The organism is Polaromonas sp. P4_F9, from assembly GCF_056401235.1.
Window position 1 is genome coordinate 1 of record NZ_JBFUJT010000002.1, and the last position, 55,764, is coordinate 55,764.

At 62.1% G+C, this 55,764-nt stretch carries 57 protein-coding genes, 1 tRNA gene and 2 pseudogenes (1 of these 60 only partly in view); 33 read left to right on the top strand and 27 right to left on the bottom strand.

Translation table 11 applies throughout. From position 1 onward, the window contains the following. Positions 1-392 precede the first annotated feature (392 nt). From urtD to urtA, 4 genes are all read right to left on the bottom strand, one after another. On the bottom strand, positions 393-1,274 hold the full coding sequence (urtD, locus tag AC1DUB_RS02020; protein ID WP_477728092.1) for an urea ABC transporter ATP-binding protein UrtD: 882 nt from the start codon (positions 1,272-1,274) through the stop codon (positions 393-395). Then, on the bottom strand, positions 1,271-2,392 hold the full coding sequence (gene urtC, locus AC1DUB_RS02025) for an urea ABC transporter permease subunit UrtC (protein WP_477728354.1): 1,122 nt from the start codon (positions 2,390-2,392) through the stop codon (positions 1,271-1,273). The genes urtD and urtC overlap by 4 nt, the downstream gene beginning before the upstream one ends. 8 nt (positions 2,393-2,400) lie before the next feature. Next, positions 2,401-3,921: an urea ABC transporter permease subunit UrtB gene (urtB, locus tag AC1DUB_RS02030; protein WP_477728355.1), complete on the bottom strand. Its 1,521-nt coding sequence runs from the start codon at positions 3,919-3,921 to the stop codon at positions 2,401-2,403. A 316-nt stretch (positions 3,922-4,237) separates the two neighbouring features. Beyond that, positions 4,238-5,515, bottom strand: coding sequence for an urea ABC transporter substrate-binding protein (urtA, locus tag AC1DUB_RS02035; RefSeq protein ID WP_477720667.1), 1,278 nt, complete (start codon positions 5,513-5,515; stop codon positions 4,238-4,240). Between the two features lie 518 nt (positions 5,516-6,033). Between urtA and AC1DUB_RS02040 the strand changes: the two genes are divergently transcribed. From AC1DUB_RS02040 to AC1DUB_RS02060, 5 genes are all read left to right on the top strand, one after another. Further along, complete coding sequence (locus AC1DUB_RS02040) at positions 6,034-6,468, top strand: hypothetical protein (protein ID WP_477728093.1); 435 nt, start codon at positions 6,034-6,036, stop codon at positions 6,466-6,468. A 95-nt stretch (positions 6,469-6,563) separates the two neighbouring features. Beyond that, positions 6,564-7,013, top strand: a complete 450-nt coding sequence (locus AC1DUB_RS02045; RefSeq protein ID WP_477728094.1) for a hypothetical protein — start codon at positions 6,564-6,566, stop codon at positions 7,011-7,013. Positions 7,014-7,113: 100 nt separating this feature from the next. Next, the gene (locus AC1DUB_RS02050) at positions 7,114-7,977 is read left to right on the top strand and encodes an alpha/beta fold hydrolase (RefSeq protein WP_477728095.1); all 864 of its coding nucleotides are present in this window, start codon (positions 7,114-7,116) and stop codon (positions 7,975-7,977) included. Between the two features lie 104 nt (positions 7,978-8,081). Then, complete coding sequence (locus AC1DUB_RS02055) at positions 8,082-8,501, top strand: DUF1801 domain-containing protein (RefSeq protein ID WP_477728096.1); 420 nt, start codon at positions 8,082-8,084, stop codon at positions 8,499-8,501. Between the two features lie 13 nt (positions 8,502-8,514). Then, the gene (locus tag AC1DUB_RS02060) at positions 8,515-9,225 is read left to right on the top strand and encodes a hypothetical protein (protein ID WP_477728097.1); all 711 of its coding nucleotides are present in this window, start codon (positions 8,515-8,517) and stop codon (positions 9,223-9,225) included. 144 nt (positions 9,226-9,369) lie between these two features. On the opposite strand, the gene AC1DUB_RS02065 is transcribed toward AC1DUB_RS02060, so the two are convergent. Beyond that, positions 9,370-9,726 (bottom strand): hypothetical protein, encoded by a 357-nt coding sequence (locus tag AC1DUB_RS02065; protein ID WP_477720672.1) that lies wholly within the window; start codon positions 9,724-9,726, stop codon positions 9,370-9,372. A 311-nt stretch (positions 9,727-10,037) separates the two neighbouring features. On the opposite strand from AC1DUB_RS02065, the gene AC1DUB_RS02070 reads away from it, so the two are divergent. Beyond that, entirely contained in the window at positions 10,038-10,955 is a 918-nt protein-coding gene (locus AC1DUB_RS02070) for a sulfurtransferase (protein WP_477728098.1), read from the top strand. A gap of 44 nt (positions 10,956-10,999) precedes the next feature. On the opposite strand, the gene AC1DUB_RS02075 is transcribed toward AC1DUB_RS02070, so the two are convergent. Next, positions 11,000-11,704, bottom strand: coding sequence for a glutathione binding-like protein (locus AC1DUB_RS02075; RefSeq protein ID WP_477728099.1), 705 nt, complete (start codon positions 11,702-11,704; stop codon positions 11,000-11,002). 115 nt (positions 11,705-11,819) lie between these two features. Between AC1DUB_RS02075 and AC1DUB_RS02080 the strand changes: the two genes are divergently transcribed. The 3 genes from AC1DUB_RS02080 (at position 11,820) to AC1DUB_RS02090 (ending at position 14,116) form a co-directional block, all read left to right on the top strand. After that, complete coding sequence (locus AC1DUB_RS02080) at positions 11,820-12,053, top strand: SlyX family protein (RefSeq protein ID WP_477728356.1); 234 nt, start codon at positions 11,820-11,822, stop codon at positions 12,051-12,053. Positions 12,054-12,129: 76 nt separating this feature from the next. Continuing rightward, entirely contained in the window at positions 12,130-12,858 is a 729-nt protein-coding gene (locus AC1DUB_RS02085) for an aldolase (protein WP_477728100.1), read from the top strand. Positions 12,859-13,129: 271 nt separating this feature from the next. Continuing rightward, positions 13,130-14,116: a response regulator gene (locus tag AC1DUB_RS02090; protein ID WP_477728101.1), complete on the top strand. Its 987-nt coding sequence runs from the start codon at positions 13,130-13,132 to the stop codon at positions 14,114-14,116. A gap of 39 nt (positions 14,117-14,155) precedes the next feature. Here the strand turns inward: AC1DUB_RS02090 and AC1DUB_RS02095 are convergent, their stop codons facing one another. From AC1DUB_RS02095 to AC1DUB_RS02110, 4 genes and pseudogenes are all read right to left on the bottom strand, one after another. Beyond that, the gene (locus tag AC1DUB_RS02095; protein ID WP_477728102.1) at positions 14,156-14,941 is read right to left on the bottom strand and encodes a DUF899 domain-containing protein; all 786 of its coding nucleotides are present in this window, start codon (positions 14,939-14,941) and stop codon (positions 14,156-14,158) included. A 46-nt stretch (positions 14,942-14,987) separates the two neighbouring features. Beyond that, positions 14,988-15,365, bottom strand: coding sequence for a VOC family protein (locus AC1DUB_RS02100; protein WP_477728103.1), 378 nt, complete (start codon positions 15,363-15,365; stop codon positions 14,988-14,990). Between the two features lie 24 nt (positions 15,366-15,389). Then, a pseudogene (locus AC1DUB_RS02105) lies at positions 15,390-15,722 on the bottom strand (SRPBCC family protein); the annotation flags it as partial. Positions 15,723-15,730: 8 nt separating this feature from the next. Continuing rightward, complete coding sequence (locus AC1DUB_RS02110) at positions 15,731-16,240, bottom strand: ArsR/SmtB family transcription factor (RefSeq protein WP_477728104.1); 510 nt, start codon at positions 16,238-16,240, stop codon at positions 15,731-15,733. A 188-nt stretch (positions 16,241-16,428) separates the two neighbouring features. On the opposite strand from AC1DUB_RS02110, the gene AC1DUB_RS02115 reads away from it, so the two are divergent. Further along, a complete protein-coding gene (locus tag AC1DUB_RS02115) occupies positions 16,429-17,466 on the top strand; it encodes an endonuclease/exonuclease/phosphatase family protein (protein WP_477728105.1) in 1,038 nt (345 codons plus the stop codon). 344 nt (positions 17,467-17,810) lie between these two features. Continuing rightward, a complete protein-coding gene (locus AC1DUB_RS02120) occupies positions 17,811-18,236 on the top strand; it encodes an EF-hand domain-containing protein (RefSeq protein ID WP_477720683.1) in 426 nt (141 codons plus the stop codon). Positions 18,237-18,292: 56 nt separating this feature from the next. Here the strand turns inward: AC1DUB_RS02120 and AC1DUB_RS02125 are convergent, their stop codons facing one another. Then, on the bottom strand, positions 18,293-19,255 hold the full coding sequence (locus tag AC1DUB_RS02125; RefSeq protein WP_477728106.1) for a rhodanese-like domain-containing protein: 963 nt from the start codon (positions 19,253-19,255) through the stop codon (positions 18,293-18,295). Positions 19,256-19,486: 231 nt separating this feature from the next. Between AC1DUB_RS02125 and AC1DUB_RS02130 the strand changes: the two genes are divergently transcribed. The 9 genes from AC1DUB_RS02130 to AC1DUB_RS02170 all read left to right on the top strand — a co-directional run bounded on the left by AC1DUB_RS02130 (position 19,487) and on the right by AC1DUB_RS02170 (position 29,712). Further along, positions 19,487-21,886: an ATP-dependent DNA helicase gene (locus tag AC1DUB_RS02130; RefSeq protein WP_477728107.1), complete on the top strand. Its 2,400-nt coding sequence runs from the start codon at positions 19,487-19,489 to the stop codon at positions 21,884-21,886. Between the two features lie 291 nt (positions 21,887-22,177). Continuing rightward, positions 22,178-23,005, top strand: coding sequence for a VOC family protein (locus tag AC1DUB_RS02135; protein ID WP_477728108.1), 828 nt, complete (start codon positions 22,178-22,180; stop codon positions 23,003-23,005). Between the two features lie 45 nt (positions 23,006-23,050). Further along, positions 23,051-23,854 (top strand): IclR family transcriptional regulator, encoded by an 804-nt coding sequence (locus AC1DUB_RS02140; RefSeq protein WP_477728109.1) that lies wholly within the window; start codon positions 23,051-23,053, stop codon positions 23,852-23,854. Further along, on the top strand, positions 23,851-25,554 hold the full coding sequence (locus AC1DUB_RS02145) for a bifunctional 3-(3-hydroxy-phenyl)propionate/3-hydroxycinnamic acid hydroxylase (RefSeq protein WP_477728110.1): 1,704 nt from the start codon (positions 23,851-23,853) through the stop codon (positions 25,552-25,554). Before AC1DUB_RS02140 ends, AC1DUB_RS02145 begins: the two co-directional genes overlap by 4 nt. 33 nt (positions 25,555-25,587) lie before the next feature. Beyond that, on the top strand, positions 25,588-26,607 hold the full coding sequence (locus tag AC1DUB_RS02150; RefSeq protein ID WP_477728111.1) for a Bug family tripartite tricarboxylate transporter substrate binding protein: 1,020 nt from the start codon (positions 25,588-25,590) through the stop codon (positions 26,605-26,607). 43 nt (positions 26,608-26,650) lie between these two features. Continuing rightward, on the top strand, positions 26,651-27,499 hold the full coding sequence (locus tag AC1DUB_RS02155) for a fumarylacetoacetate hydrolase family protein (protein WP_477728112.1): 849 nt from the start codon (positions 26,651-26,653) through the stop codon (positions 27,497-27,499). Positions 27,500-27,503: 4 nt separating this feature from the next. Continuing rightward, entirely contained in the window at positions 27,504-27,902 is a 399-nt protein-coding gene (locus AC1DUB_RS02160) for a nuclear transport factor 2 family protein (protein ID WP_477728113.1), read from the top strand. Continuing rightward, the gene (locus tag AC1DUB_RS02165; RefSeq protein WP_477728114.1) at positions 27,899-28,630 is read left to right on the top strand and encodes a class II aldolase/adducin family protein; all 732 of its coding nucleotides are present in this window, start codon (positions 27,899-27,901) and stop codon (positions 28,628-28,630) included. Before AC1DUB_RS02160 ends, AC1DUB_RS02165 begins: the two co-directional genes overlap by 4 nt. A 92-nt stretch (positions 28,631-28,722) precedes the next feature. Further along, positions 28,723-29,712 (top strand): Bug family tripartite tricarboxylate transporter substrate binding protein, encoded by a 990-nt coding sequence (locus AC1DUB_RS02170; protein ID WP_477728115.1) that lies wholly within the window; start codon positions 28,723-28,725, stop codon positions 29,710-29,712. Between the two features lie 426 nt (positions 29,713-30,138). On the opposite strand, the gene AC1DUB_RS02175 is transcribed toward AC1DUB_RS02170, so the two are convergent. From AC1DUB_RS02175 to AC1DUB_RS02205, 7 genes and pseudogenes are all read right to left on the bottom strand, one after another. Next, positions 30,139-31,596 (bottom strand): aldehyde dehydrogenase family protein, encoded by a 1,458-nt coding sequence (locus AC1DUB_RS02175; RefSeq protein WP_477728116.1) that lies wholly within the window; start codon positions 31,594-31,596, stop codon positions 30,139-30,141. Positions 31,597-31,694: 98 nt separating this feature from the next. Next, positions 31,695-32,668, bottom strand: a pseudogene (locus AC1DUB_RS02180) (Bug family tripartite tricarboxylate transporter substrate binding protein). Between the two features lie 331 nt (positions 32,669-32,999). Next, entirely contained in the window at positions 33,000-33,692 is a 693-nt protein-coding gene (locus tag AC1DUB_RS02185) for a hypothetical protein (RefSeq protein ID WP_477728117.1), read from the bottom strand. 552 nt (positions 33,693-34,244) lie between these two features. Then, on the bottom strand, positions 34,245-35,066 hold the full coding sequence (locus tag AC1DUB_RS02190; RefSeq protein ID WP_477728118.1) for a hypothetical protein: 822 nt from the start codon (positions 35,064-35,066) through the stop codon (positions 34,245-34,247). 134 nt (positions 35,067-35,200) lie between these two features. Beyond that, complete coding sequence (locus tag AC1DUB_RS02195; RefSeq protein ID WP_477728119.1) at positions 35,201-35,431, bottom strand: hypothetical protein; 231 nt, start codon at positions 35,429-35,431, stop codon at positions 35,201-35,203. Positions 35,432-35,645: 214 nt separating this feature from the next. Continuing rightward, on the bottom strand, positions 35,646-35,819 hold the full coding sequence (locus AC1DUB_RS02200) for a hypothetical protein (RefSeq protein ID WP_477728120.1): 174 nt from the start codon (positions 35,817-35,819) through the stop codon (positions 35,646-35,648). Beyond that, positions 35,816-36,196, bottom strand: a complete 381-nt coding sequence (locus AC1DUB_RS02205) for a hypothetical protein (RefSeq protein ID WP_477728121.1) — start codon at positions 36,194-36,196, stop codon at positions 35,816-35,818. The genes AC1DUB_RS02200 and AC1DUB_RS02205 overlap by 4 nt, the downstream gene beginning before the upstream one ends. A gap of 359 nt (positions 36,197-36,555) precedes the next feature. On the opposite strand from AC1DUB_RS02205, the gene AC1DUB_RS02210 reads away from it, so the two are divergent. Together AC1DUB_RS02210 and AC1DUB_RS02215 are read left to right on the top strand one after the other, a co-directional pair. Further along, a complete protein-coding gene (locus AC1DUB_RS02210) occupies positions 36,556-37,176 on the top strand; it encodes a DUF502 domain-containing protein (RefSeq protein WP_477720702.1) in 621 nt (206 codons plus the stop codon). Positions 37,177-37,360: 184 nt separating this feature from the next. Further along, complete coding sequence (locus AC1DUB_RS02215; protein ID WP_477728122.1) at positions 37,361-38,722, top strand: dicarboxylate/amino acid:cation symporter; 1,362 nt, start codon at positions 37,361-37,363, stop codon at positions 38,720-38,722. Positions 38,723-38,811: 89 nt separating this feature from the next. Here the strand turns inward: AC1DUB_RS02215 and infA are convergent, their stop codons facing one another. The 4 genes from infA to AC1DUB_RS02235 all read right to left on the bottom strand — a co-directional run bounded on the left by infA (position 38,812) and on the right by AC1DUB_RS02235 (position 44,372). Beyond that, positions 38,812-39,069, bottom strand: coding sequence for a translation initiation factor IF-1 (gene infA, locus AC1DUB_RS02220; protein WP_477720704.1), 258 nt, complete (start codon positions 39,067-39,069; stop codon positions 38,812-38,814). 116 nt (positions 39,070-39,185) lie between these two features. Next, positions 39,186-39,425 carry a hypothetical protein gene (locus AC1DUB_RS02225; protein ID WP_477728123.1) on the bottom strand — a complete coding sequence of 80 codons (240 nt, stop codon included), beginning with the start codon at positions 39,423-39,425 and terminating at the stop codon, positions 39,186-39,188. 383 nt (positions 39,426-39,808) lie between these two features. Beyond that, a complete protein-coding gene (locus AC1DUB_RS02230) occupies positions 39,809-40,864 on the bottom strand; it encodes a response regulator (RefSeq protein WP_477728124.1) in 1,056 nt (351 codons plus the stop codon). Then, positions 40,848-44,372 (bottom strand): hybrid sensor histidine kinase/response regulator, encoded by a 3,525-nt coding sequence (locus AC1DUB_RS02235; RefSeq protein ID WP_477728125.1) that lies wholly within the window; start codon positions 44,370-44,372, stop codon positions 40,848-40,850. Before AC1DUB_RS02235 ends, AC1DUB_RS02230 begins: the two co-directional genes overlap by 17 nt. Positions 44,373-44,561: 189 nt before the next feature. Between AC1DUB_RS02235 and AC1DUB_RS02240 the strand changes: the two genes are divergently transcribed. The 11 genes from AC1DUB_RS02240 (at position 44,562) to AC1DUB_RS02290 (ending at position 51,943) form a co-directional block, all read left to right on the top strand. Beyond that, the gene (locus AC1DUB_RS02240; RefSeq protein ID WP_477720708.1) at positions 44,562-44,864 is read left to right on the top strand and encodes an urease subunit gamma; all 303 of its coding nucleotides are present in this window, start codon (positions 44,562-44,564) and stop codon (positions 44,862-44,864) included. 60 nt (positions 44,865-44,924) lie between these two features. Further along, positions 44,925-45,122: a hypothetical protein gene (locus AC1DUB_RS02245; protein WP_477728126.1), complete on the top strand. Its 198-nt coding sequence runs from the start codon at positions 44,925-44,927 to the stop codon at positions 45,120-45,122. 23 nt (positions 45,123-45,145) lie between these two features. Next, positions 45,146-45,484 (top strand): urease subunit beta, encoded by a 339-nt coding sequence (locus AC1DUB_RS02250; protein ID WP_477728127.1) that lies wholly within the window; start codon positions 45,146-45,148, stop codon positions 45,482-45,484. Then, positions 45,484-47,205 carry an urease subunit alpha gene (gene ureC, locus AC1DUB_RS02255; protein ID WP_477728128.1) on the top strand — a complete coding sequence of 574 codons (1,722 nt, stop codon included), beginning with the start codon at positions 45,484-45,486 and terminating at the stop codon, positions 47,203-47,205. The genes AC1DUB_RS02250 and ureC overlap by 1 nt, the downstream gene beginning before the upstream one ends. A gap of 118 nt (positions 47,206-47,323) precedes the next feature. After that, positions 47,324-48,016: an urease accessory protein UreE gene (gene ureE / locus AC1DUB_RS02260; RefSeq protein ID WP_477728129.1), complete on the top strand. Its 693-nt coding sequence runs from the start codon at positions 47,324-47,326 to the stop codon at positions 48,014-48,016. Positions 48,017-48,054: 38 nt separating this feature from the next. Next, a complete protein-coding gene (locus tag AC1DUB_RS02265) occupies positions 48,055-48,756 on the top strand; it encodes an urease accessory protein UreF (RefSeq protein ID WP_477728130.1) in 702 nt (233 codons plus the stop codon). A gap of 62 nt (positions 48,757-48,818) precedes the next feature. Next, positions 48,819-49,475: an urease accessory protein UreG gene (ureG, locus tag AC1DUB_RS02270; protein WP_011482295.1), complete on the top strand. Its 657-nt coding sequence runs from the start codon at positions 48,819-48,821 to the stop codon at positions 49,473-49,475. Positions 49,476-49,547: 72 nt separating this feature from the next. After that, positions 49,548-49,637: transfer RNA gene (locus tag AC1DUB_RS02275), tRNA-Ser, on the top strand. A 518-nt stretch (positions 49,638-50,155) separates the two neighbouring features. Beyond that, positions 50,156-50,641: a gas vesicle accessory protein GvpU gene (gene gvpU, locus AC1DUB_RS02280; RefSeq protein ID WP_477728131.1), complete on the top strand. Its 486-nt coding sequence runs from the start codon at positions 50,156-50,158 to the stop codon at positions 50,639-50,641. A 512-nt stretch (positions 50,642-51,153) separates the two neighbouring features. Next, positions 51,154-51,630 (top strand): hypothetical protein, encoded by a 477-nt coding sequence (locus tag AC1DUB_RS02285; RefSeq protein ID WP_477728132.1) that lies wholly within the window; start codon positions 51,154-51,156, stop codon positions 51,628-51,630. Beyond that, positions 51,620-51,943, top strand: a complete 324-nt coding sequence (locus AC1DUB_RS02290) for an I78 family peptidase inhibitor (protein ID WP_477728133.1) — start codon at positions 51,620-51,622, stop codon at positions 51,941-51,943. Before AC1DUB_RS02285 ends, AC1DUB_RS02290 begins: the two co-directional genes overlap by 11 nt. A gap of 81 nt (positions 51,944-52,024) precedes the next feature. Here AC1DUB_RS02290 and AC1DUB_RS02295 read toward each other — a convergent pair whose 3' ends face one another. The 5 genes from AC1DUB_RS02295 to AC1DUB_RS02315 form a co-directional block, all read right to left on the bottom strand. Next, entirely contained in the window at positions 52,025-52,243 is a 219-nt protein-coding gene (locus AC1DUB_RS02295) for a hypothetical protein (protein ID WP_477728134.1), read from the bottom strand. Positions 52,244-52,267: 24 nt separating this feature from the next. Further along, positions 52,268-53,431, bottom strand: coding sequence for a radical SAM family heme chaperone HemW (hemW, locus tag AC1DUB_RS02300; RefSeq protein WP_477728357.1), 1,164 nt, complete (start codon positions 53,429-53,431; stop codon positions 52,268-52,270). A 186-nt stretch (positions 53,432-53,617) separates the two neighbouring features. Further along, positions 53,618-54,220 carry an RdgB/HAM1 family non-canonical purine NTP pyrophosphatase gene (gene rdgB / locus AC1DUB_RS02305; protein WP_477728358.1) on the bottom strand — a complete coding sequence of 201 codons (603 nt, stop codon included), beginning with the start codon at positions 54,218-54,220 and terminating at the stop codon, positions 53,618-53,620. Between the two features lie 45 nt (positions 54,221-54,265). Then, positions 54,266-54,994 (bottom strand): ribonuclease PH, encoded by a 729-nt coding sequence (rph, locus tag AC1DUB_RS02310; protein ID WP_477719538.1) that lies wholly within the window; start codon positions 54,992-54,994, stop codon positions 54,266-54,268. Positions 54,995-55,112: 118 nt separating this feature from the next. Beyond that, on the bottom strand, positions 55,113-55,764 hold the 3' portion of the coding sequence (locus AC1DUB_RS02315; RefSeq protein ID WP_477728135.1) for a PP2C family protein-serine/threonine phosphatase. It continues 251 nt past the right edge of the window; only the last 652 of its 903 coding nucleotides appear in the window; its start codon lies beyond the right edge, outside the window — the gene reads right to left on this strand; it ends in the stop codon at positions 55,113-55,115.

Below are 55,764 nucleotides of genomic sequence, written 5' to 3' on the forward strand. Positions count from 1 at the left end.
AGCCAGGACGGGGTTGACAAAAATTCAAAAACCACCGAACACACCGATGCCTCACTCCCTCCCCCGCTGGGGGAGGGTTGGGGAGGGGGCTGACCCCGAACCCACCCCCTTCTGTCTGCGCCGAGGAGCACAGGGCCAGGCGGATCAGGGATCGCGATTGTCTGAGCGCAGCGAGTTGAGCGAGACCCCGCCTGGACCGAGCACCGCAGGCTGCCCGCAGCGCAGCGGAGGGACGCAGACAGCAGGGTCGCCTTTTCTTTGGTGACTTTCTTTTGGCGAAGCAAAAGAAAGTTACTAGCCGCCGGGCTACCCCCGGCCTCGTCGTGAAAGCACACGGCGACAGCATCATCAGGGCTTCAACAAACTCACCCCGAACGGATGAGAAGAACGCCTCACCGCCCAAGATACACCTCAATCACCCGCTCATCCGCCTGCACCTGATCCAGCGTCCCCTGCGCCAGCACCGCCCCATCACACAGCACCGTCACAATTTCCGAAATGGTCTTGATGAAACTCATGTCATGCTCCACCACCATCAGCGAATGCTTGCCCTTGAGCGACAGAAACAGCTCGGCCGTGCGCGCGGTTTCCTCGTCGGTCATGCCTGCCACCGGCTCGTCCAGCAGCAACAGCTTGGGGTCCTGCGTCAGCAGCATGCCGATTTCCAGCCACTGTTTTTGTCCGTGGCTCAGATTGCCCGCCATGCGGTTCACGCTGTCGGCCAGATGAATCGTCACCAGTGTTTCGGCCAACTGGTCGCTTTGCGCCGAGTCGAGCCTGAAGAACATGGAGGACTTCACGCCCTTGTTGGTCTTCAGGGCCAGCTCCAGGTTTTCAAACACGGTGAGCTGTTCAAACACGGTGGGCTTCTGGAACTTTCGGCCAATGCCCATCTGGGCAATTTCGGCTTCCTTGTGGCGCAGCAAATCAATCGTGCTGCCAAAGAAAACCGTGCCTTCATCGGGCCTGGTCTTGCCGGTGATGATGTCCATCATGGTCGTCTTGCCGGCGCCGTTGGGGCCGATGATGCAGCGCAGCTCGCCCGGGGCAATGTCCAGCGACAGCTTGTTGATGGCCTTGAAGCCGTCGAAGCTCACGCTCACATCTTCCAGGTAGAGGATGCGGCCGTGGGTGGTGTCAACTTCGCCGGACTCAACGATGCGGCCCGTGCTGGCGTTGCACCCTCCCGATTCCGTGTTGTTTTTTCCGGCCGCCAGCTGCGCCAGGTGCTCTTCAACGCGGCGTGCGCCTTGCTCAAGCAGGTCGGGGGTCATTTCTCACCTCCTTTGCGGAGTTTCTTCACCAGCCCCACCACGCCCTGGGGCAGGAATAGCGTCACGCCAATAAACAAGGCGCCCAGAAAGTACAGCCAGAACTCCGGATACGCCACGGTGAGCCAGCTCTTGGCGCCGTTGACGATAAAGGCGCCCACAATCGGCCCGATCAGGCTGGCGCGCCCGCCCACCGCCGCCCAGATGGCAATTTCAATCGAGTTGGCCGGGCTCATTTCGCCGGGGTTGATGATGCCTACCTGCGGCACATACAGCGCCCCCGCCACGCCGCACATGATGGCCGAAATCACCCAGATAGTGAGCTTGTAGCCCAGCGGGTTGTAGCCGGAGAACATGACGCGCGTTTCGGCATCGCGTATGGCCTGCAGCACGCGGCCAAACTTGCTACCCACCAGCCATTTGGAAAACAGGAAGAAGCCCAGCAAGGTCAGGCCCGTCAGCACGAACAGCACCATGCGCATGGAGGGCGTGGCGAGCGGGATGTTCAGAATCCGCTTGAAATCGGTGAAACCGTTGTTGCCGCCAAAGCCGGTTTCATTGCGAAAGAACAGCAGCATGGCCGCAAAAGTCATGGCCTGCGTGATGATGGAAAAGTAAACACCCTTGATGCGCGAGCGGAAGGCAAAGTAGCCAAACACAAAGGCCACCAGGCCCGGCACCGCCACAATCAAAATCAGTGTGGCAACAAAGCTGTCGCTGAAGGTCCAGTGCCAGGGCAGCACCTTCCAGTCGAGAAAGACCATGAAGTCGGGCAAGTCGCTTTTGTAATTGCCGTCGCGGCCAATCTGGCGCATGAGGTACATGCCCATGGCGTAGCCGCCCAGCGCAAAGAACACACCGTGGCCCAGCGACAAAATGCCGGTGTAGCCCCAGATCAGGTCCATGGCCAGCGCGCAGATGGCGTAACACATGATCTTGCCCAGCAGAGCCACGGCATAGGTGCTCATGTGGAACATGCTGCCCTGCGGCACCCACAGGTTCAGCACCGGCGCCACCGCGCAGACGGCAATGAGCGCCATCATGAAAGCGCTCCAGCCGGCGCGGGTGAGCAAGGGGCCTTTGGCCGGAAGGTGCACGATGGTGGGCATGGGGATGGGCATTTTCACGTTCACGCCTCCGCCGAGCGGCCCTTCATCGCAAAGATGCCCTGCGGCCGCTTCTGGATGAAGATGATGATGAACACCAGCACGGCAATCTTGGCCAGCACCGCGCCCGTCCAGCCTTCGAGGAATTTGTTCAGGATGCCCAGGCCCATTGCGGCATACACCGTGCCGGCCAGCTGGCCCACGCCACCCAGCACCACCACCATGAACGAGTCCACGATGTAGCCCTGCCCCAGGTCCGGCCCCACATTGCCGACCTGGCTCAGCGCGCAGCCCGCCAGCCCGGCAATGCCCGAGCCCAGCGCAAACGCGTAGGTGTCCACGCGTGCCGTGTTCACGCCCATGCACGAGGCAATGGGCCGGTTTTGCGTGACGCCGCGCACAAACAGGCCCAGCCGCGTCCTGCTGATCAGCCAGGCCATGCCCAGCAGCACGGCAATGGCAAAGCCGATGATGACCAGCCGGTTGTAGGGCAGCGAGAGATTGCCCAGCACCTGCACGCCGCCGCTCATCCACACCGGGTTTTCCACGCCGACGTTTTGCGCGCCAAAGATGGAGCGCACCAGCTGCTGCAGCATCAGGCTGATACCCCAGGTGGCCAGCAGTGTCTCGAGCGGACGACCATACAGGAAGCGGATCACGCTGCGCTCCAGCGCCGCGCCCATCAGCGCCGACGCCAGGAAGGCCACCGGCACGGCGGCCAGCAGGTACCAGTCAAATGCGCCGGGCAAATACTTCTGGAACAGGCCCTGCACCACGTAGGTGGCATAGGCGCCGATCATCATCAACTCGCCGTGCGCCATGTTGATGACGCCCATCAGGCCATAGGTGATGGCCAGGCCCAGCGCCACCAGCAGCAAGATGCTGCCCAGGCTGATGCCGCTGAAGATGGCGCCCAGCTTGTCGCCCCAGGCCAGCGAAGCCTCCACCTTGGCCAGAGCGGCCCGCAGCGCCACCTTGACGTCGGCATCTTCTTCGCTGCCCAGGCGTTCGATCAACACGGTCTTGGTGTTGGGGTTGTTGCTGGTGGCGAGTTGCGCCGCGGCTTCCAGGCGTTTGGCCCTGTCAGTGCTGCCCAGCAGGATGGCAGCGCGCACCAGCTCCAGCTGGCTTTTCAGCGCCGGCACGGTTTCGGCCGCATAGGCTTTTTCAATCAGCGGAAGGCGGGCTTCGTCGCTGCCACCCGAGAGGGTCTTGATGGCATCGCGCCGCACGTTCTCTTCCTTGGAGAACAGCTTCAGCGCGGCCAGTGCCGTGTCCAGCTCGCCGCGCATCATGTTGTTGTTGATGACGTCTTCAGCGTCGGCCGGCAGGGCCAGCTCGGCGCCCGTCACCGGGTCGGAAGCCTTGTCGTCCTTGACCACAAACACCTTGTCGCCCGCGGTTTTGACGGCATCGTCGGCCATGGCCTGGATGAAGGCGGCAGTTTTCGCATCCGCGTTGGCTGCGGCCTTGTTCAAGGCCTCGACCCGCGCCTCGGTTTCACCCAGCGCCATGGCCTTGGCCTCCTCGGCTGTCAGCGCCATGGCCTGGCCGGCGAATGAAACAAGCGCGACCAGCAGAAGCTGCGGGAGGCGTCGGCAAAAGAAAAGTCGTCTGTAGATGTGCATGAAAGAACCTGTAGGCTGGGCTCGGCAAGGACCCAGGCTGCAACTCCCTTGGGTGATGAAAAACGATTGGCATCCACTAGAACACCTGACACCCCTGGTATCACTACAGTGCAAAAAGCGGGCCAAAAAACACATGCCCTTCGCCAGCGCGGGTCTGCAGCTGAAAAGCCGCACCTATTTCTTGCGAACCAGGTGCGGCTTGCGTGACAGGCCCGCGTGGGCTGCGGTGCGCTTACTTCGAAGCGACCTTGGCCGGCTCGTCTGGCTTCTTGTCGTTGCCTTCGATGTACGGGCTCCATGGCTTGGCCTTCACCGGGCCAGGCGTCTTCCACACCACATTGAACTGGCCATCGGCCTTGATCTCACCGATGAAGACCGACTTGTGCAGGTGATGGTTTTTCTCATCCATCTTCGACACGATGCCCGACGGTGCCTTGAAGGTCTGACCCGCCATGGCGGCGATGACCTTGTCGGTGTCGGTGGACTTGGCCTTTTCAACAGCCTGCTTCCACATGTTGATGCCGATATAGGTGGCTTCCATCGGGTCGTTGGTCAAAGGCTTGTCCTTGTGGCCGGCAATGCCTTTGGCCTTGGCGTAGTCAGACCACTTCTTGATGAACTCGGTGTTGGCCGGGCTCTTGATCGACTGGAAGTAGTTCCAGGCAGCCAGGTGGCCGACCAGCGGCTTCGTGTCCACGCCGCGCAGTTCTTCTTCACCCACCGAGAAGGCGACCACAGGCACGTCCTTGGCCTTCAGGCCGGCATTGCCCAGTTCCTTGTAGAAAGGCACGTTGGAGTCGCCGTTGATGGTGGACACCACGGCCGTCTTGCCGCCGGCAGAAAATTTCTTCACGTCAGCCACGATGGTCTGGTAGTCCGAATGGCCAAACGGGGTGTACTTCTCGTCGATGTCGGTGTCTTTCACGCCCTTGCTCTTCAGGTAAGCGCGCAAAATCTTGTTGGTGGTGCGTGGGTACACATAGTCGGTGCCCAGCAGCACCCAGCGCTTGGCGCCGCCACCGGCCTTGCTCATCAGGTAGTCCACTGCAGGAATAGCCTGCTGGTTAGGTGCAGCGCCCGTGTAGAACACGTTCTTGGAGAGCTCTTCACCCTCGTACTGCACGGGGTAGAACAGCAGGCCGTTCATTTCCTCAACGACTGGCAGCACCGACTTGCGGGACACCGACGTCCAGCAGCCGAAAATCACCGAAACCTTGTCCTGGCCCAGCAGCTGCTTGGTTTTTTCAGCAAACAGCGGCCAGTTGGAGGCCGGGTCCACAATCACGGGCTCAAGCTTCTTGCCCATCACGCCGCCCTTGGCATTGATCTCGTCAATCGCCATCAGCACGGTGTCTTTCAACACGGTCTCGGAAATGGCCATGGTGCCCGACAGGCTGTGCAGAATGCCAACCTTGATCGTGCCCGTGGTCTGGGCATGGGCTGACAGGGCAGAAAGGCCCGTCAGCGCGACGGCAGCGGTAAGCGCCTTGAGGGTAAAACGACGTTGCATGAGTGCTTCTCCGGTAAGGTGGTAAATCGCGTTTCGCTGCGCGAGAGCCCGAAAGTCAGGCTTTTACGCAGCGATGAATGGATTCTGGGGACCGGAGGGGGATTGGGATATACGCCGGGTGGCGTATGTTGCAGGCAGGTGAAGGAGCGGTTTGAGGCTGGTTGAACGCCACCTGGGCCAGTCCGCTAACCTGGAGATAAAGATATTGCTGGAGGCGGGCAATGACCACCTTGGACCGAGGCAAGCCGTCCAAACACTTTGGCCGATGACAAGCACTCATCCTCAATTCCAAGGATAGCCAGACTGTCACGGTTAATTGAGAATGGCTACTTTGGCGCAGTAATTAGCGACGGCGATTTTCTCAAATCCAATATATCTGTACAAATACGCAGTTGATCGAGTTAACTACATGATGCAAAACAAGATTTTCTGTTTCCCAGAGCAATGTTATTCGGCAGGGTGCCGTGTTATCCCGCAGTTCTGCGGGACCTATCAAAGTTAGATTTTCGGACTCACCAATGAAGTCAGGCATTTCTTTCACCAAAATTTGGTTCGACGATGACATGGTCGAACTAAGAGTTCGAGTGTCAAACGAGCAGTCAGTTTTCGTCAATGAGGTTTATGTCGGACATCAACAGCTCACGGATTTGGTGGCAGATCTGAACCGCTTCAAGACTCACGTTCACGGAGGAATCTACGATATTTCCTTCGGATCGTTTGGCCCTGAATATGCCCACGGCTCATTTCACGCTCGTCTGCATTTTCAGGAGCGCGGGATTCTTTTTGTGACCGTCAAAAGTCAGTCCGATTTTCAAGATTTCGGAAAGAAGAACGTGGCATGCGAGGCGACGCTCTATTTGAGAACCGAACCCGCGTTGCTCGACAATTTCATTGGGGAGATGAAGGAAATGAGCGATGGGAAACGAGACGATGTTGCGCTTGAAACCATCTAACCAATTGCTCGGCACGGACACGCAACAGCAGCAAGCCGCTGTGCGACTGGTGTTGCGTGCCGGGCAGCGCCAACGTTAGACCGCACGCAAACGCAATGACGTACTACTGCACTTTGTTTCTGCGCTCGGACGAAAGAGACGCACTCTCGGAAATCTTGCTTCCCGCTCTCACCGAGGCGCTTGACCCGGACGACAACCAATCACCTGCAAACTTAGCGCGCACGCAGCGAATGCGTACTGCAGGCTTCGTCACGAGAAGCGACCTGCCCCGGTACGCGTGGTGCCTGGATTCGCGGGAAAGGGTGGGGTCCGATGAGAGCGATCCGTTCGCTCATGTGTCCTGGCTGCTTTCACAGCTCAAACCTGGCGTTCTGCTAGGCGACGCGAGGAAGCAAGGCCTTGAAGCTTCACTGGGTTTCTTCTGGGGAGGCCAAGGGACCGGCGGCGGACCTTTCATTTCTGCCCAATTCGCGGACCTTCTCGTGCGCCATCAGATCGGCCTTGATGTGGGGTTCTACTATGAGGACCCGTCAGGTGCGGTCTAACATGTCGTGTATGGACTCCCCCACAACGGCAGCAGGCCGCTTCGCGGCATATGTTGCGGTCCGGTTATCTCCAACGTTGAGCCGCAAGAGAAGGAGACCTATGAAGATTGTCGGCGTGGCAATCCTGCTACTTGGTGTCGCTGTGTTATCTGGCTGCGGCAGTCGTAGTCTCGCCAGTGGCGTCGTCAAGCAGCCTGTTCAGACCGGCTATGCTCCCGTCAACGGCCTGCGAATTTACTTTGAGATCCACGGCACTGCCAACCCGGCGCGACCGCCGCTCGTGCTGCTGCATGGCGGCGGCGACACAATCAAGACCTCTTTCGGCCACATCCTGCCGGAGCTTGCGCGTGACCGACAGATCATCGCGTTCGAGCAGCAGGGCTACGGGCACACGGCAGACATTGCCGACAGGCCGTTCAGCTTCGAGCAGTCGGCGGACGACACTGCCGCATTGTTGGACTACCTGCACATCGAAAAAGCCGATCTCTTCGGTTTCAGCAATGGCGGCACGATCGCGTTGCAGGTGGCGATCCGGCATCCGAAAGTCGTGCACAAGCTCGTATTGGCATCGGCCTTATCCAGGCGCGAGGGCGCCTATCCCTGGCTTTGGGAGGCGATGGCCAAGGCCAAGCTGGAGAACATGCCGAAGGAATTGCAGGAGGAGTATCTCAAGGTCGCGCCGCACCCCGAGAACCTGCGAATGTTTCACGACAAGGCCGCCCAGCGCGTGCGCGACTTCAAGGACATCCCGGCTGACGCCATCCGCGGCATCACCGCGCCGGCGCTCGTTATCGTCGGCGACGCCGACGTCATACGCCCTGAACACGCCGTGGAGATGTTCCGGGCCCTCCCACACGCGCAGCTTGCCGTGCTCCCCGGCACCGATCACATGAAGGTAACGGCGCGCACCGAGTGGCTGGTGCCGACGATCAGCGCGTTTCTGGACGCACCGGCAGCGAAGTAACAGTAGCCCAGCCTTGCCTCATTGCTTTCCAATTTGCGGCCCAACCATGCGCTCCAGCCGACGGTTTGCAAATGAAATCTATCCGGAACTACCAGGATGAGAACATGAAACCGTCGGACGCGAGCCAAGGCCAGTCGGCATCGGAGCTCATCTCGAAAAGAATCGCCGAACTCGGGGACTGGCGCGGGGAAACCCTCGGCAGAATGCGCAAGCTCATCCAGGAAGCAGACCCGGACGTCCTCGAGGAGTGGAGGTGGATGGGCACTCCGGTTTGGTCGCACGACGGCATCATCTGCACTGGCGAATCCTACAAGGACAAAGTGAAGCTTACCCTTGCCAAGGGCGCGTCTCTGAAGGATCCGGCCCGTCTCTTCAACTCGAGTCTCGACGGAAACGTACGCCGCGCAATCGACATCCACGAAGGAGAGGAAGTTGACGAGTCCGCCTTCAAGGCGCTCGTTCGCCAAGCGATCGCCCTCAACAGTTCTGGCGAGTCGAAACCTTCGAAGAAAGCGAAGTCCTAAGGGATTGGCATCGATGAATGCACCTGACCCGGCCAGTGGAGTGAGCCTCAACGCTCAGATCAAGGTGGGCGTAAAGGTTCAAGCCACCGGTCGCGTCATCGCAAACTTTGCCTGGCAACACCTGAAGGCCGCCACTACCTTTCGAGACCAGGTCATGGCAATCGAATCTCAGAACACCACGCAACCCTTCGGCGCATTCTTTGAAGACATCCGTTCCTACGGTAGCGCCTGCATCATGTCGGCGGCGGCCTCACTTGAAGCACTCATAAACGAGTTCTTCATCACGCCAGAAGGACCGCTCCGCAAACAACTTGTCGATTTCGAGGCGGCGTTCTGGGGTAGAGGTGGAATTGAGTGGAAACCACCACTTGAGAAATATCAACTCGCCCTTGAGATGCTTGGCCAGAAGCGAATGGATGAGCAGGCACAAATATTCAAGGATGCTTGGGCGCTGATCGAACTACGAAACGCGCTGGTTCACTACAAGCCAACCTGGGATCCAGACAGGCAGCGCAAAGTCGAACTCGTCGACCTACTCAAGAACAGGTACGAAGTAAGCCCATTCCCAGATGCCGGTTCAGACTTCGTCACCATGCGCAGCATGAGTTCCGGTGGCATGCGCTGGGTCATCGCTACGACCGTGAACTTCATGAAGGAGTTTCATGCTGGGGCCAAGCTTGACGAACAGAAGATGTCGGCCTTCTTTCGGCTCGGCGACGCCTAACTTTTTTTACAAGGACTTCCCATGAAGTCAAGTAACAGTACGCAACTATTTTTCCTTGATCACGGCATTCCTCGCGCGGGCATGAACTGAAGCGGCATTGAAACGAGGATATGGGTCGGCCTCAAGTGAGCGTTTCAATCAGCCCTAGCCGTCCTTGTCCTCGTCTTCCTCATCATCCGACTCATCCACCGCCAGGTCATGCACGTCGGCCACGGCGGCGTCAAAGTCGGAGTCGACATCGGACGAGGACTCGTCGTCGTCTTCTTCCCCTTCAATATGGTCGGGCAGAATGTCGGCGTCCGACGGGTCCATGCCTGCGCCCGCCGATGCGCGCTCGCCAGTGCCCACGGCGTCGCTGTCGCTGGACATTTCGTCGTCGCCGTAGGCGCCCTGGGCATCGCTGCCGCTGTCGGAGTTGTCGCTGGGGCCAAGTGCGTTGGTGTCTTTTCCCCGGACATGTTCGGGAGCGTGCAGGCCGCCGAAAATACTGCTGGTTGCCATGTTGGTCCTTCGTAAGAGAAATCACTCTATGCCTTCTTGGGATTCAAGGCAAATCAGGGCAATGAAATTACTCTGCAAATGGCCTTGGCAGCGCCGCTTGATTTAATCGGAGATTCCCGCTAGTCACTCTCAAAACGATAGCTTCTCTCGCAGATATTCACTGGGTCCATAGCCCACACCATCAACAGTCTGGGGTCTTGCCGCACGGGCGCGGGTTCGCCCGGCCGTGACGTGAGAAAATCTATCCCTTCATTGCAATCCACTGGCTTGGGCATCGCCTGAATCCTGGCCTCCAAAAACACGCACGCGCTTTGCCCTTCTTTCACGTCGCCTCGCCACGCTGGCAACAGCTCATCACGCCAGCCTGGCTTGCCAGGCTGATGGCGGGCGCCAGCGTGAGTGCCGCACCAGCGAACAACTGGCGTTTGTTGGAAGTCGATTGCGGGGCGCCCACCGTATTCTTAAAAAGCCACATACCCGGCGCCGCCTACCTGGACACCCTCTGCCTGGAAGAAGGGCCGTTCTGGAACAAAGTGCCCGACTCGGCCTTGCTGCAATTGTTGTTGGGCCTGGGCATTCGTCATGACACGACGGTGATTCTGTACGGCCGAAACACAACGGCCGCGGCGCGTGCCGCTCACCTGATGCTCTATGCGGGCGTCAGGGACGTGCGCTTGCTGGACGGCGGTTTTGACGCCTGGTTGCGCGCTGCGCTGCCCTGTGCAGACGGCGCGCCACAGCGCCACCCACCGGCGGCCAGCTTTGGCGCGGCCTTCCCGGGGTGTCCGCAGTACCTGATCAACACGCACCAGGCGAAGTCGCTTTTATCGCAGCCTGATGGTGCGCTGGCCAGCATCCGTACGTGGGATGAGTTCACTGGCAAGACCTCTGGCTACAGCTACATCAAAGCCAAGGGCGACATTGCAGGGGCACGCTGGGGCCGGGCTGGCAATGGCGCTGATGTGAACAACATGAGCGCCTTTCAATGGCCGGACGGCACCATGCGGCCTGCCAGCGATATCTGCCAGTTCTGGGCGAAAGAAGGCATACACCCCGGCCTGCAAACAGCGTTTTACTGCGGCACGGGCTGGCGCGCATCAGTGGCGTTTTACTACGCATGGCTGATGGGCTGGGAGCGAATCAGCGTGTACGACGGTGGCTGGTTCGAGTGGAGTCATGGACTGGGCCACGAAGCTGTGACCCAACCAGGTCTTTGTGCGCAAGCCTGACGAACGACATCCGTTCGCCAGCTATCGACCAACCCGCACAGCCGTCAACCCCGTTTCGGTATCCCCAGGCCCTTGACAACCGCCGGCCGCGCCACAAACGCCGCGAGCACCCGCTTCACATTCGGGAAGCTGTCAAACCCCACCAGCTCTCCCGCCTCGTAAAACCCGACGAGGTTGCGCACCCAGGGGAAGGTGGCGATGTCGGCGATGGTGTAGGCGTCGCCCATGATCCAGGTGCGGCCTTCCAGCCGCCGCTCCAGTACGCCGAGCAGGCGTTTAGACTCGGCGACGTAGCGGTCGCGCGGACGTTTGTCTTCGTAGTCTTTGCCGGCGAACTTGTGAAAGAAACCGATTTGCCCAAACATGGGGCCGATGCCGCCCATCTGGAACATCAGCCACTGTATCGTCTCGTAGCGGGCAGCGGCATCCTGCGGCATGAATTGGCCGGACTTGTCGGCCAGGTACAGCAAGATGGCACCGGATTCAAACAACGCCAGCGGCTTGCCGCCGGGGCCGTTCGGGTCGAGGATGGCCGGGATCTTGTTGTTGGGACTCAATGATAGAAATTCCGGCGACATCTGGTCATGGGTTTCAAAGCTGACCAGATGGGGCTCATACGGCAGGCCGGTTTCCTCCAGCATGATCGATGCCTTGACGCCATTGGGCGTGGGCAAGGAGTAGAGCTGGATCCGGTCAGGATGTTGGGCGGGCCATTTCTGGGTGATGGGGAAGGCAGAGAGTTGGGTCATGATGGAGCAGCATTGTCTTGCCAGAAACACGAGCGCGGGTTTGGCACACCCTGTAGCCCGAGCAACCGGAATGGGTATTCAAATGTCATCTCCCCAGTTCATGTCCAATAAGCCCATGGAACAACCGAACACCACCGCGAACACCACCGACCAGCGCCTGACCGATCTGGAGATCAAGGCATCGTTTACCGAAGACCTGATGGATCAGCTCGACAAGGTCATCGTGCGCCAGCAGCAGCAAATTGATGCCCTGATACACGAGATTGCCGAACTCAAGCAGCAGCCCGTGCGCGACGGCGATGTTGTGGTGGGCCGCAGCCTGCGCGACGAGCTGCCGCCGCATTTCTGACGCCCTGCCCCGATGCGCCGGCCACCGTCGCGCTATAAAGACGGGGCATTCGTTTGAATTACAGAAAGACCCGTTCATGCCCCACGCCGATTCACACCAGAAAGATTTTGAGGCGGCGTACCAGCTGCGCAGCGACCTCGCCCTGGCCTTGCGCGCCGCCGCACGGCACGGGCTGGCCGAAGGTGTCTGCAACCACTTCAGCGTGGAGTTGCCGGACGGCTCGGATCGCTTTTTGCTGAACCCGCGCGGCTTGCTCTGGAGCGAGATCGGCGCGGACGACATCGTGATGATTGATGTGCAAGGCAACAAGCTGGCGGGCCGGCACGAGGTGGAGCCCACAGCCATGTTCATCCACGGTGCGATTCACGGCCATGCCCGCAAGGCCTGCGTGCTGCACACCCATATGCCTTACGCCACGGCCCTGACGCTGACGGCTGACCGTGGCCTGGACACCACGCTGTCGCAAAACGCGATGCGCTTTCACGGCCGGGTGGCCATTGATGCAGATTACAACGGCCTGGCGCTGGACGCTACCGAGGGCCTGCGCATTGCCCGGGCGATGCAGGGGGCGGACGTGGTGTTTCTGGGCAACCATGGCGTGGTCGTTTGCGGCGCGCGCATGGACCACGCATATGACGACCTGTATTACCTGGAGCGGGCCTGCATGGTGCAGGTGCTGGCACAGTCCACCGGCAGGCCCCTTGTGCCGGTCGATGCGGCGATTGTCGAGCGCGTGGCCGGGGAAACCATGGGCGAGCGTTTGCAGTCCGAGCTTTTCTTTGAAGCGCTTCGCCGCACGCTTTGATTGAGGCCGGGGCGTTTTCCGTTTTTGTTTGTTTTTGTTTGTATTGGGTTTTGGCGTTTGTTGTGTTTTTTGTTTTTTGTTTTTTTGTTTGTTGTACTGGCGTGCGCTTAAAGTGAGTGGACAGGCAAGCGGGTAGGCGATCATTGACGCCTTTAGCCAAAAGTTCTACGCTGTCACCCTGGCGCGCGAGGGATCGAGGCGAAATAAGCTGCCAGCACTTGCGGTCGCCGCAGAAAGACACCACCTAGCATGGTCACTGGGAAAGGCTTCCGTGCATCCTGACCTTCCGCAATCCGCAGGGCCGGTCAATCAAGGGCTTGAGCCCATCGTGACGCATGCCCTGCAGCGCTTTCGCGCCCTGCTGCCGGGCGAGGTCGAGCTCGCGGTTGAAATGGCTCATGAACATCCCCAGGTGCGCGCGCATGCAGACCGGCTGGAGCAGGCGCTGGTGAGTGTGTTCATCGTGGCATGGCACTCCATGGTCGGCCTGGCAACACAAATCGTGGTGGAGTTGAGCGAGGTGCTGCTGGACGACGTTGTGCTGGACCCCGATGCGGGAAAATTGCAGGGCGGGCTACCGCCCAGGCGTTACGTACGGCTGGTTGTCAGCAACAACAGCCGGGTGACCACAGGCCCCGCCCACACGCTGATGCCGGCGCCCACGCTCGTTGACGACAGGCCCGCAAGCGCGCGCCGGCTCCCGCTGGTAGAGATCAGCAACATCATTGCCCAGCACCACGGCATGATCACCTCGTCCCCGGAGCCGGGCCGGGGAACCGCTTTTGATATTTACCTTCCCACCGCACTGCCCAGGGAAACCCCGGCAGTCGACACCTTGCACTCCGACCTCAAGCACATCGTCTATGTGGACGACTATCAAGCCATGCGGGGCCTGGTCAGCGAGGCACTGCCCGATGCCGGCTTTCGGGTCACCTGCTATGAAAGCGGCCGGGACGCCCTACCGGCCCTTAAGGCGGATTCGTCCGGATGTGATGCGGTGGTCACCGACTACCGGTTGCAAGGCTATTCCGGTATTGAATTGCTCAAGCAAATCAAGCGGCTGCGCGCAGACCTGCCGGTGATCATTATGTCGGGCTACGTGGATGACGCGCTGAGGGCCAGCGCTCTCGAGGCGGGGGCGGCCCTGGTGATGAGCAAGACCCATGACCTCAGCGAGTTGTGTATCGCCCTGCGCGAACTGTTCGGCGATTCACCGCACCCCGATCTGGTCACCTATTCCGGCTGGTCGAAACTCTGAGCGGAGTACGGGGACTTCAGCGGGGCGGATGCTTGGGTCTCATATGGCGCCGGCCTCCGCATGGCAGCAACTGGAGGCAGCCTGCGCAGCTGGCTTGGGCGCCCCTTCATATTTGTCATATTTGTCGTGGTGGCGCACCCAGGCCATGGTGAAAGGCAAGCTGTCTTCATTGCGACCCTGAGGTGTGAGGTCTATCCAGCTGTAGGTTCCCAGCAGCAGCTCGAGGCCGCGCGCGTAGGTGGAGTAGGTGTGAAAGATGTTGCCCTGGTCGTCTTTGCAAAACACGCTGGCGCCCGGCAGTTCGTCAAATCCTTCCGTCATGCGGTAGTTGTAATACACCTTGCCCCGGGCCAGCTCCTCTTTGGTGAAGGAGACGTGGTAGTCGCGATTGAAGTCGCTCGCGTATGACGACAGCCACTTGAAGCGCCAGCCCATGCGCAGCCTGAAGGCGGCCAGCTCGGCCAGCGGCGCATGCGACACCACGGCCACGGTGATGTCGCGCTGCGCTATGTGCGTCAACACGCCGTCCAGATGGTCGGCCAGCAACGAACAGCTGGGGCAGCCCTCCTTCCAGCCCGGGCCGAACATGAAGTGGTAAATGATCAGCTGGCTGCGCCCTTCAAACAGGTCGGCCAAGGTCTGCCTGCCCTGAGGGCCCTCAAACACGTAAGGCTTGTCGACCTTCACCCACGGCAACCTGCGCCGCTCGGCGTTCAGCAGATCGCGCTGGGCGGTGAACTCCTTTTCCCGGGCAAGCAGGTGCTGCCGGGCTGCGACCCATTCTTCGGGCGACACGATGGCGTGGATGGCGGGATTTGCGTTCACGGGTGCACTCCTTGAAAGTTGGGCCGGGCGTGAAAAGGCCGGCGGGTCAGCGATTGACGATGTGAAGGATGTTGCCGTCCGGGTCCTTGAACCAGGCGCCCTTGAAGGTGCCGGCAACATGGGCATCGCCCTGCCGCGTCAACCCGGGCAGGTCGTAGTGTTCAAACACCACGCCTTTGGCCTGCAGCGTTTGCAGGATGTTGTCGAACTCGTCGCCCACGCCCCAGGTGGCAGACGTGGCCTGGTTGGTGCCGGCGTATTGCGAGGCATACACAATCACCGTGGCGTTGCCGCTCTGGTAGCTGAGCACGCCTTTTTCCGAACTCTCCAGGGGCTGAAGGCCCAGCGTGCCTCCGTAGAACTTGCGGGCCACGTCGATGTCCTTGACGGCAATGGTGGCCATGGCGTTTCTGTTTGCGAGCATGATGATCTCCTGTGGATTGGCATATCAGGTGAAAAGAAGGTCGAGTTTGGCGAAGGCCCCCGTCCAGCCCTGGTTGTGGCTATCGCGCGCGGCCTGGTCGTAGAACTTTTCGTGCACAAACGTGAGTTCGCAACCGCCGTCCCAGGGCCGCAGCATCACGGTGACCTGCGACACCCGCTCGGGTGTGCTCTTCCAGGCCCAGCTGAAAACCAGCTTCTCGGAGGGCACCACTACCTGGTACACGCCGCTCACGTCATGCACCTCGCCGCCGGGCGCGCCAAACCGGATGTGGTACCGGCCGCCGACGCGCACATCGAGGTCGGCCACCGAAACCACACTTTCGGGGTCGGGCCCGAACCAGCGGGCTAATGCTTGCGGGTCGGTCCAGGCCCGCCAGACTTTTTCGGGCGAGGCCTTGTAGTGCCGGGTGAAGTTGACGGACGACCGCTCCTGGGTGCTGCTGGCTTCACCACCTTGGCTGCCTTGATTTCCTTGGCCGCCGTCGCTGTTTTTACTGTTCTCCATGGGGGGTTTAACTCCTCTTGCTGATACAGGTAGCGGCCCAACGCATCCAGGCGATCGGACCAGAATTTCTCGTAACGGGACAGCCACATGGCGGCCTCCTGCATGGGCTCCGGCAACAGGGCCAGGTTGACGACCCGCCCGTCCTTGGCACGGGTCACCAGTCCCGCGGTTTCCAGCACGCGCAGGTGCTTCATGAACCCGGGCAGGGACATGCCATGCGGCTTTGCCAGCTGGCCCACCGAGAGGCTTCCCTGCTCCAGGGTTTGCAACACTTTGCGGCGCGTCGGGTCGGCCAGCGCGGCAAACACGGCGTTGAGTACATCGTCTGCATCGTCTTGATACTTAACCATATGGATTAGTATTAGACGAGTCACGCACCTTGTCAACCGTCAAGGTGGAGAAATCTGTTTCTTTGTGTATTCGTCGGTGGGAAATAATGCCGACCTGCTGGCCCGCCCGCGGACATGCTGCAATTGGAGGATGCGCCGCGCAGCCCCGCTGGATAAACTGCGCCTTCATCCACTCCGGGGGGCGTGCCATGCTGCTGTGCAACTTCAACGTCAACAACCTGTTTGTGCGCTACAAGTTCGGGAAAACGTTTCCGGGCGACCAGGGTGGCAAGAGCCAGGTGACCAGCCCCAATGTGGGCTATTTGCCGCTCTACCAGAAGGGCGCCTTCGAGGTCTTCAACGCCGAGCAGCGCAAGCTGGCCGCGCTGGCCATTACCCAGGGCAATACCGTGCTGCCCGACGTGGTGTGCATACAGGAAGTGGAGAGCCTGATTGCGTTGCGCGAGTTTAATGAGCGGTTCCTGGCGGCGGCTTATCCGTATGCCGTGGTGCTGGACTCGCGCGACTTGCGGCAGATTGATGTGGGCATTTTGTCGAAATACCCGCTGGACAGCATTGCCACCCATGTGGACGACACGGCCGCCGGCAAATACATCTTCAGCCGCGACTGCCTGGAGGTCCGGCTGCGCGTCAAAAAGACCGCGTTCGTCACCTTGTTCATCAACCATTTCAAGTCCAAGCTGGCGCTGGGGGCCAATGAAGAAGCCCGCAACAGGGAGCGCGCCGCAGCCAACCAGAGGCGCCAGCTCCAGGCCGAAACCGTGGCCAAGCTGTTGAAGACCCGGTTTCCCGGCGCGGCCTTCACGTCAGACTATTTCGCCGTGCTCGGTGATTTGAACGACACGCCGCTGGCACCACAGCTCTCCCGGCTCTGCCTAAAGTCGGGCCTGGTGGATGCGCTGGCCATGCTGGCGCCAGAGGAGCGGTGGACGCATTACTGGAAAGCGAAAAACAGTGTGTCGCAACTGGACCATGTGTTGCTGTCCCCCGCCCTCGCCGGCAAGCTGAAGAAGAATGGGATTTCGATCGAGCGGCGTGGCATCGGCTTTCGGGCTGAATCGAAGAAAGTCGATGGCGGCTACCTGCCCAAGCAGGTGGGGGTGGAGGCCATCGAGGACGACCCCGATGCGCTACTGATTGATTTCCAGTTTGAACGCTTCAAGGAGGTGTCCAGCCACAACGTGGCCTCGGACCACTGCGCGATCTTCCTGAAATTTGCGATCTGAGCTGCGGACCACATGCAGGCTACTTGCAGACCTACTTGCAGACCACTTGCGCGCGGCCCAGGGGACGGCCTGCTGGAAGGCCACACTTCGGGTGCGGAGAAGGCTTCGTGGCACCATTGGGCCGCATATGGAGGTCCATGCGAGGGGTTCACGCAGGAGATGACGCGGCATGAAGCAAAGATATGTGTCCGCCGCACGCCCGAATGTAAAGCGGCGAAACACCCTGCAAGCGTACTGGCACATGGGCACCTGTTGGTGTTCAATGTTCGTCATGGCTCTACCTGAACTTGAGCAACAATATTTCAAAACACTCCAAAACATTCCAAACATTCAGCAGCCAACCCATGACCCTTAAGACCCTCAAGACCCTTAACGCCAAGCCCTTTACTGCAAAACAGATCTCGCGGAGGATGTCTTCGCGCGTCGCTTCTGCATCTCACAGGTCCTGGCTTTATGCCACCGCCATGATGCTGACGCTGACCGCTGCTGGCGCGCTGCTGGCCATGCGCGCGCAAGCCCAGACGCCCGAGCCCGACGCCGCGGCCCCTGCGCAGGCGGCACCCAGCCCGGCGGCGCCCAAATACGCAGCCAAGGACATGGCGATGGCATTCAGCTACATGGATGCCAACAAGGATGGCAAGGTCAGCCGCGACGAAGCGGCCGGTTTTCGCGGCGTGGCGAGACACTTTGACGAAGCCGACACCAACCGCGACGGATTTCTTTCACGCGAGGAATTTGAAAGCGCATTGAACGGCAGAAAGCCCCAGTAAAGTCCTGCCCGCTCCCGTTCAAGGTATTACGGTTTCAAGCATTGCGGTTTCAGGCACTACGGTTTCACCATCTCAGCGGGCTCAAGCCCGCTGGGGTACTCCAGTGGAAACCCCGCCGCTTCCCAGGCATCGATGCCGCCGTGAAGCGGGCGGACGTTGCTGAAGCCCGCGGCCATCAGGCGCTTGGCGACCTGGGCGGCAGACGCATCGTTGGGACAGGCGCAGTACACCACCACATGCGCGTCGTGCGGCAGATCGAGCGAGGCCATCTTGCGGTCCAGGTCCGACCAGACCAGCGCGCCGGGAATGATGCCGCCGCCGGCACGGCTCAGCTCCGTGCGTACATCCAGGATCACGGTGGGCTTGTTGTCCTGTGTCCATTGCTGCAGCTGATGGGGCGAAATACGAGCCATGCGCAGTTGCCGGTACAGGCGCTGGCGCTGCCACCATTTGTGCGCCAGAAACAGGCCGAAGCACAGCAGCAGCACCACCACCCCGATGCGCCCCAGTTGCTCGAAGACCAGCAACACATCCGCCACCGCATCGTGGAACACCAGGCCGATGGCCAAGCCGCCGCTGGCGTACAGGACGGAGCCGATCGCGTCAAAGAAAATGAAGCGGCCAAAAGGCACGCCGGTTCTGCCGGCCAACGCCGTCGCCAGCGAGGCAAAGCCCGGAATGAACTTGGCCAGGATCAGCGATTTGGCACCCCAGCGCGTGAAGATCGACTCGGTCTGCCGCACGCAGGAGTCGGGTGAGAGGGAAATGCGGCACAGGGTTTTCAGCACGCGGCCGCCATAGTGGTGGCCGGCCCAGTACCACACGCTGTCGGCAATCAGGCAGGCCAGCACGGCCGTGAAAAGCAGCCCCCCTGCCGAGTACTGGCCGGTAAAGCTCAGTGCCCCGGTCAGGATCAGCACCGGGTAGGCCGGAATGGGCAGGCCGAGCTGTTCCAGCCCGATATTCAGGAAGACGGCGGCCAGGCCGTATTGCTCCAGCCACAGGATAATCTGGTTCATAAATTCAATGCTGTCCGGTTGCGGGTTGGAGGTGGCAATGCAGGTCACACCGCCGGGCCCATAAGGATCCGCAAGGCTCCATAGGCAGACTGTAGACGGCCTGGGTGCGCGGGTAAATGGCGGGTGCGCTAATTCACTGTTGCCCGCACCTGAACAGTCACCGACCGTGACTGTACTACCATGGGCCTCCCCTTCTCAAATGACGCAACCCACCGCCCAAGCGAGCCCCGATTGAAATACCTTGTAGCCGTCAGGGCCCTGTGCGCGTTCACGGCCAAGCACGGTGACCTCGACCTGCGCTTCACGCCATCGCCCTCCGCGCAGGAAGGCATGGCCGGCCATGCGCTGGTGGCATCGCGGCGCGGCGAGTCCTACCAGGCGGAAGTGAGCCTGCAAGGCGACTACAAGACCCTGACGGTGCGCGGCCGGGCTGATGGCTATGACCCGGTGCTCAACCAGCTCGAAGAAGTGAAGACCTTTCGCGGCGACCTGCATGCGATGGCCGAGAACCGCCGGCAGCTGCACTGGGCGCAGCTGAAGATTTACGGCTGGCTGCTGTGCGCTGAAAAAAACCTCTCCGACATCAACCTGACGCTGGTCTACTTTGACGTTGCCAGCCTGCAGGAAACGCCGCTCACCGAGCAATTTTCGGCCGCTTCCCTGAAACAATATTTTGAAGCGCAATGCGAGCGCTTCCTGGCCTGGGCCAACCAGGAGCTGGCGCACCGTGAAGCGCGTGATGCGGCCCTGAAGGCCCTGGAGTTTCCGCACCCCGACTTTCGGCCCGGGCAACGCGCGCTGGCCGGGGCCGTGTACAAAACAGCCCAGGCCGGCACCTGCCTGATGGCGCAGGCTCCCACCGGCATCGGCAAGACCATGGGCACGGTTTTCCCGGTGCTCAAGGCGGTCCCGGGGCAGCAACTCGACAAGCTGTTTTTTCTGGCGGCCAAAACCCCGGGCCGCAAACTCGCACTGGATGCGCTGGAACGCATCCGGGCCAGCAGCGCCGGCAGCGCGGGTAGGACCGGCAACCCACAAGCACAAGCACAGGCCACGCCCTTGCCACGGCACCTGCCCTTGCGCGTGCTGGAACTGGTCGCGCGCGACAAGGCCTGCGAGCACCCCGACAAAGCCTGCCACGGCGACTCATGCCCGTTGGCCAAAGGTTTTTACGACCGCCTGCCGCAGGCGCGCAGCGCAGCGGTGGGCCATGCGGCCGCGCATGGCGTGCTGGACAAGAGCGCCCTGCGCGCAGTCGCGCTGGCACACCAGGTCTGCCCCTACTACCTGAGCCAGGAGCTGGTCACCTGGTCGGATGTGGTGGTGGGCGACTACAACTATTACTTTGACACCAGCGCGCTCCTGCACAGCCTGGCCAGCACCAACCAGTGGCGCGTGAGCGTGCTGGTGGACGAAGCGCACAACATGGTGGAGCGCGGACGAAAAATGTACTCGGCCCTGCTGGACCAGGCCCAGCTGCAGCAGGTGCACGCCCTGGCGCCCAAGGCCGTCCGGGGTTCGCTGGAGCGGCTGAACAAAAGCTTGCATGAACTGCACCAGACGCAGCGGGAGACCTACCAGGTCTACCCCGAGCTGCCCGCCAGCTTTCTCAAGGTGCTGCAGCAGGCCCTCACCCACATCACGGACTTCTTGCTGGCCAACCCGACCCGTGTGGACAGCGCCTTGCAGGATTTTTACTTTGAGGCCCTGCACTTCTCACGCATGGCCGATGCGTTTGGCGAGCACTCGGTGTTTGACGTGACGCTGCGCCAGGAGCCCGGCGAACAAAATGCCCTGCAGGCGGGCCCGGACACGGCCCAGCTGAACATTCGCAATGTAGTGCCGGCGCCCTTCCTGGCGCCCCGCTTTGCGGCGGCACAGTCGGTGGCCCTATTTTCGGCCACGCTGAGCCCGCAAAACTACTACACCGACACCCTGGGCCTGCCCGCCGGCACGGCCTGGACCGATGTGCAGTCGCCCTTCCTGGCCGAACAACTCGCGGTCCATGCGGTCAGCGATATTTCGACCCGCTACCAGCACCGCGACGATTCGCTGTCACCCATCGTGGACCTGATGGTGCGGCAATATGAGGGGCAGCCCGGCAACTACCTGGCGTTTCTGAGCAGCTACGACTATCTGCAAAAACTGGCCGCGCTGTTCAGGCAGCGTTACCCGCATATCCCCATGTGGGAGCAGACGCGCGGCATGGAGGAAGCCGCGCGCGATGCGTTTCTGGCGCGCTTTACACCGGCGTCCACAGGCATTGGCTTTGCCGTGCTGGGCGGCTCGTTCGCCGAAGGCATAGACCTGCCGGGCGACCGGCTGATCGGCGCCTTCATCGCCACGCTGGGCCTGCCGCAAGTCAACCCGGTGAACGAGCAGATCAGGGAGCGCATGGGCGCCAACTTTGGCGCCAACCAAAGCTATGACTACACCTATCTCTACCCCGGTTTGCAAAAAGTGGTGCAGGCGGCAGGAAGGGTGATACGCACCACCTCGGACCGCGGCGTGGTCTACCTGATGGATGACCGGTTCACCCGGCCCGAAATACAAAGCCTGTTGCCGGCCTGGTGGAAGGTGGTGCACCTGCGCGCGCGGCACAGCAAGCGGAGCAGCCTGGCTGCGGTGTGAGCTCCCCCGCTACTGCGGGTCACCCATCAGGAATGGTTGACGCCCGTGCAGTGGCGCCGTGCAGCCGGACTGATGCCTCCCTGGAATGGGCACCAACTAGCCTTCTTGCCTAATAAGAACAGGGAAGTACAGGGAAAAGTAACTCCTGAAAAGATAGCAATTCCGCGAAAAACCACGCCGGAGGGCTGCCGGCAAAATATCGCTCCAGTCTCACCTGTTGAGATTTTTGTTTGACAGCTTTTCCCACCCCGGCGACAGTGATGGCACCGATTCATCACACAAGCCGCCATCATGGAACTGCAAGCCGCACTGCAATGCATTCACCTTTATTCGCCTGACCCGCTGCGGGCCGCCCGTTTCTACAGCGCCACCTACGGCATGACGCTGGAGCCCGGCACCGAAGGCTACCTGTGCCGCGGCCCGGGACGCGAGGTGCAGCTGTCGGCGGGCCCCGCCAACCAGCTCAGGTATGCGCACTTTGCCCTGAGTAGCACCCCTGCATGGGCGTCGTTTGACGCCCGTACGCAAGGCCTTGCACGCCAGGCTTTGCCCGCCGCCTTTGCCGGCCAGACCGCCGTCGCCCTGCGGGACCCGGACGGCAACCTGCTGGTCTTCACACCCCGCGAAGGCATCCAGGCTGAAAGCATGGAACCGGCGTTGCCGCCCGCCGCTCTGCAGCACTTTGCGCTGCGCACGCCCAACCTGCCCGCCCTGCTGGATTTTTATACCGGACCCTTGGGCTTTGTGCTGTCGGACGCGGTGAAAGATGCGGAGGGTGCCGTGCGCGCCTGCTTTTTGCGCACCGACGCCCTGCACCATGCGCTGGCGCTGTTTTTTGCGCCCACCGCCTGCTTTGACCACCAGTCGTTTGAAGCACCCGACTGGGCCAGCATGAAACAGTGGGGCGACCACATGGCGGCCCTGCGGGTGCCCATCGTCTGGGGCATCGGCCGCCACGGCCCGGGCAACGACGTGTTCTTCATGGTGCGCGACCACGACGGCAACCTCGCAGAGATTTCAGCAGAGATAGAGCACTGCGCACCCGGCCGCCCCGCCGGGCTCTGGCCGCACGAGGAGCGCACGCTCAATCTGTGGGGCAAAGCCATTTTGCGCAGCTAGGCCGCCGGAAAAAGGCGCGAGAGACAAACACGAAAGACAAACACCATGGCAAGCACCAACCGCATGCTGCGCATCCTCGGGTTTTTCAACCTGGAGCGCCCGGTCATCACGCCGGAATGGTTAATCGAGCAGCTCGGTGTGTCGCGCGCCAGCGTCTACCGCGACCTGGGCCAGCTCGCCAGTGCGGGCATGCTGGAGCGCGTGGCCGACCGCGGCTATGTGCTGGGCCCCATGGTGGTGGAACTGGACCGCCAGATCCGCCTGGCCGACCCGCTGCTGGGCGCCGCCGGTGAACTGCTGGGCCGGCTGGCGGAAGAGACCGGGGGCATCGTGCTGCTGTGCCGCTTTCACGGCAACAAGGTGATGTGCATTCACCAGGCCAGCCCCTTGAAGAACCGCCATCCAGGGGCTCAGCCGGGACTGTCGGTCAGCTACGACCGGGGGCGCGCCATGCCGCTGTACCGGGGCGCCACGTCAAAAATCATCCTGGCCTACCTGCCGCAACCCCAGCTCAGGCAGCTCTGGACGACCGAGCGCAAGACGCTGGTCGCGGCAGGTCTGCCCGACGACTTTGCGCAGCTCGGCAAGGTGCTGCGGGGCATCCGCGAGGTGGGCCACTGCATCACCGAGGGCGAGGTAGACCCCGATGCCGGGGGCTTTGCCGTGGCCTTGCGCGACGGCGAGCACCTGCTTGGCAGCCTGAGCATTGTGCTGCCGGCCGCTTCGCTCACGGCCGCACTGCGCAAGACCATGCTGACCCGATTGCAAAGTGCCGCGGGCCGCATCGAAGGCCGGCTGCAAGACCAGCGGGCGAAAGCCCGCGCAACCAAAAAAACGGACACCCCATGAACGCACCACTGCCTTTTTCATCGCTCTCGCCAACGCTATCCTCGTCAGCAGGCGACATGCACTTTCCGGTCGTGATTGTGGGCGCAGGGCCCACCGGGCTCATGCTGGCCAACCTGCTGGGCGTGCAGGGTATCCGCAGCCTGGTGATAGAGCGCAACACCAGCACGGTCGGCGAGCCGCGCGCAGTCACGATTGACGACGAGAGCCTGCGCACGGTGCAGGCCACGGGCCTGATCCGCGACGTGCTGCCGCAGGTGGTGCAGGGCTATGGTGTGCACTACTACTCCTGGCGCAACAAGGAGTTCGCACGCATTGAACCGCGGGGCATGGAGCACGGCTTTCCCAAGCGCAACGCCTTCCGGCAGCAGGTGCTGGTGGGCCAGCTGCGCGACGGGCTGCAACGCTTTGACGAGTCGGCGATCTGGTTCGGCCATGAACTTGTGCGCTTTCAGGATGAAGGCGTGGACGGCGAAGCCGTGCACCTTGAACTCCGACATGCAGGGGAGACAAAACACATCAGCTGCGACTGGCTGGTGGCCTGCGACGGCGGGCGCAGCAGCGTGCGCGAGCAGCTGGGCATCCAGCTGACGGGCAGTACCTACGACGAAAAATGGCTGATTGTGGACTTGCTGGACCGCACCTGCGCCTTCCGCCACACCCGCACCTACTGCGACCCGGTGCGGCCCGCCATACGCCTGCCCGGGCCGGCCGGCACGCTGCGCTATGAATTCATGCTGCACGAGGGTGAAGACCCCGAACAGATGCTGGACGAGGCCCGCATACGCAGCTGGATCCATGCGCGAGAGCCGGCAGACGCCACGCTGGCGATCACGCGCAAGGTGGTGTACGCCTTCCATGCGCGCGTGGCCGAGCGCTGGAAATCAGGCCGCGTGTTTCTGGCCGGCGATGCGGCACACCTGACGCCGCCCTTTGCCGGGCAAGGCATGAACAGCGGCGTGCGCGACGCGGCCAACCTGGCCTGGAAGCTGGCGGCTGTCGTGCAAGGCCGGCTGTCCGCCTCGGTGCTGGAAAGCTATGAGCAGGAGCGCAAGCCGCATGCCTGGTCGCTGATCCGCATGGCGGTGCGCATCGGCGCCTTCATGCAACCCAAATCGGCGCTGGCCGCCATGCTGACGCAGGGTGCGCTCAGGCTGTGCAGCCTGTACCGGCCGGTGCGCGACTATGTGATGCAGCTCAAGTTCAAACCCCGGCCGCGTTTTGCCGAGGGCTTTTTTGCGGATGGCGAGGCCGCCCCGGCCTTGGTGCCGGCCGGACAGCTGCTGCCCCAGCCGATGGTGGAGCTGCCGGACGGCACGCGCGCCGCGCTGGACGATGTACTGGGCTCCGGCTTCGCATTGCTGACGCTGGCCGGCGCCGACGCGGGCGCCGCGCTGCAAAGCATGGCGTCCTCGGGCCTGGCCTGCAGGCATGTGCAGGTGATCCTGCAGGCAGACGATTTCATCACGATCGCCGCACCGGGCGCCACACCCGATGCCGTGCTGCGCGATGGCGACGGCACGCTGGAAAAAATCATCCGCAGCGCCGGCGCCGATGCCGTGCTGCTCAGGCCCGACCGCTACGTGCTGGCGTACTTCAACCGCCAGGATGCGCGCGCCGCCACCCGGGTGCAGGCGCTGCTCCAAGAGTTTGCACCGCACCACGCCCACCCCATACCCCACCCCATGCCCAACGCGGCATAGACCGCGCCCCTCACCCACCCCTGGAGACCCACCATGACATCCCTTGCCCCCGCGGCCTTGTTCAAGCCCGCCCAGACTTTTGCTTTCACCCTTGCGGCCCTGCTGGTCCCGCCCGTCCTGCTGGCCGCGGCACCCGCCGCCCATGCGCAGGACTTCCCCACCAAGCCGGTCCGGGTCGTCACGCCCTTCCCGGCGGGCAGCGGGCCCGAGGTGGCGCTGCGCCTGGTGGCCGAGAAACTTTCCAGGCTGTGGGGAAAACCGGTGATCGTGGACAACCGCCCCGGCGCCAGCGGCTTTCTGGCCATTGAAGCAATCAAGCGCGCCAGCCCCGACGGCCATGAGCTGCTGCAGATGGACAACGCCCAGATGGCGGCGCAACCCTTTCTTTTCAAAAAACTGCCCTACGAGCTGCTGCGCGACTTTGAACCGGTCACGCCCATCTTGCGCAACTACTTCTTCGTCACGGTGCCGGCGGGCAGCCGCTACAAGACCATGGGCGACCTGATTGCGAGCGCCAAGGCCGGGCCGGGCCAGGTCAACTATGGCTCGTGGTTTGTCGGCAGCCCCGGCCACATTGGCGCGGCCATGCTGGAAGCCTCCACGTCCACGAAGATGACGCATGTGCCCTACAAGGAGATGTCGCAGCTCTATGTGGCTGTGGGCAACCAGGAAGTCGACTGGGCCTTTGGCAGCGCCGCCAGTGCCGGCGCCATGCAGCGCGCGGGCCGGACACGCTACCTGGCGGTCGCCGCACCTAAACGGGTGGCGGGCTTTCCCGATGTGCCCACGGTTGCCGAGTCCGGCGGCCCCGCCGGCTTTGAACTGAGCGCCTGGACGGCCCTGCTGGCACCCAAGGGCACACCCCGTGCCGTGGTGGAAAAAATCCAGAAAGACGTGGCGGCGGTGCTGTCCGAACAGGACGTGAAAGACAAGTACAGCGCCATGTACTACGAGCCCTACTTCCTCAACACCGAACAGTTTTTGCAGCAGCTGCGCACCGATTCGCAGCGCTACGGGGACACCATCCGGCGCCTCAATATTTCGCTGGACTGAACGCGGGCCGCGACCGAATTTTTTACCTCACAGAAAGCACACCATGAAAATCATCAGCTACCTTCACCAGGGCCAACCCGGCTGGGGCATGACCAGCGGCGCCGGCATTGTCCCCCTGCACAGCAGCCAGTACCCCACCCTGCTCAGCGCCCTGCAGGCCGGAAAACTTGACGAACTGGCAGCCGCCGCGGAGGACGCGCCCGCAGTGGCCCTCGGCGACATCCAGTTCCTCCCGGTGATCCCCGAACCGGGCAAGATTTTCTGCGTGGGCCACAACTACGAAGAGCACCGCATCGAGACCGAGCGGGACCCGACCCAGCACCCGCTGCTCTTCATCCGCGTGGCTGAATCGCAAACGGGGCACCTCCAGCCCATCGTGCTGCCCACCGAGTCGACCCACCTCGATTACGAGGGCGAGATTGCCGTCGTGATCGGCAAGGCCGGGCGGCGCATCCGCCCGGCGGATGCCTGGTCGCATGTGGCCGGCTACAGCGCCTACAACGACGGCTCCATCCGCGACTGGCAAAAGCACACCATCCAGTTCACCGCCGGCAAGAACTTCACCGCCACCGGCGCCTTTGGCCCGTGGATGGTGACGCGCGGCGAGATTGCCGACGGCGAGGAACTGACGCTGGAGACGCGCCTGAACGGCGAGGTCATGCAGCGCACCACCACCGCATCGATGATTTTCAGCATCCCGGTGCTGATCGAATACATCTCGACCTTCACCTCGCTGCAGCCGGGCGACGTGATCGTGACCGGCACGCCCGGCGGCGTGGGCGCCAAGCGCAACCCGCCGGTGTGGATGAAACCGGGCGACCACGTCGAGGTCGAAGTGGGCAAGGTCGGCATCTTGTCCAACGCCATTGCGGCCGAGCCGGCGCAGGGCTGAAGCCATGACCACCGCGAATGAAGACAGCCCCGCAGCTGCGGACGCGCGGGCAGCTGAAGAAGCCCGGCGGCAGGCCATGCTGGACGGCAAGCTCGCGGTGATGGCCGACCTGCTGTCGGACGAGCTGGCCTACACACACTCCACAGGCATGCAGGACAGCAAGCAAAGTTACCTGCAACAGCTTTCCAGCGGCGCCCTGCGCTACGAAGCCCTGGAATTTGTAGCGCCTGTCATCCGGGTGCTGGGCCCTGTGGCGCTGGTGAGCGCCGTGATGAAGGCCACGGTGCAACGCGGCGGCAACCGGCGCGACGTGGCCAGCAGCTACCTGGCCGTGTGGGAGAGCACGCCCGCCGGCTGGAAGCTGCAGGCGGTACAGGCCACCCCATTAGCGGCGGCAGCATGAACAACAGCGCGATGGCAGCATCCGACACCGCGCTGGTGGCGCAGCTGGTGCTGGCCAACCACATCCTGGCGGCCCGCGGCGTGGTGGATGGCTTTGGCCATGTCAGCGCACGGCACCCGACCGATGCGGGCGTCTTTTTACTCTCGCGCAGCCGGGCGCCGGCGCTGGTGACTGCGGCCGACATAGGCTGCTATGACCTCGAAGGCAACCCGCTGGGCGAAATGTGCGGTGCACCCTATCTGGAGCGCTTCATCCACAGCGAAATCTACCGCGCGCGCGCCGATGTGATGGCGGTGGTGCACAGCCATTCGCCCAGCGTCATTCCGTTTGGCGTGACCGGCCAGCGCCTGCGCCCGGTCTTCCACATGAGCGGCTTTCTGGGCAGCGGGTCCGCGCATTTCGACAGCCGCGACAGCGTGGGCGACAGTGACCTGCTGATACGCAGCCCGGCCCTCGGACAGGCGCTGGCAACGGCCCTGGGCGATTGCGCCTGCGTGCTGATGCGCGGCCACGGCAGCACGGTGGCCGGCAAATCGCTGGAGCAAGCGGTCTACATGGCCGTGTATGCCGAAGCCAACGCCCGGCTGCAGACCGCAGCCATGGGACTGGGGCCGGTGACCTACCTGAGCGAGCGCGAGGCAGCGCTGGCCGCAGCGGCCAACGACAGCCAGACCGGCCGCGCCTGGGCCCTGTGGCAGCACGAGCTGGCCGGCGCCGCCGAAACATAGCCGCCGCATACCACCACTCACCACTTCCCACTAGCTACTCCCCACTACTACAACCTGGAGACCAGAACATGACACCGGCATTGAATTTGAACTTGAACTTGACATTGAAATCGCCTTGGGGCCTGTGCGGCATCCTCGGCCTGGCGCTGGCCAGTCTGAGCCTGGCACCCGCTGCCCAGGCAGATACCTACCCCAGCAAATCCGTTCGCATCATCGTTCCCTATGGAACCGGCGGCGGTGCCGATACGCTGGCGCGCCAGCTGGGCGCCAGCCTGCAGCAGCTGTGGGGCCAGGGCGTCGCGGTGGACAACCGCGCGGGTGCGTCGGGCAACATCGGCTCGGAAGCCGTGGTTCGCTCGCCGGCCGACGGCTACACGCTGCTGCTGCAAAACAGCACCATGGTGGTCAACATGGGGCTGGGCGTGAAACTCAACTACGACCCCGAGAAAGACCTGACGCCCATCATGCTGCTGGGCATCACGCCGATTGCGCTGGCGGCCCACCCCAGCCTCAACGTGAAAAGCCTCAAGCAGCTCCAGGACTATGCCCGGGCCAACCCCGGCAAGCTGAGCTACGGCTCCTGCGGCGTGGGCACACCGATGCACTTCGTCATGGAACTGGTCAAGCAAAAGACCAACCTGGACGCCGTGCACGCGGGCTACAAGGGCTGCGCGCCAGCCGTCACGGACGTGGTGGGCGGCCAGATTCCGCTGGCCATCCTCAGCGCCAACCTGGTCGCGCCCTACGCCAAGGCAGGCAAGCTGAATGTGGTGGGTGTGGCCAGCCAAAAGCGCTACGCACTGCTGCCGGACGTGGCCACGCTGGAAGAGCAGGGCCTGAAGCCACTCGATTTTTCCACCTGGTTCGCGTTGATGGGACCGGCCAGCATGCCGGCGGCAGTGGTGACACGCATCATTGCCGACGTGCAAAAAGTGCTGGCAGACCCTGCCGTGCAGTCGCGCCTTTCCAACGCCGGCGTGGAGCCTTATGCGGGCAGCGGTGCGGACCTGTCGCGGCTGATCCGCTCGGACAAGCTGCGCTATGAGCAACTGGCCAAGGCGGCCAATATCAAGCCGGAATGAAGCGTTCCTGGTTCTTGTTTTGCCGTCCTGTCGCGCACGCGCTGCCCTGCCGCCCCGGCCTACCCCAGGTTGATGGGGTGGGCAGGGCAACGAAAGTGGAGAAGACCAAGGGATTGCGCGACTGATTTCCCACCGATTGCGGTTTGATTGCCTCTTGATCGCCGCCTGATTGCAGTCAAAGCGGGTTGCGGTAGGAGGCCCATGTCATCACCAGCCGGCGGTCGGTCAATCCAGGGCCCTCAGGGCCTGAGACCGTGCGCAACATCCCGTGGCTTTGTGTCACCCGCGCCACGGCAGGAGACGCGGCAGCCCGGCGTATCGAACGGTCTGGCGCCCCATCGGATGCAGCACTAGTGGACTGTAACGGAAGAAAGAGAGTGGACATTTCCCTCTGTAGAGCACTTTCGATTCAATCGTTACAGTCCACTAGAAGGCGATATGCACGTTCTTGTTCTGTGTGAAGCTGAGGAGTTCCTCGAAACTTTCCTCCCGGCCAATACCCGATTGTTTGTAGCCCCCAAACGAGGCCCCCAGAAAATGCGTGCTGGCCTTGTTGACCCAGATGTAGCCTGCCTCGATGCGGCTGGCTGCCTTGTGGGCATTGCGCAGGTTGGTGGTCCAGATCGAGCCGGTCAGCCCGTACTCGACCGCGTTCACGTCCTCGAACATCTGTTCCTCGTCGTCCCACTGGATGACCGACAGGACAGGGCCGAAGATCTCTTCGCGGGCAATCCGCATGGCGGGTGTTACGCCGGTGAACACCGTGGGCTCCACAAAACACCCATTGCGCAACTCAGCCGCTTGCGGCCTCTTGCCACCGTAAGCAAGGGTTGCCCCCTCCCGCTTTCCGATCTCGATATAGCCCAGCACCTTGTCGAGCTGCGCGCGCGAGACGATGCAGCCCATGGTGGTCTCCATCTCGGTCGGGATGCCAGGTTGGTAGTGCTGCATTCTCTGGAGCAGGATGTCCATCACACGGCCATAGACGGACTGGTGCACAAACAGCCGCGAGGTCGACCCGCAGGATTGCCCGCACCAGGTGAAGTTCATGCCGTCCACGGCAGCGCGTGCTGCCTTCTCGATGTCGGCATCGGGGTAGATGATGCAGGCGTTCTTGCCGCCCAGCTCAAGCGTCACATGCTTGAGTTGCTCAGCCCCGGCCTTGGCGATCGCGCGGCCCGTCGGCACACTGCCGATCAGCGACAGCCGGGGCACCAGCGGGTGGGCCACCAAGGCCTGCGCGCCCGGCGTGCCGCAGGTCAGGACGTTGAGGACGCCGGGCGGGAGAATGCCATCGACCAGTTCCATGAATCGATAGGCCGACAGCGGGGCCTGGTAGGGAGGCTTCATGATGACGGTGTTGCCGGTGGCCAGCGCCGGCCCGGCCTTGCCCGCGGTGAACATGAGCGGATGGTTGTAGGCCACGATGCGTCCGCAGACACCAAAAGGTTCACGCACTGAAAAATTGATGACATCCTCGCCCATGGGAATGGTGTCGCCCTTGACCTCTCCCGCCAGTGCCGCCGACAGGTCCAGCATGCGCGCGGCAGCTGCCGCATCGCCCATCATTTCGCGCACCGGATTTCCGCAGTTGGCCGCATCAATCAGCGCCAGCTCTTCGGCGTTTGACCTGAGGATGTTGGCCATCTCGCGAAGTGCAGCGGCGCGGACAGCCGGCGTGGTCCTGCGCCAGCCGGCAAACGCCTTGTGCGCCGCGGCTACGGCGGCATCCACATCCTCCTGGTTAGCCTCGGCGCAGGAGCCCAGGCTTTCACCGGTGGCCGGATTGCTCGTCTCCAGGTAGCCGCCGCGGGGTGGGTGCCACGCCCCGTCGTAGTAGAGATCGCGGTGTGCGGGCAGAACGTTTTGTATTTTTTGATCCATATCGGCTTTCAGGACGTGTTGAATGGGGTTGATTTGGGGGTTGATTGGGGGTTGATTGGGGGTTGAATAAATGTTGAATGTGTTGGCGGTGCGGCCGCTCAGTCCACCTGGGCGCCGGACAGCTTGACCAGCCGGCCAAACTTTTCGTACTCGCTGCGGATGACAGCGCCAAATTCCGCCGACGAACCCACCCGCAAACCCACGCCCACGGCGGAAAAGCGTGCGGCCAGCTCGCTGGACGTGGCGGCCGCTGCGGCGGCATCGTGCATTTTTTTGATGACCTCCGGCGGTGTGCCGGCGGGCGCAAGAAGCCCAGCCGTGGCATACATCTGATAGCCGGGCAAGCCCGACTCGGAAAGCGTGGGCACATTGGGAAACGCCGGCAGGCGCTGCGCCGTGCCGATGGCCAGGATTCGGACCTTTCCGGCGCTGACGCCCTGCGCTGCTGCGGTGTAGCCCATGAACGCCATGTCCACCTCGCCGGACATCAGGGCCATGCCCACCTGGGCCGCGCCCTTGTAGGGACATGCGTGATGTCGACCCCGCCCATGAACTTGAACAGCTCGGCACTGATGTGGTGGATGGAGCCGTTACCCGCCGAGCCGTAGCTCAGCTTGCCGGGCATTTTTTTGGCATGCGCCATCAGCTGCTGCAGGTTGGCCGCCGGCAGCGAGCCGTTCACCACCAGAAACATGGGCAGGATGCCCACCTCGACGACGGGGACCAGATCCTTCAGCGGGTGATAGGGAAGCTTGCTGAACAAATGCGGATTGATGGCCCACGCGGAACTGTCAGCAAACAGCAGGGTGTATCCGTCCGCCGAAGCCTTGGCGACGGCGTCGGATGCCAGCGTCCCGGATGCCCCGGGGCGGTTGTCGACGACGACGGGCATTCCGAGGTTCTCCGTCATTTTTTGGGCCATCAGCCTGCCCACCACATCGGGAGTCGACCCGGCTGCGGACCCCACGACGAACTTCACCGCCCGGGAGGGGTAGCCTTGCGCCATGGCGGCCTGGCAAGCTGCCAGGAGGGCCGTCATGGCGATCATTTTCATGAGATTCCGGAAAATCATGGGTTTGTCTCCTGCAGTAGTTTTGTTCAACAGCTTTGCGATGCCCGGACAGGCGCGATCCAATGTCGCCGCCGGTCGATGACGCGTCAAACCAGCGTCTCAAGCGGCGAGACTGCAGGGTAAATTTCAAGGTTTTCCGGTTGCGCCGGGGGTGTCAGCGCGATGCCCGACAAGACAATTGGGCAATTGCCGGAGCGACCACCTTATGCGGGCGGCGGTGCTGACGTGGGACAGCTGGCGTCCGGACAGACTGCGCGATGAAGCAGTTGCTCAGGTCTTCAGCTGGCCAGCGCGGCCAGTACGATCAGTATTGGGCGCGGATAAGGGGGGTCTACCGCTGGCTCAGGGCTGTGGCACCCAGGATGTGCTGCACAGGCTGGGTCTCGGGCAGCACATACACCACGCCGTAGCTTTTGCCCAGCACGGGGGCCACCACCGTGTCGTAGAAATCCACAGGCACCACGACACAGCCGATGGAAATGCGGTTGTCGTCGGGCGTGGCTGACACCAGCCGCTCCGCACGGCGTTCTTTCGGGTCGGCCGGGCGCAGCCGGTGGATGGCCAGCTTGGCGGCATAGTCGATCCAGACAATTGCTTCACCCTGGAGGTTGTGCCCCGGCTCCGAGACAAACCGGCCGGCGGGGGTGGTGCGTTCGTCCATCCGCAGGCTGGCCACGCTGCGCTGCTCAATGCCGGGGACCGAGTGGTCGCCTGGCGTGAGGCCCAACAGCGCAGCGGAAGCGCCGCGCAGGCGGCCGTTGGCCGCAAACACAAAGACGCGGGCGCCCTTCTTATCGACGATGACAAAGGGCAGCCCCTGGTTGTCGCCCTGCCCGACAATCCATTGCAGCGCGTATTGCGCATCGTCCGAAGCGGACTCCAGCGCCAGGTCAAAGCCGCGGTTGTCCATCGGCTCCAAAGCCGCCGCCGGCGCGGCAGCTGACAGCAAGGGCGCCAGCGCCGCGCCCACGAGCAGTGCCATCTGGACGATGGGAGCGTGCAGCAGCTTGCCTGTCAACAACATCGGAGATCCTGCGGGTTGCGCCAATAACGTGCGCAAGCGCACAGATCAAAAAAAGCCGGACCCACCCCTCGGTGATTGGTCCGGCTACGGATGCCGCTGATGTTAGCGATGCAAGCAAATGTTTACAACGAATGCCCCATCAAAACACTCTCCAATTCGCTATCACTTCTGTAGCATGAGATGACCATTCCTTGTGGACACACTCCTGTTTTTTGCACCACCGGAGGGCCGTGTAACAAACGCCGGGCTGTGGCTTATTTTCTGCATGGCGCCATTTTTTTCCGGCAGGCGAAATCTGTCCCGGGCAACCGGAAGGACCTGTTACAAATCAGGCCGCCGGAAGAAGTGGAGCAGGACGGCGAAGGCCTTTTCATTCGTTAAGGATCCGTGAAGCTCCCTCCCCTTCCGGGGGAGGGCTGGGTGGGGCAAGCGACGACCGGGTCAGCACGGCGGGGGCGACGCCCACGCCGCGAGCCCCCATCCCGGCCTTCCCCAGCGGGGGAAGGAGATGATCGGCGCTGCACGCGATGTGCAAGCTGAACCGTATTGTGACTAGCCTGCAGGCCTCAGGCCGTGCCTGGCGGCCACATCGTAGGCCGAGGTGAAGACTTCGCCGACGGACTTGACCTCCGGCAGCACATACACCACGCCATAGCGGGCGTTGAAGGCCGGCTTGAGCACGTTCTCAAAAAACTCGACCGGCATGTTGATGCAGCCATAGGAAATGCGGTTGTCTTCGGTGGTGGGCGAGGCCAGGCGTTCCAGCCGGCGCTCCTTGGGCTCCAGGGCACGTACCCGGTGCATGGACACCGCCGCCTCGTAGTCGACCCACACCACGTCTTCGCCGAGGGTGTTACGGCCAGGTTCTGCCATGAAGCGGCCAGCTGGCGTGGTGCGCTCCTGCGGCTCCACTTCCGCAATGGGCCGCCCGCCAATGCCGGTGACGGAATCGTCGCCTTTCGCGGCGCCGATCAGCACCGGGGTCGCACCGCGCAACTTGCCGGCAGGGTCAAACACGAACACCCGGGTATTTTTCTTGTCCAGGATCACGAAAAAAAGCCGCTGGTTGTCGCCCGAGTCGACCACCCAGTTGGCGACATGCTGCGCATCGGCGGATGCGCTTTCGCCGGCGAAGTCCGCATAGCGCGGCCCCGGCTGGCTGTAAGGGGTACCGTAAGGGGTACCCATACGCAGCGGTGGCAATGTAAGCGCCAGAATCGCAGCGCCCAGCAAAACGCCCTGCTTGATGCCATCCAGCAGATCCGAGCGCCCGCTGCTGCGTTCACCCGGTTCACCCGGCTCTGGTAGAGGCAGGGCCGTCTCACCACCAGCGGCCTGGGAGCCGGGCACTTGAATGGATCGCACGAATTGCATGAACTCTCTGCCGAGGGCCATGTGGACAAACCTTTAGCGACCTTGGCGCGTATGAACGCACCTCGGGCCGGCAGCGCGAAACGCGTTCTGCCGGCCCGGGAAGAACTCACACCCGCGTACGGGTTCGGTCGGGCTCAGTTGCGGTCAGCCTGGGCCGGACGCTCGGTTACGGCTGTCGACGGGCTTTCCGTAGTCATGCCCGGGCTGGTACTTGGGCTGGGCTGGTTTTGCATGGTCTGGCTGGAGGTGTCGGCCGGTGTAGCCGGTTGCGTGCCAGGATCCGGTGTCTGGGCATAAGCCAGCCCGATGGCACCAACCACAGCAGCGGCGGCTACGGTAGAAGCCAGGGTTTTGGATGCTTTCATTTCTACTCCTTAATCGTGCCCATTACAGGCACTGGGGTTAGTCGAAGGCTGGCCGTATTGCCAGCTGCTGTCAATTTACGCGGAGCCGCGGCTGGCGCAGCGTCGGTTCGATGCGAAGGACCATGTAGGACAAGCGAGGTCACAAAATGCTACCCATGTGCCGACTCGCAAGCACCAGGACCTGCTCAAGGCGTCGCATCAATCCAGCAGCTGGCTATTCGTTAGGGTTGTTGCCTTTGACGCCGTGCTCTTCCTTGATGGCGAGCTGAACCTGCTCCAGTTGGTCCACGATCTGGTCGATGCGCAGAAAATCTTTCACAGGCTGCATCATCAGGGCCTGCAGATCGGCCCGCAAGCGGGCGTAGTCAGCCTCCAGGTCGGGTTTCATGCGGGCCTTCGTATGTGCGAGGTGAAGCCGCCATTGGTCACGGGCGGGGACATCAAGGGGTCGGCACGTTCAACAGGCCTCGGAGGCGATGCAGAGGCTATGCGGATGAAGTTCACCACAGCGTCAGGCGCCGCGCGCGGACCATACTGGAGGTCGGGGCCAACCAGGCGCTGCAGCTCGCCATAGCCGGTAGCCAGTGCCGCGTCGTAGGCCGAAAACGTCCTGTTGGCGCTCCCTATGGATTTGAATACCGGAGGGTTGCCGTGGCCTTCCAGAATACGCCAGCGAAAATCCCCGGGGGCCGTTTCTTCGACGGTTAGGGCCAGCGAGCGCAACGGCGCGTTGAACTGCGCGCTGACCAGTTTGGACTGATTCATGGCTTGTTCCAGATCCAGACGAATCCACAGCGATCCGCCTGAAAAATTATTTGAAAATTTTCCTCAAGACTCACCAATATTCACCGATGTTCACCAATGGAACCAGCAGGTATATGAAGATTGAAGATAAAACCGGTTCAACATCAGTCTAGGCAAATGCAAGCCGGCGCGGGCAGTGCTTCATACCCAGCCGATGTAGGACGGCACCGATGACAGGGGACAGCGCTCGTGTCACGTGAAAAGCCGCGTCACGTGAAATGGTTATATTGGGACCCGGAGTTACCCCATGCTGTCAACGTCATCTGCGGTGATGCCTTTGCCGGCTCCCCCCGCGGCCGCGAACAAATACCCTCACTCCCATGAAAAGCCTCTACAAATATTTCTTTCGCGGCCTCATCACCGTTTTGCCGGTGGCCCTGACGCTGTACCTGCTCTATATCTTTCTGGCCTGGACAGAAACTGCGGCCCTCTGGATATTGCGTCCAGTGATAGGCGGCTTTTACGTGCCCGGCCTGGGCCTGGTGTTCGGCATTTTGATCATTCTGGTGATTGGCTTCCTGGTGTCCAAGCCCCGTGTGCGAAAGCTGCTGTCATTTGCCGAACTGCCGTTTACCAACCTGCCGGTGGTGAAGAGCATTTACTCGTCGCTGAAAAGTTTTGCAGACTACTTTTCACCGGCCGGCAAGCAGGCGGAACAAAGCGTGGTGATCCTGCGCATGCCTGGTCACCCCCTGGAAATTGTGGGGCTGATCACGCGTCGCAGTTTTGCCGATTTGCCCGCAGGCTTTTTGCCGGGTGAACGCGTCGCGGTGTATTTGCCCATGGGCTACATGATTGGCGGCTACACCGTGTTCGTGCCGACCGAGTGGGTGCAGCCCATTGACATGTCGGTGGAAGAAGCCATGCGGTCCTCGCTGATTGCCTGGATGGCACGGCCGACGCCCACCGCGCATCCCGGCGGCGCAGGCCCCGCGACCTGAGCCGGGACACCTTTATCGCCTTTTACAGGTCCGCGCCCGGAGCGGGCGGAGCCCCGTGAACAGCAACCCGCAGCTCTTGTGTGGCCCGGGTTTCCGGTGCCCCGAACCCGCCTTGCAATTTTTTCTCACAAGGCTATATTGAACACCCCGTCATAAACACCGCATCTGGCGATGCGCTCCGGCCATGACAACGACAATAACAGGCAGCAGCAAACCTCCACTGTACCGCTCCCTTTATTTTCAGGTGGTGTGCGCCGTGATCGCTGGTGTGGCACTCGGGCATTTTTATCCTGCCCTCGGCGCCGAAATGAAACCCCTGGGCGATGGTTTCATCAAGCTGATCAAGATGATGATTGCCCCCATCATTTTCTGCACCGTGGTAGTCGGCATCGCGGGCATGGAAGACATGAAGAAAGTGGGCAAGACCGGTGGCCTGGCACTGCTGTACTTCGAAGTCGTCAGCACCTTTGCATTGATCATCGGGCTGGTTCTGGTGAATGTGCTCCAGCCCGGCGCAGGCATGAACGTCGATGCGTCGACGCTGGACACAAAATCCATCGCCGCCTACACCGGACCGGGCAAGATGGTGGGCACGACCGACTTCCTGCTCAACGTCATACCAGCGACGCTGATCGATGCATTTGCCAAGGGCGAGATTTTGCAGGTGCTGCTGATTGCCGTGATGTTTGGCTTTGCCTTGCACCGCTTCGGCGGGCGCGGCACGCTGGTCTTCGACTTCATCGAAAAAACCTCGCACGTGCTCTTTACCATCGTCGGCTTCATCATGAAGCTGGCGCCCATAGGCGCCTTTGGCGCGATGGCTTTCACCATCGGCAAATACGGCGTCGGCACGCTGTTTTCGCTTGGTAAACTGATGGGTGCGTTCTACCTGACCTGCCTGATCTTTATCTTTGTGGTGCTCGGCCTGATTGCGCGCCTGCACGGCTTCAGCATCTGGAAATTCATCAAGTACATCAAGGAAGAGCTGCTGATCGTGCTAGGCACCTCGTCGTCGGAGTCGGTGCTGCCGCGCATAATGGAGAAAATGGAAAACCTGGGCGCAAAAAAAACCACCGTGGGCCTGGTGATTCCAACGGGTTATTCGTTCAACCTGGACGGCACATCCATCTACCTGACCATGGCGGCCGTGTTTATCGCGCAGGCCACCAACACGCCCATGACGCTTACCCAGGAGTTGACGCTGCTGGCCGTATTGCTGCTGACGTCGAAGGGAGCGGCCGGCATTACCGGCAGTGGTTTCATCGTGCTGGCCGCCACCCTGTCTGCCGTGGGCACGGTTCCCGTGGCCGGTCTGGCGCTGATCCTGGGGATAGACCGGTTCATGTCGGAGGCGCGGGCGCTGACCAACCTGATCGGCAATGGCGTGGCCACGCTGGTGGTGGCCAAGTGGACGGGGGATCTGGACACCAGCCGGCTGAAGGCCGGACTGGACAATGAGACCTGGATCGAGGCCCAGGAGCCTGAAGTCCTGCTGGACCAGAAAACGGAGCACATGGCGGGTTCGCGCGAAGCCGAAGCCATCTGACCGGCCGCGCTGCGGAAACGGTCATCCCTGAACGCGGGCCTTTCCCTGCTTTTCCTGTTTTGCGGGGTCTGCCTTTGTGCGGGCTTGGCTTAGCGCGCAGGCCGCTGGGCAGGGCCCGGTCCGCGGCCGGCAATGTGGCGGAAGGTAATGCGGCCCTTGCTCAGGTCGTAGGGCGACAACTCCAGCGACACCTGATCGCCGGCCAGGATGCGGATATGGTTTTTGCGCATCTTGCCGGAGGTATAGGCCACCAGTTTGTGGCCATTGTCGAGCGTCACGCGGAAACGCGAATCTGGCAGCACTTCGTCCACCAATCCATGCATTTCAATCAGTTCTTCTTTGGCCATGATGTAACTCCTTGAGAATTTGAAAAAACCTGTTTGACTATCTGTCTGTCTTTTGGCTTGCTTGTTTAACGTTTATCTGGCTGTCCTGGCTGACCCCGACAGGGGGCGGCCGCCAGTCAACAGCAAGCCGGCGATGAGCGCTCATGAATCCAGCGCAGGGCGTGCTCGGTGGCGTAATGCAGCGCGGCTGCCGCGCTGTCGAAAAGGCCGCTGAAACGCAGAACGCGGTCATGCGACGCGCTGCCGCGCCCGGAGCGGATGGAAACCGAGGCGGCGTAACGTCCTTCGCCCTGCTCTTTGGCGAGCGGCGAGACTAGGTATTTGCCCACCGCGATTTTGTTGTGATCAATGTTCATAAATGTCCTGGGCCGGGTTGCCAAGTCGTGGGTCCCGGCTTGTAAGTCGAAAAAATAAAGAGTAAACGGCTTGCGAACAAGCCGGCGGGTRTTCGGTTTCTGCCCGCCAGGCCCCTTGGAAAGGGCTGGGCTGGTTGAGCCTTTGAGGGGCACTGTTGGGGAGTGCTCGCCAGGAAATGGAACAGTGCTGTGAAGGGTTCAGGGCTCTAGGGGCGCTGAACGCACTGTGAATTCGGGCTCTTGAAAGCGCCGTATTTGAGAAGGAAGCCTGTGGCAAAAGGCTTCGATGTAAAAATCTGGTGCTATACCGAAGCCGCTATTGTAACAGTCTGGCACGCATCGCGCATCCCGAGCCCTTACCCTGCGTCACGCCCCTGCTTCATTCACGCCTCAAACTGCGGATGAAGCTGCCGGATGCGGTTCAGCGCCATGCCGGCGGCGGCTGTGCGGGTTTCCACGCCGAGCTTGGCGTAAACATGCTCCAGATGCTTTTTGACAGTGGCCGGGCTGGCACCCAGAATGCCGGCGATGTCGCGGTTGATCTTGCCCTTGATCACCCAGTAGAGCACCTCGGCCTCGCGGGCCGTGAGCTTGAAGCTCAGGCTCATGGCCTCGACCACCGCATCGTCGGAGATTTCGCGCATCACGATCAGCCAGTCGCCCGTGCCGTCACCGTCTGCCCCCGCATCGCCGGTGTGCCGGTGCAGCCGGAATGTCAGCCGGCGCGGCCCCTGTTCCACGGCCAGGCGCGGCGGCTCAAGCTCGCGCCCACCCCCAGCCTCGGCCTCGGCCTGGTGGCGACGCAGCCAGTTCAGCACCGGTTCGGGGGTCTGGGGTGCCGAGGTGCCGTAGTAGCGCATCAACAGATCACGCGCCAGCGGGGTTTGCCAGATCAGCTTGCCGTCGCCCGGCCCGCCCATGCGCACGGTGATGCTGGCATAACCGAACGCGTCCAGCGCATTGCGCGCCTGGCCCGCCTGCCGGGCCTCCTGGCGGGCACGGCGAGCGCCCTGCAGGTGCACGCCCATGCGCGCCATGACCTCCTTGGGCTTGATCGGCTTGGTCACGTAATCAACGCCGCCCGCCTCCAGGGCGGCGACCAGATGCTCGGTTTCCGTCAGCCCGGTCATGAAGATGATGGGAATGTGCGCGGTCTCGGCCATGGCCTTCAGGCGCTTGGCCACCTCGAAGCCGTCCATGCCAGGCATCATGGCGTCGAGCAGCACAATGTCCGGCACGGCCTGCCGGGCCCGGTTCAGGGCGGCTTCGCCGCTGGTGGCGACCAGCACGGTGTAACCCGACTCATCGAGTGCGTCGTGCAGCACCGAGAGGTTGTCGGGCACATCGTCCACGATCAGCACCACATCGCTGTTGGCACGGTCCAGGGTGTGGTCCAGCTTGCGGTCCATAGCGCGGGTGGAATCAAGCACGCTGCTCATGGGCGGCCTCCTGGTTGGTGAGCTGCCGGCCCATAGCTTCGAACTGGAACTGCCGCGCCAGCGCCCGCATGTCCTCGACGAAAGCGGCGGTAGCGGGTTGCTGCGTTTCAATTTCCGCCAGCTTGTTCATGATGCCGCGGTAAAACCCGAGCGTGACCACTTCGAGCAAGGCAGCCAGCTGCGGCGCATCGGGCAGGACGCGCGGCGGCTGCGCCGTCGGCGCCGGCAGCTGGCCCGCATCCGCCTGCGCCTCATAACACCAGCGCAAGCCGAGCCGCCGCTCCAGCCAGTCGATCAGCTCGGTATGGCGCACCGGTTTCAGGATGAAATCCTCCGAGGGTATGCCGACATCGTTGTCCAGCCCCTTGTCGAACGCATTGGCCGACACGATCGCCAGGTGGGTGCCGGTGTGCCCGGCACTGCGCACGCGGCGCAGGGTTTCCCAGCCATCGATGCCCGGCATGGCGAGGTCCATGAAAATGACATCCGGCTGGTAACCGGCGGCCAGCAGATCCAGGCAATCATGGCCGCTGGCCGCGGTGCGCAGGTCAAAGCCCATGGGCTCGAGCAGCTGCACCAGCAATTCGCGATCGGGCTCCTCGTTGTCCACCACCAGCAGCTTGCGGCGCACGCCCTCGTAGCCGCGTGGCTGGCGCCTGGCCGGTGCGGCGAACGTGCTTTTGCCGGCACCGGCAGCCACATGCACTTCGGGCAGAAACAGCCGGACGCGGAACACCGACCCTTCACCCGGCGTGCTGAGCACCGTCATCTCGCCGCCCATCAGGTCGGTCAGCATTTTGGCGATGGTCAGGCCCAGGCCGGCGCCGGGCGTGCCTTCCGCACTGTGGCCGGCCGTGGCGCCGCGCGCGAAGGGCTCAAAAATCTGCGCCAGTTCCGCTTCGCTCATGCCCGGGCCGGTGTCTTCAATGTCGATATAGGCCATCTCGCGCGCATGGCGCAACCGGAAGATCACCTGTCCGTGAGCGGTGAACTTGATGGCATTGCCCAGCAGGTTGATGAGGATCTGGCGGACCCGCTTTTCATCGGCACGCACCAACTCGGGCAAGTTGCCGGTGGTCTCAAACCGGAAGCCCAGGCCCTTGGCGGCAGCCTGAAGCTCGAACATGCCCGCCATTTCATGCACGCAATCGGCAAACTGCATGGGCTTGACCGTGAGCGTGAGCTTGCCCGCCTCGATGCGGGCGATGTCCAGCGTGCCTTCAATCAGCGACAGCAGATGCTCGCCGCCGCGCCGGATCACATTGACCGCCTGCTTGCGGTGCGGCGGTATCGCAGCATCTTCGCCCATCAGCTGGGCATAACCCAGAATGCTGTTGAGCGGCGTGCGCAGCTCATGGCTGATGGCGCTGATGTAGCGGCTCTTGGCCTGGTTGGCCTGGTCGGCCGCGTGCCTGGCGTGCTCGGCATGCAGCTTGGCCTGTTGCAGGGCTTCATCGGTCTGGCGGTGCAACTCGATCTCGCGCATCAGCAAATGCGTCTGCCGGTTGGACTCTTCCTGTGCGACCTGCCGGCTCTTGTGCGCCAGCACCAGCCACCAGGCGACCAGCCCGGCGATGACCAGCAGCGCCATGTAAGCCTTCAAAAAACCCGACCGCAGGGCCGACCCGGACAGCATGAAGTCGCCGAGTGCCCCCATCTCCTGGTGGTAGAGCAGCCCGAACACGCTGGCCAGCAGCGGCACGATGATCAGCATCAGCAACAGGAAGTGGCCCAGCCCGGTGTCAAGATAAGGCCAGATGCGGTGCGGCAGCAGCCAGCGCAGGGCCGCCGACCACTGCGCCGACAGGCTGGCCTGCGGCTTGCACAAATCGCCGCAGCGCGCGTCCAGGGTGCAACACAGCGAGCAGATGGGGCCCTGGTAGGCCGGGCAATGCGCCATGTCGGGGCCTTCATAAGCGCGTTCGCAGATCACGCATTGCTGCGTGGCGTAGCGCTGGTACGACGCGTCGGCCTCCGACACTCCCGAACTGCGGGCAATGTAGTAGCGGCCCTTGGTCGCCCAGGCAATCAGGGGCGCCGTCACAAAGGCGGTCCCCATGGCGATCACCGCAGAAAAAGCCCGCGCCAGTTCACCATACAGCCCAAGGTAAGCCGCCACGGACAACAGGGAAGCCAGGGCCATCGCGCCCACGCCCACCGGGTTGATGTCGTAGAGGTGCGCACGCTTGAATTCGATGCCCCGCGGCGACAGGCCCAGCGGCTTGTTGATCACCAGGTCGGCCACCACGGCCATCACCCAGGCAATGGCAATGTTGGAATACAGGCCCAGCACGTCGCCCAGCGCCTGGAACACATTCATCTCCATGAGCATGAAGGCAATCAACGTGTTGAACACCACCCACACCACGCGACCGGGGTGGCTGTGCGTCAGGCGCGAAAAGAAGTTGGACCACGCCAGCGAGCCGGCATAGGCGTTGGTGACGTTGATCTTGAGCTGCGAGATCACCACGAACAATGCCGTGGCCGCCACCGCCAGGCCATAGTCGGGAAACACATATTCATACGCCGCCAGGTACATCTGGTTGGGGTCGACCGCCCGGTCTGGCGGCACCATGTTGGTGATGGCCAGGTAGGCCAGCAGGGCGCCGCCCAGCATCTTGATCACCCCCAGAAAAACCCAGCCGGGCCCGCCGACGAGCACCCCGCCCCACCAGCGCCAGCGATTGGCCCGGGTCTGCACCGGCATGAAGCGCAGGTAGTCTGCCTGCTCGCCCATTTGCGTGATCAGCGCAATGCCCACCGTCAATGCAGCACCAAACAAGTGCAAATTGAACTCGCCGCCGCCCCCTAGATCACCACCGTAGTGCAGCACCCCTAAAAAAGCACCAGGATTGCGCAGCAATACGTAAATGAAGGGGACCACCAGCATCACGATCCACAAAGGTTGCGTCCAGACCTGCAGGCGGCTGATCGCCGACACCCCGTGGGTGACCAGTGGAATCACGACCAGCGCACAGATCAGGTAACCCCAGCTTGGCGGAATGCCCAGGGCAAGATCCAGCGCGTAAGCCATGACTGCCGCCTCGAGCGCGAAGAAAATGAAGGTGAATGACGCGTAGATCAGCGAGGTGAGCGTGGAGCCGATATAGCCAAAACCCGCGCCGCGGGTCAGCAAATCCATGTCAACCCCGTAGCGGGCGGCGTAAATGCTGATGGGCAACCCCGCCAGAAAAATGATCAGCCCGGTGGCCACAATCGCCCAGAAGGCATTGGTGAAGCCGTATTTCACCAGCAGGGTGGCCCCCACGGCTTCCAGAATCAGGAAGGAGGCCGCGCCAAACGCCGTGTTGGCAACCCGGAACTCCGACCACTTGCGAAAACGCTGGGGGGTGAAGCGCAGCGCATAGTCCTCCATGGTCTCGCTGGCGACCCAGCTGTTGTAGTCGCGCCGGACCTTGATGATGCGCTGCACCGCCACCTCGGGCCTGGCGCACGCGTCCGGCGATGCCGGGGGCGCATCGGGTCGGGCTGGCAGCGGCGAAGGCATGACCGGGGCGTCCATGGGGGGTGGCGGCGAAGTGGTGACCTGTTTTCAGTGCAGGTTCTGTGCCATGGAGCCGGGGGCCTCCGGGCCGCCCTTGGCCTGCCCACCCTCTTGTGGCACGATGCTTGTGGCACCATTCTTGCACCCCGACCCACCTCAACAAGCAGGCAGCCAGCCCCGAGAGAGAGCCCCATGGAATTGACCCCCCGAGAAAAAGACAAGCTGCTCATTTTTACCGCGGCCCTGCTGGCCGAGAGGCGTCGCGCCCGCGGCCTCAAGCTCAACTACCCGGAGGCCGTCGCGCTGATCAGCGCTGCCGTGATGGAAGGCGCACGCGACGGCAAAACCGTGGCCCAGCTCATGAGCGAAGGCCGCACCATCCTCGGCCGGGCCGATGTGATGGACGGCATCGCCGAGATGATTCCCGACATCCAGGTGGAAGCCACCTTCCCCGACGGCACCAAGCTCGTGACCGTGCACCAGCCCATTGTTTGAGCGGGCCGCGCCACTTTCACCTTCAATCACGCTCCCTTCACCCACCTTCGATTGCTCATCATGAAAACTCCCAACGCTCTCAAAAAAATAGCTGTTTTCCCAATGATCATGTGGGCTGGCGCTGCATTGGCCCATGAGGGGCATGGCATGGACGCCACCATGGGCGCCACCCACTGGCACGCCACCGACACCTGGGGGTTTCTGGCGGTCGCCGCGCTGACAGCGCTGGCCATCTGGATGTCCCGTGGCGGCAAATAAGCAAAACAACCATTGAGGCAGCCATGACACCCGGCGAACTGTTTACCGACGGCCCCGACCACATCCTCAATGTGGGGCGACGCACGCTGACACTGGTCGTGCAAAACACCGCGGACCGTCCCATCCAGGTGGGTTCGCACTACCACTTTGCCGAAACCAATGCCGCGCTGGGCTTTGACCGTGAGGCGGCCCACGGCATGCGGCTGAATATTGCCTCCGGCGCCGCCGTGCGCTTTGAGCCGGGCCAGCAGCGCACGGTGGAACTGGTGGACTATGCGGGCGAGCGGAAGGTGTTTGGCTTCCGGGGGCTGGTGCAGGGTGGCCTGGACGAATTCGGGCAGAGTCAAAAGGGAACGACGTAATGGCAACCATTGGCAGACGCGCCTATGCGGAAATGTTTGGCCCCACCGCGGGTGACCGCCTGCGGCTGGCCGACACCGACCTGGTGGTGGAGGTGGAAGCCGACTACACGCTGCTGCGCGCCGGCAGCTACGGCGAAGAAGTGAAATTCGGCGGCGGCAAGACGATTCGCGACGGCATGGCCCAGTCGCAAAAAACCCGCGCCGAGGGGGCGATGGACACGGTGATGACCAACGCCCTCATCATCGACCACTGGGGCATCGTCAAGGCCGACATCGGCCTCAAAGGCGGCCGCATCGCCGCCATTGGCAAGGCCGGCAACCCCGACACCCAACCCGGCGTGGACATGATCATTGGCCCCGGTACCGAGATCATCAGTTGCGAAGGCATGATCGTCACCGCCGGCGGCATCGACTCGCACATCCACTTCATTTGCCCGCAGCAGATTGAAGAAGCCCTCACCTCGGGCGTGACGACCATGCTGGGCGGCGGCACCGGCCCGGCCACCGGCACCTTTGCCACCACCTGCACGCCCGGCCCCTGGAACATCGAGCGCATGCTGCAGGCGGCAGAGGCCTTCCCGATGAACCTGGGCTTTCTGGGCAAGGGCAATGCCAGCCTGCCCGCTGCGCTGCACGAGCAGATCAACGCCGGCGTGATTGGCCTGAAGCTGCATGAAGACTGGGGCACCACGCCGGCCGCCATCAGCAACTGCCTGGATGTGGCGGAGGAAACGGACACGCAGGTGGCGATTCACAGCGACACGCTCAATGAATCGGGCTTTGTCGAAAACACGATTGCCGCCACCAAAGGCCGCACGCTCTGCGCCTTTCATACCGAAGGCGCCGGCGGCGGCCATGCACCCGATATTTTGCGGGTAGTGGGCGAGCAGAACTTTTTGCCGTCTTCCACCAACCCGACCATGCCCTACACGGTCAATACGCTGGACGAGCATGTCGACATGCTGATGGTGTGCCACCACCTCGACGCGGGCATTGCCGAAGACCTGGCCTTTGCCGAAAGCCGCATCCGCAAGGAAACCATCGCGGCGGAAGACATCCTGCATGACCTCGGCGCGATCAGCATGTTCAGCTCCGACAGCCAGGCCATGGGCCGGGTCGGCGAGGTCATCATCCGCACCTGGCAGACCGCGCACAAGATGAAGCAGCAGCGCGGAAAACTGCCCAGCGACAGCGACCGCCACGACAACTTCCGCGCCAAGCGCTACATCAGCAAATACACCATCAACCCAGCGATTGCCCACGGCATCTCGCACGAAGTCGGCTCGGTTGAACCGGGCAAGTGGGCCGACCTGGTGGTGTGGAAGCCGGCGTTTTTCGGCATCAAGCCATCCGTCATCCTCAAGGGTGGCTTCATCGCCATGGCGGCCATGGGCGACCCGAACGCGTCGATCCCCACACCTCAGCCCGTGCATTACCGCCCCATGTTTGGCGGTTTTGGCGGCGCCATTGCCAAAGGCTCCCTCACCTTTGTGTCGCAGGCCGGGATGAATGCCGGTATCAAGGACCGGTTCGGCCTCGCCAAGACGCTCAGCGCCGTCAAAAACATCCGCGGGGTGCGCAAGCAGCACATGGTCCACAACGACTATGCGCCAAAAATGGAAGTGGATGCCCAGACCTACCTGGTGCGTGCCGACGGTCAGCTGCTGACCTGTGAGCCGGCCAGCAGCCTGCCCATGACGCAGCGTTACTTCCTGTTCTGAAGAACGCTGAAGAACGGTTCTCGGCCGCCACAACCAGCCCATGGTGTAGCGGGCTGCGTTCAACCCTTGTTCACGCAGGGCTTGCCGCGCTGGCATACTCGTTTTTTTAAGGTTAAACGTGATCCAGGTTTCCAAAGTCATTCCACAGGGCGCGGGTCTCGCGCCCGTTCTCGTCAAACGTGCATCAACCGTCGAACTCGACTGGGATGTGCGCCAGAAAAGCCGCTTCGACGCGACCGATTCGCTGGGCCGCCCGCTCGGTGTGTTTTTGCCGCGCGGCACACTGGTGCGCGGCGGTGATGTGCTGGTCGCCGAAGATGGCTCGATGATCAAGGTCATTGCCTCGCCGCAGCCGGTGCTGCGCATCACGGCGTGCAGCACGCACGGTTCGCCGTTTGACCTGACCCGCGCGGCCTACCACCTCGGCAACCGCCATGTGCCCATCGAACTCAAGCCCGATCACCTCAAGATCGAGCCCGACCATGTGCTCGCCGACATGCTGCGCGCCATGCATTTGATCGTCAATGAAGTCGAGGAAGCATTTGAGCCGGAGGGCGGGGCTTACAGCGCCGGGGGCCATGGCCATAGTCATGGGCATGATCACGGTGGCCACGACCAAGACGAGCATGACCATGGCGCGCACGGCCATGCCCACGCGCCGGCTCCAAAGGCCACAGCGACCACACCGGCCGTAGCGGCAACGCCCCCAGCCCATGTACACGGGCCCGACTGCAACCACGGCCACGATCATGCGCATGAGGCCAAGCCGGCCACGATACAGATCCACAAACGCCGGCCCGCAAACCCCTAAACCGTCCGAGCCCTCTGATCCCTTTAAACCCCGTGGACATGCCAGCCTCCCCCGCAGCGCAACTGCCGGCAGCCAGCCTGCTGCAGCTGATCTGGCTGGCCTCGCCGGCCCTGCCGGTCGGCGGCTTTTCCTACTCCGAAGGCCTGGAAACAGCGGTGGAGCGGGCCGGTGTCACGACCGAAGCCCTGGCCGGCGACTGGCTCAGGGATCAATTGCACCTGAGCCTCGCACGCGGCGACCTCGCCGTCATCGCGCAGGCGATTCCGGCCTGGCGCGCCGGCGATGTGCAACGCATTCGTGAACTCAACGACTGGGTGCTGCAGACACGCGAGACCAGCGAAATGCGGGCTCAGGCCGAACAGATGGGCAGATCGCTGCTCGACTGGCTGCGCAACCATGACGGCACCAACGCGCAGCACATAGCAGCCTGCGCGCAGATGCAGCCCACCTACCCGGTCGCGTTTGCGCTGGCCGCGTCGCAGACCGCCGCCAGTGTGCGCGACTGCCTGCTGGCTTATGCCTTTGGCTGGGCGGAGAACATGATGCAGGCCGCGCTCAAGTCCGTGCCCTTGGGCCAGAGCGCGGGCCAGCGCATGCTCGCGCGCCTGGCCAGTGACATCCCCGCAGCGATCGAAGCCGCGATCCTGTTGCCTGATGGCGAGCGTCAGGCGTTTTCGCCCATGCTTGCAATTCTTTCTTCCCAGCACGAAACCCAGTATTCGCGGCTGTTCCGCTCCTGAATGTCCCGAACGCCATGAACCTGAACGTCCTGAACGCCAACGTATCCAACCAAAGTAGACCCATGAGCTTGCACCACATCGCCAACCGCACCAAAAAACTGCCGCCCCTGCGCGTCGGCATAGGCGGGCCTGTTGGCTCCGGCAAAACCACCCTGCTTGAGATGCTGTGCAAGGCCATGAAGAACAAGTACGACCTGGTGGCCATCACCAACGACATCTACACCAAGGAAGACCAGCGCCTGCTGACCGTGAGCGGCGCGCTGGCCGCCGAGCGCATCATGGGCGTTGAAACGGGCGGCTGCCCGCACACGGCCATACGCGAAGACGCGTCCATCAACCTGGAAGCCATTGACCGCATGCTGGTGGACTTTCCCGACGCCGACGTGGTGTTCGTCGAGTCGGGCGGAGACAATCTGGCCGCCACCTTCAGCCCGGAGCTGAGCGATCTGACCATTTACGTGATCGACGTCGCAGCCGGCGAAAAAATCCCGCGCAAAGGCGGCCCCGGCATCACCAAAAGCGACTTGTTCGTCATCAACAAAACCGACCTCGCCCCCTACGTGGGCGCCGACCTGGGCGTGATGGAAGCCGACACCATACGCATGCGCACCACGCCCAAGGGCCTGAAACCCTTCGTCATGACCAACCTCAAGACCAACACGGGCCTGGCCGAGGTGATTGCTTTCATCGAAACCAAAGGCATGCTGCAGGCCGGCTGACGGCAGATACCCCAGCCCAGTCTTTTGGGTTTATTCGAGCCCATCTCAAGCCTGGGTTAAAATTACCGGTCCGGAAGCTTGGCAGAGCGGTTGAATGCAGCAGTCTTGAAAACTGCCGAGGATGCGAGTCCTCCGTGAGTTCGAATCTCACAGCTTCCGCCAATAACCGCATGAACAGGGCCTTCGGGCCCTTTTTCTTTTCCCCGTCATCTCGTCCATCAACGTCGATGCGACAGCATGAGTTGATGTACGACTGCCTTTCGTTGCGGAGCGCTTCAGGCTCTGCTCTGGATAGCGGCATCATGGCCAGCGGCGACCTTGCCAGCCAGTCGGTTCTCAAAAGGACTTCTGATACCGAAATTGACGCACAAGGAATGCCCAAAAAGCCCCCCACTCAAGCGTCCTCGTTCCCCCGGTAGCGGCACCGGGGCATGCCGGTTTTTTCAGGATGCAGGCTTGGCGCCTGCAGCGACGTGACACCCAGCGCAGCGACTGGCAGCAAGGAAGCAGCCAGGCCGGGTTACCGCTAGCCAGGACGGAATACAAGGAAAACGGTGGCTCTTGTTGTCCTAGTCTATTTAGAGGATGCACCCCCGAAACCTGCCGCCTAGAATTGACTGCAGAGTTGGCTCGGGACGGGGAAGTTTCTTTCATTCGTTGGGTATCACAAGGAGATCGTTGTGAACAAAAAATCTGAAGACCCTAGCACCATCGACTGCGAGCGTGAGATTCATGGTCAAAGTGTTGACTACTATCTCCAGCAGCTTGTTTCACTTGCCAACGAGAATGAATACGAAATTGGCATAACGCTTTTGCTGGGCGGCAGCGTAGTCTCCGGAATCCTCATTGGCGGCAGGAAGTACTTTGACACCTTCGCTGCTGACTTTTCCGCGGCATGGACCGGCGAAGACAAGGATGAAATTCACAATTCGTTCGCTGCGTACGGCGATATTTACGACCCAGCAAAGCGAAAGCAACTGCCGATGCCGCCGCAATACATACATTTGCAAAATGCGAGGATTCAGTTCCTAAACGGCAGCATGCCTACCAATGGAGGTGTTCTTTGGCGCGGCAAGATCAATGCCGTTTCTGGCTTTCATCTGGGGATGCTGGCGTATGGTGGCAACAAATCATTCATGCCCAAGCCGCTTTACGAGGCGGCTTAATTCGTCAGGTGCTACAGGGCCCATTCGATCAAGCTCCAGTGCTTTTTCCACCGCGCCTCTGCGGCGCTTAACACAGGGCTCACACGCTCGCGTAAGCTCGAATGCCCCGGCTTTAGTACTGTCGACAGGCTCCGAGAGGCTTTGGAACGCCGCACCTGGCTTCTATTTTTTTCCAGGATGGAAAGCAGATCAATCAGCGAGCGAGCCAGGCGGTCGATCTTGTAGACCTTCAGCCTTCTGATCTTTCGGCGCGTCAGCATCGATAGCCTCAAGAAAAAAGTCCTTGCTCACCAAGCGCCATCCGGGCATATTGGCCACTTGGTTGTTACAACTGATCACCACAGCCTTCAGCGCCAAGCGAGAAAAGAGCCTTTCAGGGCTCACAATGAATCTGAAGACAACACGGCCGGCTGGCTCTCGGCTGGTGCCGTGCCCCCAACTCAACGAAAACCCTCCCTGGCACGGTTGCGTTTTCTGCAATCTCTTCCCCCTTCCCGATGGAGATACAGACCATGAAACGTCTTGTCCTGACCATGTTTTTCATGTTTTTTGCGTTGGCCGCCTCCGTGCATGCCGCCGACTGGCTGACCATTACCGGTGATGCGGATAACCCCAATTCGGACTATGTCCAGGTCGACCCGGCGGTTGTCGAGGTGGGTGATGGCCTCAAGTCGCTGGTGGTGCGGGTCAACCATGCGGCCGTCAAACGCACGCCCGACGGCGTGGCCTTCCGGTCTTTTGAGGCGCCCATTGTGGTGGACTGCCGCACGAAATCGGCCTACTACACCCAGTCCAAGGCGTACAAACAGCCGGCTTTTCTCGGTGCACCGCTGGGGGTGCAACTGTTCAAGCCGTTTGCGCGTCCGGTACGGTTTGAGTCCCTGCCTGGCAACCCGAGCGAGCGGGTGATCAAGGCGGCCTGCGTAACGGTGGCCGCAGTGGATGAACCTGCATCCCAAACCCGGAAAGAGCCTTATCGTGCGTATTAAACGCTTCAACCCGGCCGTGCCCGCCCTGCTCTTGCCAGTGCTCCTGGCTGCCTGCGCGGATGCACCGCGGGCTGCGGGCTCGCCGGAGCCACCACCCTCGGCTGTCTCCCGGCGCTGCAATGCGGCGCCCGCCCAGTTTGCGGTGGGTCACACGGCGGATGCAGCCCTGGCCGACGATGCCCGCATCCGGTCAGGCGCAAGGACGGTGCGGGTATTGCGGCCCAACGAGGTCGTGACGATGGAATTCAATGCGGAGCGGCTGAACCTTGCAGTGGACCAGACTGGCCGCGTGACCCGCGTCAACTGCGGCTGAGCGTTTAAACCGGCGCGGGTAACAGCTCGCTCAAGTTTCGATCCGGTTCGATCGGGTTCGGCCAACCGCAGGTTCGTGGCGCTAAGGTTTTCTGGCGCCCTTACCAATCTGCTGCAGCTGCCGTTTTCGTTTGCTCTTGTTTTTTGATTCCGGTTCATCGGGCCGGTTGCGCGAGGCTTGGGCCTTTTGTTCTTCGGCCTGTTTCTGGCGTTTCTTGTTGCGCAGGTGCATGATGGTCCGGCCCAGCCCGAAGCTGATGGCACAGGTGACAAGCAGAAGAATGATGTTGGTGGTTTCCATAAGATCGGGCTGCTGCTTACTGGCTTACTGCGTCAAAAACAGTGACTGCAAGTCGTTCAAAAAATCAAAACCGCGCTCGGTCGGCTTCACTCGGACAAGGTCGCGCTCCAGCAGGCCCTTGCGCTCGCCCTCTTCCAGGCCTTGCTGGATGGCCGTGACCGACAGCCCGGTCTTGTCGGAAAAATCCTGGAGTTTGAAGCCGTCCTTCAATCGCAGGGCATTGAGCATGAATTCAAAAGGCAACTCTGCACGGCTGACTTCGGTTTCCTGCGTCACGGCGTCCCCGGCCAGGGCTTTTTCCATGTAAAGCTTGGGCTCACGGTAGCGGACCTGGCGAACCACCCTGTGCGCGAAGCTGAGCTTGCTGTGCGCCCCCGCACCGATGCCGAGGTAGTCGCCAAACTGCCAATAGTTGAGGTTGTGAAAGCAGCGATGGCCCGGCCTGGCATAGGCCGACACCTCATAGCGTTGCAGCCCGGCGCCTTCGGTCATCTCGGTGATCTGGTCCAGCATGGCATAGGCCGTGTCTTCTTCCGGAATTGCGGGCGGGAATTTGGCGAAGTAGGTGTTCGGCTCAATGGTCAGGTGGTAAATCGAGATATGCGGTGGCTGCAGCGCAAGCGCCTGCCGCATGTCCTGCGCGAGGTTTTCCAGCGTCTGACCGGGCAAGGCATACATGATGTCGAGGTTGAAGGTGTCAAAGGCCTGCGCCGCCTCTTCGACCGCCGCAATCGCCTGGGCGCGGTCGTGCACACGCCCAAGGGCCTTGAGGTGGCGGTCGTCAAAACTCTGCACGCCGACGGACAGGCGCGTTACCCCGGCGCTGCGAAAGGCCTTGAAACGGTCTTTTTCAAACGTACCGGGGTTGGCCTCCAGCGTGATCTCGCAATCCGCCTCCAGCCTGAGCCGGGCGCGGATATCGGCGAGCAGACGGTCAATCGCCTGCGGCGAGAACAGGCTGGGCGTGCCGCCACCGATAAAGACGCTGTGCACGGTACGGCCCCAGACCAGCGGCAGGGCGGCCTCCAGGTCGGCCATGAGCGCGTCCAGGTAGCGCTGCTCGGGCATTTCGCCGCTGACCTCATGGGAATTGAAATCGCAGTAGGGGCACTTCTTGAGGCACCACGGCAGATGCACATACAGCGACAGCGGCGGCAAAGCGGCCAGCTGCAGCGTACCGCTGCGCATGTAGTGCTGAATGTCTTTCACGATCGGCTCAGGTCAATGAATGCATACAACAGGGACGAGGCCTCGCACCAGTTGCAGTGCCGGCCAGCGGACACCGAGAAGCCGGCTTCGCCGGGCCGCAGGTGTCGCCCCTTGAGGGGGAGGCTGCCATACGAAGTGCTGAAGTGCGCAAAGCCACGGGGTGAATCATGCTATCCAGCGCTCGCGCATCAAATCCATCATCTGGCGCGTGGCCCGGCCGCGGTGGCTGTTGGCGTTTTTCACTTCCACCGGCAACTGCGCAAAGGTCTGGCCAAATTCAGGGATGAACATGACCGGGTCAAAGCCAAAGCCGTTGCTGCCCACCGGCTCATGGGCAATGAGGCCCGCCACCCGCCCGCAGGCGATCAAGGGCTCGGGGTCCATCTCGGAACGAACCGCCACCAGGGTGCTCACCAGCGCCGCGCGGCGGTTGGTGATGTTGGCCATCTGCTCCAGCAAGGCCTTGACGTTGTTGTCATCGCCCTTGGCGTAGCCAAACTGCGTGGCATAAAACGCGGTGTCCACGCCCGGCAGGCCGCCAAAGGCGTCCACGCACAAGCCGGCGTCGTCTGCCAGCGCCGGCAGTCCGCTCAGCCTGGACGCGTGGCGGGCTTTGGCGAGCGCATTTTCCACAAAGGTGCGGAACGGCTCCTCCGCCTCGGGGATGTTCAGGTCAGCCTGGCGCAGCAGCTCCACGCCGAGCGGCGCGAGCATGGCCTGCAGCTCGGCGAGCTTGCCGGTGTTGTTGGACGCAAGGACGATTTTCATCATGAAAAGTAACTCTACCCCTTATTTTACGGGGCCAATGAGCTATTAATTTAATAGCGATTTTTTCTGCAGGCCAACCAGCTCGGCGATGCCTTTTTCAGCCAGTACCAGCAGCGCGTCCATTTCCTTGCGCGAAAAAGCGGCGCCTTCCGCCGTGCCCTGCACCTCCACATAGTTGCCCGCGCCGGTCATGACGACGTTCATGTCGGTGTCACAGGCCGAATCTTCGGTGTATTCCAGGTCGAGCAGGGGCGTGCCCTGCACAATGCCCACCGAGATGGCCGCCACATGGTCAAGAATCGGGGTTTCCTGAAGCTTGCCGAGGGCCAGCAACTGGTTGACCGCATCCTGCGCGGCCACAAAGGCACCGGTGATGCTGGCCGTGCGGGTGCCACCGTCGGCCTGAATCACGTCGCAATCGAGGTGAATGGTGCGCTCACCCAGCTTTTTCAGGTCAAACACGGAGCGCATGGACCTGCCGATCAGGCGCTGGATTTCCTGGGTGCGGCCGCTCTGCTTGCCGCGCGCGGCTTCGCGGTCGCTGCGGGTATGCGTGGCGCGCGGCAGCATGCCGTATTCGGCGGTCACCCAGCCCTCGCCACTGCCTTTTTTGTGGCCCGGCACTTTCTCCTCGACGGACGCTGTGCACAGCACCTTGGTGCCGCCAAACTCGATCAGCACAGACCCTTCGGCATACGCGGTGTAGTGACGGGTAATGCGCACCGGACGCAGGGCGTCGGCAGCACGCGCGTCGACTCTGACAAACTGACTCATGGTGGATGGCTTTCTGGCGGAAACGCCGGGTGAATGGAATAAAAAGGGGAAAAAGGGAAAAGAGCGCGATGGACCGCTCAAGGCTGCTCAATGGCACGCGGGCCTTCGCGCCGGGATCTCAGGCTTTTTTGGCAGCCGAGCGGCGGATGGCCTCGTTGATTTCTGCGATCGATTTCTCGATCGTGGCTTCGTCAAGGTCGTCAACCACCGAGTCCATCAGGCCGGCCTGAATGGTGGAGGCGAACACCCCGTCCATGATGCTGTCGGTGGAAACACCCCGGGTGGATTCAAACGCATCCGGCGTTTCCCACTCCATGGCCAGAACGGTCACGTTGTCGCTTTGTTCTCCACCGGCACGCAAGGCGCTTTCCACGAGGTCTGGCACCGCATCGGACACGCCTTTGGCGGACAGCTGACGAACAATTTCGTCATCACTCAGGCTGCCCCACAGCCCATCGGAACACAGCAGCAGCTTGTCGCCCTGCTGCAGCGTGACGGGGCCGGCGATGTCAAAGACGGGCTTGGTCGGCGAGCCCAGGCAGGTAAAAAGGATGTTGCGGTTGATGCGCTCAAACCTGATCGCCCCGGTGCTCTGCTGCTCAAGATAGGAGTGATCACGGGTGCGCGTCAGCAACTCGCCATCCCGCACAACGTACAGGCGGGAGTCGCCGCAATGCACCCATGTAGCCCCGTCGCCCTGCAAAATGGCGGCCACCAGGGTGGTGCGAGGCGTGTCGAGCATGCCTTTTTCGCTGGCATAGCGAATGATC

Excerpts from the sequence above, each read along its gene's own strand:
- AC1DUB_RS02235 (WP_477728125.1), bottom strand. The coding sequence starts at position 44,372 with ATGCCTTCGCCGCTGCCAGCCCGACCCGATGCGCCCCCGGCATCGCCG.
- AC1DUB_RS02150 (WP_477728111.1), top strand. The coding sequence starts at position 25,588 with ATGACATCCCTTGCCCCCGCGGCCTTGTTCAAGCCCGCCCAGACTTTT.
- AC1DUB_RS02295 (WP_477728134.1), bottom strand. The coding sequence starts at position 52,243 with ATGGAAACCACCAACATCATTCTTCTGCTTGTCACCTGTGCCATCAGC.
- AC1DUB_RS02265 (WP_477728130.1), top strand. The coding sequence starts at position 48,055 with ATGCCAGCCTCCCCCGCAGCGCAACTGCCGGCAGCCAGCCTGCTGCAG.
- AC1DUB_RS02065 (WP_477720672.1), bottom strand. The coding sequence starts at position 9,726 with ATGGCAACCAGCAGTATTTTCGGCGGCCTGCACGCTCCCGAACATGTC.
- rdgB (WP_477728358.1), bottom strand. The coding sequence starts at position 54,220 with ATGAAAATCGTCCTTGCGTCCAACAACACCGGCAAGCTCGCCGAGCTG.
- AC1DUB_RS02140 (WP_477728109.1), top strand. The coding sequence starts at position 23,051 with ATGGCAAGCACCAACCGCATGCTGCGCATCCTCGGGTTTTTCAACCTG.
- AC1DUB_RS02250 (WP_477728127.1), top strand. The coding sequence starts at position 45,146 with ATGACACCCGGCGAACTGTTTACCGACGGCCCCGACCACATCCTCAAT.
- AC1DUB_RS02135 (WP_477728108.1), top strand. The coding sequence starts at position 22,178 with ATGGAACTGCAAGCCGCACTGCAATGCATTCACCTTTATTCGCCTGAC.
- hemW (WP_477728357.1), bottom strand. The coding sequence starts at position 53,431 with ATGCGCAGCGGTACGCTGCAGCTGGCCGCTTTGCCGCCGCTGTCGCTG.
- AC1DUB_RS02230 (WP_477728124.1), bottom strand. The coding sequence starts at position 40,864 with ATGAGCAGCGTGCTTGATTCCACCCGCGCTATGGACCGCAAGCTGGAC.
- AC1DUB_RS02215 (WP_477728122.1), top strand. The coding sequence starts at position 37,361 with ATGACAACGACAATAACAGGCAGCAGCAAACCTCCACTGTACCGCTCC.
- AC1DUB_RS02225 (WP_477728123.1), bottom strand. The coding sequence starts at position 39,425 with ATGAACATTGATCACAACAAAATCGCGGTGGGCAAATACCTAGTCTCG.
- AC1DUB_RS02075 (WP_477728099.1), bottom strand. The coding sequence starts at position 11,704 with ATGACCCAACTCTCTGCCTTCCCCATCACCCAGAAATGGCCCGCCCAA.
- ureG (WP_011482295.1), top strand. The coding sequence starts at position 48,819 with ATGAGCTTGCACCACATCGCCAACCGCACCAAAAAACTGCCGCCCCTG.
- AC1DUB_RS02100 (WP_477728103.1), bottom strand. The coding sequence starts at position 15,365 with ATGCTCGCAAACAGAAACGCCATGGCCACCATTGCCGTCAAGGACATC.
- AC1DUB_RS02060 (WP_477728097.1), top strand. The coding sequence starts at position 8,515 with ATGAATGCACCTGACCCGGCCAGTGGAGTGAGCCTCAACGCTCAGATC.
- urtB (WP_477728355.1), bottom strand. The coding sequence starts at position 3,921 with ATGGCGCTGACAGCCGAGGAGGCCAAGGCCATGGCGCTGGGTGAAACC.
- urtA (WP_477720667.1), bottom strand. The coding sequence starts at position 5,515 with ATGCAACGTCGTTTTACCCTCAAGGCGCTTACCGCTGCCGTCGCGCTG.
- AC1DUB_RS02050 (WP_477728095.1), top strand. The coding sequence starts at position 7,114 with ATGAAGATTGTCGGCGTGGCAATCCTGCTACTTGGTGTCGCTGTGTTA.
- AC1DUB_RS02040 (WP_477728093.1), top strand. The coding sequence starts at position 6,034 with ATGAAGTCAGGCATTTCTTTCACCAAAATTTGGTTCGACGATGACATG.
- AC1DUB_RS02125 (WP_477728106.1), bottom strand. The coding sequence starts at position 19,255 with ATGAACCAGATTATCCTGTGGCTGGAGCAATACGGCCTGGCCGCCGTC.
- AC1DUB_RS02055 (WP_477728096.1), top strand. The coding sequence starts at position 8,082 with ATGAAACCGTCGGACGCGAGCCAAGGCCAGTCGGCATCGGAGCTCATC.
- AC1DUB_RS02195 (WP_477728119.1), bottom strand. The coding sequence starts at position 35,431 with ATGAAAGCATCCAAAACCCTGGCTTCTACCGTAGCCGCCGCTGCTGTG.
- AC1DUB_RS02185 (WP_477728117.1), bottom strand. The coding sequence starts at position 33,692 with ATGTTGTTGACAGGCAAGCTGCTGCACGCTCCCATCGTCCAGATGGCA.
- AC1DUB_RS02120 (WP_477720683.1), top strand. The coding sequence starts at position 17,811 with ATGACCCTTAAGACCCTCAAGACCCTTAACGCCAAGCCCTTTACTGCA.
- AC1DUB_RS02200 (WP_477728120.1), bottom strand. The coding sequence starts at position 35,819 with ATGAAACCCGACCTGGAGGCTGACTACGCCCGCTTGCGGGCCGATCTG.
- AC1DUB_RS02175 (WP_477728116.1), bottom strand. The coding sequence starts at position 31,596 with ATGGATCAAAAAATACAAAACGTTCTGCCCGCACACCGCGATCTCTAC.
- AC1DUB_RS02145 (WP_477728110.1), top strand. The coding sequence starts at position 23,851 with ATGAACGCACCACTGCCTTTTTCATCGCTCTCGCCAACGCTATCCTCG.
- AC1DUB_RS02205 (WP_477728121.1), bottom strand. The coding sequence starts at position 36,196 with ATGAATCAGTCCAAACTGGTCAGCGCGCAGTTCAACGCGCCGTTGCGC.
- AC1DUB_RS02190 (WP_477728118.1), bottom strand. The coding sequence starts at position 35,066 with ATGCAATTCGTGCGATCCATTCAAGTGCCCGGCTCCCAGGCCGCTGGT.
- AC1DUB_RS02160 (WP_477728113.1), top strand. The coding sequence starts at position 27,504 with ATGACCACCGCGAATGAAGACAGCCCCGCAGCTGCGGACGCGCGGGCA.
- ureC (WP_477728128.1), top strand. The coding sequence starts at position 45,484 with ATGGCAACCATTGGCAGACGCGCCTATGCGGAAATGTTTGGCCCCACC.
- infA (WP_477720704.1), bottom strand. The coding sequence starts at position 39,069 with ATGGCCAAAGAAGAACTGATTGAAATGCATGGATTGGTGGACGAAGTG.
- AC1DUB_RS02165 (WP_477728114.1), top strand. The coding sequence starts at position 27,899 with ATGAACAACAGCGCGATGGCAGCATCCGACACCGCGCTGGTGGCGCAG.
- AC1DUB_RS02110 (WP_477728104.1), bottom strand. The coding sequence starts at position 16,240 with ATGGTTAAGTATCAAGACGATGCAGACGATGTACTCAACGCCGTGTTT.
- AC1DUB_RS02155 (WP_477728112.1), top strand. The coding sequence starts at position 26,651 with ATGAAAATCATCAGCTACCTTCACCAGGGCCAACCCGGCTGGGGCATG.
- AC1DUB_RS02045 (WP_477728094.1), top strand. The coding sequence starts at position 6,564 with ATGACGTACTACTGCACTTTGTTTCTGCGCTCGGACGAAAGAGACGCA.
- AC1DUB_RS02285 (WP_477728132.1), top strand. The coding sequence starts at position 51,154 with ATGAAACGTCTTGTCCTGACCATGTTTTTCATGTTTTTTGCGTTGGCC.
- AC1DUB_RS02240 (WP_477720708.1), top strand. The coding sequence starts at position 44,562 with ATGGAATTGACCCCCCGAGAAAAAGACAAGCTGCTCATTTTTACCGCG.
- AC1DUB_RS02245 (WP_477728126.1), top strand. The coding sequence starts at position 44,925 with ATGAAAACTCCCAACGCTCTCAAAAAAATAGCTGTTTTCCCAATGATC.
- AC1DUB_RS02085 (WP_477728100.1), top strand. The coding sequence starts at position 12,130 with ATGCCCCACGCCGATTCACACCAGAAAGATTTTGAGGCGGCGTACCAG.
- AC1DUB_RS02115 (WP_477728105.1), top strand. The coding sequence starts at position 16,429 with ATGCTGCTGTGCAACTTCAACGTCAACAACCTGTTTGTGCGCTACAAG.
- AC1DUB_RS02210 (WP_477720702.1), top strand. The coding sequence starts at position 36,556 with ATGAAAAGCCTCTACAAATATTTCTTTCGCGGCCTCATCACCGTTTTG.
- urtC (WP_477728354.1), bottom strand. The coding sequence starts at position 2,392 with ATGCCCATCCCCATGCCCACCATCGTGCACCTTCCGGCCAAAGGCCCC.
- urtD (WP_477728092.1), bottom strand. The coding sequence starts at position 1,274 with ATGACCCCCGACCTGCTTGAGCAAGGCGCACGCCGCGTTGAAGAGCAC.
- rph (WP_477719538.1), bottom strand. The coding sequence starts at position 54,994 with ATGAGTCAGTTTGTCAGAGTCGACGCGCGTGCTGCCGACGCCCTGCGT.
- AC1DUB_RS02080 (WP_477728356.1), top strand. The coding sequence starts at position 11,820 with ATGGAACAACCGAACACCACCGCGAACACCACCGACCAGCGCCTGACC.